The following is a 57671-nucleotide window of genomic DNA, read 5'->3' as shown; positions in this document are numbered from 1 at the left end:
GGCCGGGTCCAGCGAGGTGACGTTCCAGACGATGGTGTCGCCGTTCTTGCAGCTTGTCACCAGTTCATTGCCGCCTTCGTTGCCGTTGCACGAGTAGCCAGTCGTATCGACCATGAAGACATACTTGCTCAGGTTGCTTTGTGCCACTGCCTGACCGACATTGACCGCTACCAGTACATTAATTGTTGCCATGGATTTACCCCTCTTTGGAATGGAATTAAACATTACAACTATCCCTTGTGCGATGAAATAATGAAGACCAAGTCAAATTACCGGCAGCGCTTTCGGCGCAATCGGAACCCATCCTGGCGCATAAAAATACGCGAAATGTATCAATTAAAAATACACAGAATATATCAATAAATCACAAAATCTATCGAGAACATCATGCACCAGATGATCAATAAGAATTTCTTGATATTCATTACCGCAACCACGATGAGAGGATATTTTATTTATTTTTTCAAGTCAAATTATTTTTAATAATATTTAGAATCTATCCATTAATAACATTTAATTTTTAAATGAAATTTCTTATATATTGAATATTGGCATTCTGTGTTTGATTTACCGCAAACAATAGAGGTATATCCGCGAAAGCAGATGATGGGGAGAAAGAAAACAAGCGCAGGCAATGCGTGCTGCAGGCGGACCAAATGCGACATGAAGCTTTGCGCTGCCGCCACGCCGGACGCGCCGTCGCAGGCAGTGCGCACTTCATCACCGAGGACGTCGAGCGCCAGCGCCAGGCTTTCGGCCGCGTCGGCGCTGTCGCCGATCACCAGCACAGTGCCCTCGCGCGTGCCGGCCAACAGGCGGCGGTTGGCGGACGCAGGCGCCTCCAGCGGCACGGCGGGCATGAACACCATGGTGGTTGCCGCGCCCGCCTGTGGCGCAGCGCTGCATTCGCTCACGCGGACATGCGCGATTTGACCCTGGGCAACACCATTGGCGCTGGACAAATGCCATGCTACGGCGGATAATGAGAACGATTCCCATTATCAAAATACCAGGCTTGGCCTGGCTTTCCCTGCGCGCCGCTATGGCGCACGCTGGCGGCAACAAGCCGGTTTTGTGTTGAAGGTTTGTACCGCATGCGCGCTTTCTGGACTGTCATACACCGCTGGGCTGGCCTGACCATCGCCCTCTTTCTCATCGTCGCCGGCCTCACGGGCGCCGTCACGTCGTGGGACCATGAACTGGACGAATGGCTCAACGCCGACATCATGGACACGCCGGGCCGCGGTCCCCTGCAAGCGCCGTTTGCGCTGGCGCACAAGGTAGCTGCCGCCGACCCGCGCGTGGAAGTCAATTACATGACCTTGGGCCTGGAAGAAGGCCATGCGGCCGCCTTCATGGTGCGCCCATTGACCGACCCGGCGACGAACACGCCGTTCGTGCTTGACTACAACACCGTCTACATCGACCCCGTCACGGCGCAGATCACGGGCACGCGCGATTCGACAGCCATTTCCCTGTCGCGCCGCAGCCTGATGCCGTTTTTGCGCCATCTGCACTACAGCCTGCACGTGCCCGCTTTCTGGGGCACGGACCGCTGGGGCTACTGGCTGATGGGCACGGTCGCCCTGATCTGGCTGCTCGACAGCATGGTGGCGTTTTACCTGACCACGCCACGCCGTTTGCGCGAACGGCTTGATGCACCACGCCACCGCGACGCCGCCAGTTGGTGGCAGCGCTGGAAACCGTCGTGGGTGGTGCGCTGGGCGGCCGGCGGCTACAAGCTCAATTTCGATTTGCACCGCGCGGGCGGCCTGTGGGTATGGCCCATCATCCTCGTCGTGGCGTTCACCTCGTTCTCGCTGAACCTGTACCGCGAAGTGTTCTATCCCGTCATGTCGCTCGTTTCCACCACCACGCCGGGGCCGTACGAAACGCAGACGCCGGTGCCCTACGGCACGTATATCACGCCCGTGATCGGCTTCGAACAGGCGGTGGACATTGCCAAAAAGCAGGCCGTGCAGCGCGGCATCACGGCGCCCATCGGCGGCATTTATTATGGCGGCAATTACTCGTTCTACAACGTCTCGTTCTTCGACCCGGCCGACGAATTCGGCGCGGCCGGCATGGGCTTGTCGAACCTGTACGTCGATGGCATGGACGGCAGCATCATCGGCCAGCACAAGCCGTGGGAAGGCACGGCCGCCGACGTCTTCGTGCAACTGCAATTCCCTTTGCACTCGGGCCGCATCCTCGGCTTGCCGGGACGCATTTTGATGTCCTTCATGGGGCTGATGGTGGCCATGCTGTCGGTGACGGGCATCGTCATCTGGGAAAGAAAGCGCCGTTCGCGCCGTCTGCAGGCGCACAAATTGAAGACAGTGGAAGCCCTTTCATAGCGCCAGGACGTCACACGACGGCTTCAATTCACCTCGTTTTTCGCCATTCCGGGGATCGGCGCTCGCCGCGGCCAATCGTTCCAGCGCCATTTGATATGCCCTCTCCAGCGCCTCGCTGGCCGGCACGCCGATATCGGGCGTCACGCCAATGCCTTCCCAGTTGCTCTTGCTAATCGGATTGATGGCGCGCCCGTTCGGGATGAAGGCAGCGAAATGCGGACCCAAATCGCGCATGCGTCCGGGATGTCCTGCCAGTGTCTCGACCCTGGCCACGCCATAGCCGCGCGCGGCCATCTTCCTGCGCATCTCGCTCTGCTGCTGCGGCTGGACGGGACAGTGGCATGACGGCTCCGAAGAATGTGGGTGCGCCGACTCTATCGAAAAGCACTGCACCATATTGCCCTGTATCAAGCCCCGTTCCGCTCGCGCTGCACCAGCGCCAGCAGGCTGTCGACCCGATTGCCATCGCAGCAGACGGCCACGCCATCGGTGAAATCGGGCGCCGTCAGGCGCGTCAGGACGCTGCCGGGCGGCATTTCCAGCGCCAGCCGCGCGCCCCGCTCCCACGCCAGGCGCGAGGTAACGGTCCACTGCACGCGCTGCGCCATGTTGGCGGCCAGGCTGTCGCGGATGCGGGCCGGGTCGAACAGCGCGCGCGCCGCGCTGCTGCTCAGGTAAACCAGCGACGGGCGGCGCACAACCACGCCATCAAAGGCGGCAGCCATGTCGGTCGCGGCACCTGCCAGCAGCGGACAATGCGACGGCACGCTGACGGCCAGGCGCTGCGCCTTGTTGGCGCCATGCGCCAGGGCCAGCGCCATCACCGCTTGCAGGGCGGGCTCGCTGCCGGCAATGGCGATCTGGCGCGGCGCATTCAGGTTGGCGATGTACACAGGCGTGGCGGCGCCGTGCACCTGCGCCAGCAATGGCTCCAGTTGCGCCAAATCAAGCCCGATGATGGCCGCCATGCCGTAACCGGTGGGATACGCCTGCTCCATCAGCTCGCCGCGGCGCGCCACCAAGCGCAGAGCATCCGCATAATCGAGCGCGCCCGCCACCACGGCCGCCGCATACTCGCCGATGGAAAAGCCGGCCACCATGTCGGGTGACGCGCCACGCGCGGCCAGCGAGCGCGCCATGGCCACGCCGGCGATCAGCAGACACAGTTGCACGGCCCGTGTCGACGCCAGCGCGCAAGCCGTATCCAGCGCCAAAGGATCGCGGCCCAGCACGGCCGCCGCTTCGGCCAGAGCCGTCCTCACCGCCGCATCGTCCGGCAGCGCATGCAGCATGCCCGGAGTCTGGGCGCCCTGGCCGGGAAAGGTAAATAACACGCTCATGCAAGCTCCCATGGCGTGGCCGTCAGCACGGGACCGTGATCCGTCTTCAGCAATACCCTGCCCCGTCCCGCCGCCCATTCGGCATACGCAAAGCCGCCACTGCCCGTGTCGATCTGCAAGTCCAGCCGGCACGCCGTGACACTCGCCGCAATGGCGCGCAGCGCGTCGGCCTGCGCGGCGTCCGGCGGCGCGGCGATGCGCAGCACGATATCCAAGTCGCTGTCGGCGCGCAGCACGGGCAAACCGCTGGCCAGCGCAAAGCCCACGCCGCCCGTCGGGCCCCAGGCCCAGCCTGAGGCGTCAAGCAGGGGCGCGACCAGCCGCAGCGCATCGAGCGCGGCGCAGGAACATCCAGACAGCGGCGCGCGCGCCAGCATTTCCGGTGTCACGTAGCGCACGACGGCGGCAGCATCTATGTCAAACCCGTGACGCTCGCTGCGCAGCAGGCCGCGCAAGCCCACGGGGATGCGCCCGGGCGCCGTGCTGGCGCGCCGCACCACCAATGGCGCCGCTTGCAGCCAGGCCCCGTCAAGCCAGGCGGGCAAGGACATACCGTCCGGCAGACCGGACACCCACAGCAAATCATGCGCGCGGGGACCGAACATCAGGCCACCACCACGCCCGGCACCCAAGCCGCGAGGCCGTGGTGGATGACGACTTCCTCAAAGATGTCCGGCATGACGGCGCTCTTTCATCGCTTGTGTTTCAGTTACCACTGCTGCGCCAGCACTTCCCTGACCCTGGCCGACGCCTGGCGATGCGGCGCGCCCAGGCGGCTAGCCAGACCCTGTTCAGGATCGGCGCGGATATCGTTCAACGCCGCCCCCAGGCTGGCCGCCACCTGCATCACGTCCTCGTTTGACGGCGCATCGGCCCGTGCCACCGTCAAGGTCTGCCACAGCAAGCCCAGGGTCGCGTAATTACCGATGTCATAAGCCATCGGTGGAATCATCGCCGCCAGCGCTTCGAGCGCTGCCACCGTCCGCACGGTGATGCGGGCGGCCGACGCCTTGCCCATGGCATGCACCATCACTTGCGGATCATCGAGCGCGATCAGGCGGTTGGCCTGGTAGCCGTGCGCGAGAAAAGCGCCCGACATGGCCTTGCCGACGATCAGGCCGATCACGGCATGGCCGGCCAGGCGCGCCTCGGCATACGCCCCCGCCGCGCCGGCCAGCGCCTGGTGAATGCCGTAGGCTTCTTCGCGCCGGCCATACGCCTGGCTGGCCACGTCGATGACGGCGACGATGGGGCGTTTTACGGGCAACTCGCGGTCCTCAAAAACTACCTGCTGCACGGCGCGCGCCAGTTGCCACGCCTCGATGAGGCCCACTTCACCCGTGCGGGCGCGCGTAAAACGGTTGTCCGGGTCGGGCAGCACGGCGAGGTAGCGGGCAGGCTCGCCCGCCAGCGACGCGTCGACCACGCGCACGGAAACGGGATAGCCGTCCAGCGGCGCAGTGTTATTCGTCAGTGCCGCCAGCCAGGTGGCGCCGCGACTCGTCTCGGTGATGGCGTTCATGCTGCGACTCCTTGGCTGTAGATCAAACGCACGGCTTCCGGCGTGGCTTGCGGGCCGGCGTCCACTTGCGCCAGGCGGGCAAGGAAGACGTCTGCCTGGCTGCTGCGGTGCTGCTGCGGCACGCCGCATGCGAACAATGCGGCCACGGCGGCGCGCATCTGCGCCGTGTCGTCTGCCACATAGGCGTCGGCCAGGCCGCTCTTAAAACGCTGCTCGCCGCCCGTCAGGCTCCAGATGAACGGTTTGTTGCGCGAGTCGAATTCGTCGACGCCCGCTTCCTGCTCGATCACGGCCGGACCGTTGAGACCCAATCGCGCCTCGCGCGTGACGACCAAATAGCTGCACAAGCCTGCCGCAATCGACATGCCGCCGTAGCAGCCAACCGTACCGGCCGTGATGCCGATCACAGGCTGGTAGCGGCGCAGGTCGACGATGGCGGCATGGATGTCGGCAATGGCCGCCAGCCCCAGGTTGGCTTCCTGCAGGCGCACGCCACCCGTTTCGAACAGGATCACGGCGCGCGTCGGTACGCCCTGGCGGTTGTCGCGCGCCGCCAGTTCCAGCGCGCCGGCGATTTTTGCTCCGCCCACTTCGCCCATGCTGCCGCCCTGGTAGGCGCCCTCGATGGCCAGCACCACGGCCGGCTGGCTGTCGAACAAGCCCTTGGCCACCACCACGCCGTCATCCGCCTGCGCCGTGACGCCCTGCTGCGGCAGCCACGGCGAAGCGATGCCGCAGAACGGGTCGAGCAGTTCGCGCATGCTGCCCGCGTCCAGCAAGGCCCTCGCCCGGCTGCGCGCCCCCCGTTCGATGAAGCTGTCGCGCTCCAGCAGTTGTTGTAATGTACTCATGCCGCCCTCCCCGCTTGCAATTCTTCGTAAGCTTGCTCGATGCGCATGCGCACCACGCCCGGCGTGGCGCCGCAATCGTTGATGACGATGCGCGCGGCCGGCAGCGGCGCGCCGCCGAACACGCGCTGCAGCAGCGCATCCCACACGGCGCCCTTGCCGTCGACGGAGGTGTTGACGACGATGCGGGTCACGCCATCGTCGCCGGGCTGCAGCAGCACTTCCAGGTCGCCCGAGCCGACCACGCCGGCCAGGGCGCGCCCTGCCGCCGGCGGCCCGGCCGGGAATGTATAGTCACGCGTTTCCATGCGCTTCTCCTTCTGTCAATCGATCGAGGAACAGGGTGGCCGCCAGCAGGTCGGCTGCGCCGCCCGGCGACACGCCCCGCGCCAGCGCCACCGCTTCCAGCGCCAGCAGCGCCTTGGTGCCATCTGCCGTCGCCGCGCCGCCGGCCGCCAGCACCCGTGCCGCGGCCGTTTGCAGCGCCCGCAAGGCCGCCTCGCCGCCACGCGACAGCACGCAGGTGTCGTCCAGCTGGCTGAGAATAGCCAGCAAGGCGTTCAGGCGCGCCGTCGTCTCGTTGTCGCCGCGCGCCCGCGAGGCGTGCAACGCCGGCAAGCCGGCGCCTGTCACCAGCGGGAAGCCGGCGCGGGCCTGGCCGCGCGCGCCGTCCACTTGGTACTGGCGGCACGCCAGCTCGCCCTTGTTGCCGGTGACGCCAGGCGCAGCATGATCCGTCAGACGCGCCAGCGCACCGGCCCGCGCCGCCACGGCTCGCGGCGCCAGCGATGCGCCGCGCGCGCCTTGCTGCGCCGCCGCCGTCACCAGCAGGCCCAGCGCCCAGAGAGCGCCCCGGTGCGTGTTCACGCCACCCGTGGCGGCCAGCATCCGCGCTTCCCCATCGCGGCCGATGGCGCCGATGCGCTGGCGCAGCAGATCGTCGTCTTCACTCTGCGCGCCAGCGTCGGCCATGGCGGCAAACACGGGTTCCAGCACGCAGGCCGAATGGCACATCAGGGCCCAGTTCAAGTCCGTGTGGGCGCCACGGCTGCGCAAATCGACCAGGCCCGGTTTCGGCGTCAGGGTCACTTCATCGAGCAGCGCCTGCAGCACCTGCCGGCCCAAGGTGGCAGAACGTAGCTGCACCGGCATTGTCATCATTGTGCTCATTGCAATCATTACCAGCTCCTGAATTTGGCGGGGGGTTGATACAGGCCGTCGGACCATTCGACCAGGTCGGCGATGCTTTTCGCTGCCAGCAGCGAGCGGCTGGCCGCGCCGCGCTGCACGCCGATATCCTCGGGCAGCGCGATCAGGCCGTCGGCGCGCAATTTGGCCGTCGTCTTCGGATCGTGGCGCAGGCCGATGGGCGTCACGCCGGCGACTGCCGCCAGCATGGCCTTGCGCTCGTCGAGCGAACGGGCCTTGTACAGGTAGGCGATGCCCTCTTCCGTCAGCACGTGGGTGACGTCGTCGCCATAGATCATCACGGGCGCCAGCGGCATGCCGCTGGCCTGGCCCACGGCCACGGCGTCGAGCGATTCGACGATCGTGGGCTGGCCGCCATCCTGGAACGTTTCGACCATCTGCACCACCAGCTTCCTGCCGCGCGCCAGCGGGTCGTCCGTCTCGATCAGGTCCAGCCAGGCGGGCGTCGGGTGGCGCCGGCCATGCGGGTCGTGGCCCATGTTGGGCGCGCCGCCGAAGCCCGCCAGGCGGCCATTCGTCACGGTCGACGAATTGCCCAGGCCATCCATCTGCAAAGTCGCGCCGATGAACAGGTCGACCGCGTACTGGCCCGCCAGCTGGCACAGGGCGCGGTTCGAGCGCATGGAGCCGTCCCGGCCCGTGAAAAAGACGTCGGGCCGCGCGGCCGCATAGCCTTCCATGCCCAATTCCGCGCCGAAGCAATGCACGCTCTCGACCCAGCCCGTCTCGATGGCGGGGATCAGGGTGGGATGGGGATTGAGCACCCAGTTGCGGCAAATCTTGCCCTTCAAGCCCAGCTGCTCGCCATAGGTCGGCAAAATCAGCTCGATGGCGGCCGTATTGAAGCCGATACCGTGATTGAGTGACTGCACCTGATGTTTTTCGTACACGCCGCGAATCGCCATCATGGCCATCAGCACGTGCACGGGCTTGATCACGCGCGGGTCGCGGGTAAATAGTGGCTCGATGAAGAACGGCTTGTCGGACTGCACCACGAAATCGATCCACGAGCCGGGTACGTCGACCCTGGGCAAGTCGCTGACATCGTCGACGATCTGGTTCACCTGGGCGATGACGATGCCGTCGCGGAAGGCCGCCGATTCGACCAAAGTGGGCGTATCCTCGGTGCTGGGGCCCGTGTACAGATTGCCCTGGCGGTCGGCCATGTAGCCGGCCACCATGACGACGTTGGGCGTGAGGTCGACGAACAGGCGTGCATACAGTTCAATATACGTGTGGATGGCGCCCACTTCCAGCAAGCCATCCTGCAGGAACTGGGCGATACGCAGGCTTTGCGTGCCGGCAAAGGAAAAGTCCAGCTTGCGGGCGATACCCCGCTCGAACAGGTCCAGGTGCTCGGGCAGGCTGACGCTGGGCATGATCAGGTGCAGATGATTGATCTTGTCAGGGTTGACCTGGGTCAGCATGCGAGCCAGAAAATCGGCCTGCTTCTGGTTGTTGCCTTCGAGGACGACGCGGTCGCCCGGCGCGAGCAAGGCTTCGAGCACGGCGACCATGTCGCCCTGTTGCAGCACGGGGCCGCTGGCGTACTGGCGCACGGCGTCAAGGCGGCGGCGTTTCTCGGTGCGCCGCGTGTCCCATTGTTTCCGCTGCGGCTGCGCGTCTGTGACGGTTGACATACTGTCTCCGAAGTGAGCTATCGAACCCTGACGATAGAGCGAAAACGTCGCCGCGACAATCAAGCTGCTACCATGTTCATTACTCTGAAGTTAATGAACTGCCGTTTAAAGGGGTAGCCATGGCCATCAACGAAGAAATTACCTTGAAAAAGCTGGAAGTGTTTCTCAGCTTTATGGAATTGAACAACCTGGCGCGCGTGGCCGATGCGCTGGGCCAGAGCACCGTCAGCGTGCACCGCGCACTGCACTCGCTGGAAGACGGCTTGCGCTGCCCGCTGTTCAAGCGCGAAGGCCGCAGCCTGATCCCCCTGCATGCGGCCTACACCTTTGCCGAATCGGCGCGGCGCGCCCTGGCCGAATGCGAGGAAGGCGTGCGCAAGGTGCGCGAAATGTCGGGCATCAACCCCGTGCGCCTGAAGATCGGTTCGCTGTATTCCTTGACCCTGCACTGCATCCCGCAGCTGGTGATCGCCCTGAAGCTGCGCCGGCCGGGCCTGGACATCGACCTGACGCTGGGATCGAACCGCGACCTGCTGCAAAGCCTGGCCGATGGCAGACTGGATGCCATCATCGCCGGCGTGCAGGAGGAAGAACAGCATGCCGGGCTGGTGGCCGTGCCCCTGTTCCAGGACGACATCTACCTGGCCGCGCCGCTCGGTTCGCCCTATGCCGGGGCCGCATCGGTGGACTTGCAGCAGTTGCGCAACGACAAATTCGTCACGCTCAACGAAGGATTCGTGACCTCGCAAAGCTTCAACCACGCCTTTGACCTGGCCGGTTTCGTGCCCGACACGGCCATGCGCGTGGGCGACATCTTCTCGCTGATCAACTTGGTGAGCGGCGGCATCGGCTACAGCCTGCTGCCCGGCAGGGTGCGCGCCTTCAGCTCGCGCATCGAACTGCTGCCGCTCGACGCGCGCTACGGCTCGCACCAGCAAATCACCCTGCTGATGCTGAGCAGCCGCGAGCGCGACCCGAACTTGCTGGCGCTGGCGGCGGAGTGCAGGTTATACGGACGTGGCGAGAAGCGCACTGGCGCATGATTACCGCGGAACTTGCCGTTGAGGTGAGCTTAAACCGCGCTATCCCACGGCGCCGACAACCGCACGGCGCAGTTAATCAAGCCGACCATGGAGTAAGTCTGCGGGAAATTCCCCCACATTTCACCCGTCACAGGATGCGTGTCTTCCGACAGCAGGCCCAGATGGTTGCGCGCCATCAACATCGTCTCAAAAATTTTGCGCGCTTCGTCTTTCCTGCCGATGCGCGCCAGGGCATCGATGCGCCAGAAGGTGCAGATGTTGAAGGCTGTTTCCGGCTTGCCGAAGTCGTCGGGCGCTTCGTAGCGGCGCATGTAGGGGCCGTCGCACAGCGATGCTTCCAATGCGTCGACGGTGGCGATGAAACGGGGGTCCATGGGGTCGATGAAGTTGACTTCCGCCATCAGCAAGACGGACGCATCGAGGTCGCGCCCGCCCAGGCTTTCCGCGAACGCCTGGCGCTCCTCGCTCCACGCTTCGCGCAGCAGGCGTTCGCGGATCAGCACGGCGCGGCTGTTCCAGTGGTCGGCCCGGTCCGGCAAGCCCAGCTTATGCGCGACCTTGGCCAGGCGGTCGCAGGCGGCCCAGCTCATCAGCATGGACGAGGTGTGGACGCGCGCCCGCGTGCGCAGCTCCCACATGCCCGCGTCCGGTTCCGCGTGCAGCCTGAACGCCTGGTCGCCCACGGCTTCCAGTGCGGCAAACTCGGCTTTTCCCGCCCGGTGGAACAGGCGGTGGTCGAGGAAGGCTTGCGCCGCACCGAGCACGATATTGCCGTAGACATCGTGCTGGAAGTGTTCCTGCGCCTGGTTGCCGACGCGCACGGGGCCGTTGCCGCGGTAGCCGGGCAAGTGGGCTAGCGTCGATTCCGGCAACTGTTCTTCCAGGCCGATGCCGTACAGGGGCTGGATGTGGCCGCCTTTCGAGCGGGCGACGATATTCGTCAGCCAGCGCAGATACTCTTCCATCGTGCCCACTTCCGACAAGCTGTTCAATGCCCGCACGACGAAGAAGGCGTCGCGCAGCCAGCAATAGCGGTAATCCCAGTTGCGGCTGCTGCCCGGTGCTTCGGGAATGCTGGTGGTCATGGCGGCGATGATGGCGCCCGTGTCTTCATATAAAGACAGTTTTAAGGTGATGGCGGCGCGGATGACCACTTCCTGCCATTCCAGCGGCACGGCCAAGCGGCGCGTATAGGTGCGCCAGTAGTTGATGGTGTCCTTTTCGAAGATGCGCGCCGTCTCGTCGATGCCGCCGGCCAGGGTTTCATCGGGCCCCAGCAGGAAGTTGGCCGTGCCCCCCAGCACGAAATACGTTTCGCTCAGCACATAGTTGAGCGACACATCCGTGTTCAGGCGCAAGGTCTGTTCCGGCCCCACGTAGCGGATATGGTGGCTGCCCTGCGTGATCTGCGGCGCCAGCCTGCCCCAGTCGTAGCGGGGGCGCAGGCGCACGCGGATGCGCACGGCGTGGTCGAGCGGGCGCACGCGGCGGATCAGCATCAGCGGGCGGAACATGCGGTCGCGGCTGAGGAAACGGGGCGCGAAATCCGTGATTTCCACGCCGCGCCCTTCGGTGTCGTACAGGCGCGTGCGCAGTACGGCAGTGTTCGGCTCGTAGAATTGCTCGCTGCGCGCATAGTTTTCAATGTCGATGGCCCACACGCTGCCATTTTCCGTGGCGTCCAGCAGGCTGTTGAAGACGGGATCGCCATCGAAGCGGGGCAGGCACGACCAGACGACCTGCCCGGCCTGGTCGATCAGGGCGCTGAAGGCGCAATTGCCCACCACGCCGCAGTTGAGGTTAGCCTGGATGGGGGTGACGGGTGCCGATGCGCTGGCCGCCGCAGTGGCGGAAGCGACCTGCGAGGCGGCGGCGCCGCTGGGCGTGTCATACAGTTGTTCCGGGGATTGCGTCATCATCTACTCCTTCTGGGGATACGGAGGCGGCCAGCAAGGCGGCGCGCAAGGCATCGGGGCTGGCCAGGCGCAGGGTGGCGGCGCTGGGGCCGCTGCCCACTTTCACGCCCTGCCCGCCAACTTGTTGTACATAGGCAAAGCCTGCCTCATCGGTGGTATCGTCGCCCGCGAACACGGGCCGGCGGCCGGCAAACGGGGCTTCCTGCATGAAGGCGGCGATGGCGCCCCCCTTGTCGGTGGCGGCCGGCTTGGCTTCCAGCACCATTTTGCCATGCAACAGCAATACCCCGGGACACGCTTGCACGGCCGCAGTCATTTCCTGCGAGCACAATTGCGCCAGTTCGGGCGCCAGGCGGTAATGCAGGGCCACGGCGCCCCGCTTGTGCTCCACCAGCAAGCCGGGGTGCAAGGAAGCCAGCGCCCGGGCACACGCCAGCACGGGCGAGACGTCGGGCGTGGCCGCCACATGCAGCGCGCCATCGGCGCCGCGCCGCTCCACGCCATGCACACCGGCCACCGGCAAGACCAGGGGCGCCAGCATGGCATCGATCTGCGCCACGGGACGCCCGGAAATGAGGGCCAGCGCGCCGCCATGGCGCTCGGCCAGCAGCGCCAGCGCTTCGACCACGCCCGGTTCCAGGCGCACGCCATCGGGCGTGGGCGCCAGGTCGACCAGGGTGCCGTCGAAGTCGAGGAAAACAGCGCTGCCGGGCATACTCAGCAGCTGCAACAGGGCAGCGCTATCGTCAGGCATCTCCGTCATCAAATCCCCTTGCGCCGCTTGATGCGGCTGTGGGCATCGATCTTGGTCATGACCTTGTCGCGCTGACGCAAACGGGCCGCGTCCAGCAGCATGCGCCCGGCCCAGCGGTAGACATTGAAATGTTTCACGCGTGCCCGCATGCTCTTCATGCGCTCGCGCTGTTCCACGGGCGGCATCACGAGGGCGCGGTACAGGGCGTCGGCGCCCTGCTCGATGTGGTACGGGTTGATGATCAGCGCTTCATGCAGCTCGCGCGCCGCGCCCGTGAATTGCGACAGCACCAGCACGCCCAGCTCGTCGTCGCGCGCGGCGATGAATTCCTTGGCCACCAGATTCATGCCGTCATGCAAGCTTGTCACCATGCACACTTCCGAGGCCCGGAAATAGCGCTGCAAGTCGTCCTGGCCATGGTGTTCGGCTTTCAGCAGGATGGGCACATAGCTGCCGCTGCCGAAGCGGCGGTTGATGCGCTCGACCATCTTGCGCACGCGCGCATCGAAGCTTTGATATTCATCGAGCGAAGCGCGGCTGGGGGCGGCGATTTGCACGAAGGTAAAATTGCCCACCATGCCAGGCTGCTGTTCCAGCATGCGCTCGACGGCCTGGAAGCGCTCGACGATGCCTTTCGTGTAGTCGAGGCGGTCCACGCCGATGCCCAGCAAGTGGTCGGGCGCCACGCCCAGTTCGGCACGGATTTGCGCGCGGCAAGTGGCCACGTCGGGCTGCGCCGGATTGTCCTCGGGCCAGGCAATGGAAATCGGGTAATCCTCGACCTGCGTCATCTCGCCACCATAGGAAATCGTCGACGCTTCCGGCTCGATGCGCGTTTCCAGGTAGCGGTCCACCGTTTCGAGGAAATTCTTGCGGTGAAATGGCGTGTGGAAACCGAGGATCGTGCTGCCCAGCAAGCCGTCGAGGATTTCTTCGCGCCACGGGCAAATGCCGAACGATTCCGAGTTCGGCCAGGGGATATGCCAGAAAGTGATAATCGTCGCTTTCGGCAACGCTTCGCGCACCATGCGCGGCAGCAAGGCGAAGTGGTAATCCTGCACCAGCACGACGGGGTTGTCCGTCTTCGCCTCGGCAATCACGGCGTCGGCGAAGCGGCGGTTGACCTTCACATACTGCTCCCAGTCGGACGAGCGGAACACGGGGCGCACGTGGGCGATATGGCATAGCGGCCACATGCCTTCATTGGCAAAACCATAATAATAGCCCTGCTCTTCCTCTTGCGTCAGCCACACGCGGCGCAAGGTATAGCTGGGATTGTCGGGCGGCACGGGCACGTGGTCGAATTTATCCACCGTCTCGCGGTCGGCGGAACCGGCGCCATGCGCGATCCACGTGCCGGAACAGGCGCGCATCACCGCTTCCACGGCCGTTACCAGGCCGCTGGCCGGGCGCTGCACCGCTATCCCATCTTCCGTTTTGGTGTGGATATACGGTTCGCGGTTCGACACCACCAGCACCTGGTCGCCCTGCAAGTCCGCTTCCAGCAAGGCGCGCAGCTTGTCCGGCGTCCAGTCGGACGACCAGCCGCTATCGCTCTGGCGTTCCAGGTGATATTCCTGCAGCAATTCGCGCAAGTCGCCGATCAGCGGCTGCATTTCCGGTGGCGGCGCGGGCGCGGCGGCGGGCGCCGTGGTGGCGGCCACTGCTCCATTACTTTTCGGCAACAATTCGCCCCGCAAGATATCCTTCACGGCCGACAGCCAGCCGCGCCAGCTCAGGTGGGCGACGAACACGGTCATCAGGGAAATCAGGACGGCCAGCACGGCCAGGAAGGCAAAGATGAAGCGCTTGGTATCGGTATTGCGGCGTTCGACAAAGCTCATGTCCTGCACCAGTACCAGGCGGCCCAACTGGGACGCCTCCTGCATGACGGGCGATTCGCTGATGTGGACTTGCCCTTGCGGCAATTGCGCCAGGGATTTGTACAGGCCACCCGTGGGAGGCGTGCTCCAGCAACCGATGGAGGCCGGGTATTGCGCGGATTGATACAGCAAGTGGCCCGCATTGTCGCAAAAGCCGATGGCGATCAAGCGCTCGTCGCGCGTGGCGCCCTGGAACAGTTCGCCAATGCGGGCGGTGTCTTGCGCGGGCAGGTAGTCGGTGAGCGAGGGCCGGAGGGTTCCAGCGAGCAATTCCGCCCGGCTGTCGAGGTCGCGCACATACCAGCGCAAGGTAATATTATCGAGCAGGGGTACCACAATATAGGCAAACAATCCCAGCATGAGGGCCAGTGGCAGGATGAAGCGCAAGGACATTCGCAGTGATCGTACTATCATCGGTTTCCTTTGCAAAAACAAAAAGCATGGCAAGTATGGCTATGTTTCCAATGCGGCGACGCGCGTTTGCTTTGCGTATTGAAACGTCAAGGTGGCATGGCGCAGCGCAGCAATTTCTGCCAGTATCCACGTTGACGCAAGTCTTATCCGTACGGCAACGCACGCCCCCGCGACGCCATCTACCCGTAAAATAGCCGCTTCCGACATCCATTTCACCAACAACGAAGGAGTTTTCGCCTATGGATCTCAGCACGTTTCACTCGCTGATGGGAGGCCCGCTGCGCTCGGCGCTGACCGTGCTCGTTTCCGCCCTGCTCGTCACCGTGGTCGCCATCGTCGTGCACCGGGCCGGCATCAGCTTGCTGAAAAAACTGGCCAATGGCCACCCGTTCACCAGCAACCTCGCGCGCGTGGCCTTCCGCGCCAGCCAGCTGTGCATGATCGTCTTCGGCCTGCGCATGGTGCTGGCCGGCGCGCCCGACGACACGCCGGGCCTGGTCGCCATGTCGCATCTCACCAGCGTGGCACTGATCATCGCGCTGACCTGGCTGGCCATGCAATGCATCGAGTCGCTTTCCATCACGATTTCCCAGATCAATCCCGTCGACGCGGCCGACAACCTGCGCGCGCGACGCCGGATCACCCAGGCCCGCGTGCTGACGCGCAGCGCGCATGCCATCGTCGTCATCCTGGGCCTGTCCTTCGTGCTGCTGACCTTGCCCGGGGCGCGGCAGATCGGCGCCAGCCTGCTCGCTTCAGCCGGCGTGGCGGGCCTGGTGGCCGGTATCGCCGCCCGCCCCGTGCTCGGCAATTTCATTGCAGGGCTGCAAATTGCATTCTCTCAACCCATCCGCATCGACGACGTGCTGATCGTTAATGGCGAATGGGGCACGGTCGAGGAAATCAAGGGCACGTATGTGGTCGTGCGCGTGTGGGATGAACGGCGTTTGATCGTGCCGCTGCAATGGTTCATCGAAAATCCATTCGAGAACTGGACGCATACCTCCTCGGACATCCTGGGCACGGTCTTTCTGTGGCTGGACTTCAGCATCCCGCTCGAGCCGCTGCGCGCGGAACTGACGCGCATCTGCGCGTGCGCCACACAATGGGATGGCCGCGTCTGCACGGTGCAGGCGACGGATTCGAACGAGCGGGCCGTGCGCGTGCGCTTTCTGATCAGTGCGATAGATTCGGGCACGGCCTTCGAGCTGCGCTGCATCGTGCGCGAGCAAATGCTGGCCTTCATCACCACCCACTACCCGCACAGCCTGCCCCGCTTGCGCTCCACGCACGACCCGATTGAGGTGCACGCGATGCAGGCACAGAACGATACGGTGTTGCTGCACAAGGCTTAAAAAAACCTGCGGCGCGCTGCCCTTGCCCATGCGCCGCTACAATGGTTCGCATGAGCACCACCGCCTGGTTCATCCTGATCGGCTGCCTGATGCTGGCGCGCGGCCTGGGTGCCGACCGCATCGCGCGCGTGCCATGGACTTCGGCCATGGCTTACCTGGGCGTGGGCCTGCTGCTGGGACCCATGTTCCTCGGCCTGTTCTCGTTCGACCTGCTGGAGCAGGCGCCCCTGCTGGAAACCCTGACGGAAATCGCCGTCCTCATCTCCCTGTTTTCAGCTGGCGTCAAGATGCCCGTGCCCTTCAGCCTGGCGCGCTGGCTGCCGTCGCTGCGCCTGGCGTGGCTGTCGATGGCCATCTCCGTGGCCCTGGTGGCCGCGTTCGCCCACTTGGTGCTGGGCCTGCCATTGGGCGCGGGCGTGCTGCTGGGCGCCATTCTTGCGCCCACCGACCCCGTGCTGGCCACCGATGTGCAGCTGCGTCATGCGGGCGACAGCGAGCAATTGCGTTTCATCCTCACCAGCGAAGCGGGCATGAACGATGGCAGCGGCTTTCCTTTCGTCATGCTGGGCCTGGGCTTGCTGGGCCTGCATGAGCTGGGACCGCATGGCGGCACCTGGCTGTGGCGCGATTTATTCTGGGCCAGCGGAGCGGCCATCGCCCTGGGCGCGGCCGGCGGCGCACTGCTGGCCTGGCTGGGCTGGCAGGTGCGCGCCAAGGAACCGAAACACGCGATGCTGGACGACTTGGCGGCCCTGGGCTTGATCGCCCTCGTGTATGGCGTGGCCACCTGGCTGCACGCGTGGGGCTTTTTGGCCGTGTTCTTTGCCGGCGTGGCCTTGCGCCAGACGGAACTGCGGCTGGCCGGCGCGCCCGAAGACCGGCAAGGCTTGCTGCAGGCCAAGGAAACCCATGCCGTGTCCGCCGCCAAGCCGCACGGCAGCGAGGTAGCGCTGACCGTCAGCGGCGAGTCCCTCGTTTTCAAGGAACACCTGGAGCGCCTGTCCGAACTGACCCTGGTGCTGTTGCTGGGCGGCACCGTCACGGCCGCCGCCTGGAGTTGGCAGGCGTGGAGCGTGGCGCTGTTCCTGCTGCTGGTGGCGCGCCCGGCCAGCGTGATGCTCGGTTTGTTGGCCTCGGGCACCAGCGTGCGCCTGCGGGGATTGGCCGCGTGGTTCGGCGTGCGCGGCATCGGCTCCTTGTACTACCTCAGCTATGCCATCGCCCATGGCTTGCCGCGCGGCCTGGCGCGCGAACTGGCCGACATCACCCTTGTGGTCGTCATCCTGTCCATCGTCGCGCACGGCCTGACGGTCAAGCCCCTGCTGGAACGCTACTGGCGCAAATAGCTGGTGCAAATAGGCACCGGTCAGCCCCATTTGTCATTGCTGCAAAGCAATGTTTTGTCAATTGCCCCTATGGCGGGCGAAAATATTGTTAAGATCATTAAAAACAGCAAAGAGAGAATCAATGAAACGAAGAAGCGTGCTGGGACTGGGCGTCTCACTGGCCCTGCTGCAAACGGGCTGCGCCACCGATCCGGCCAGGCTGGCATGGGAAACGGAATTTGACGGCTTCATGCGCGATGGCCTGGCCCGCACGGAAACGCCGGGCATGAGCGTGGCCGTGGTGCGCGGCGAGCAAACCATTTTTGCGCGCGGTTATGGCTGGGCCGACATCCAGGCCGGCAAGAAAGCCGATGCCAACACGGTGTTTCATGTCGCCTCCGTCAGCAAGCTCGTCACGGCCACGGCCGTCATGATGCTGCTGGAACAGGGCGCCTTCCAGCTCGACGACAAGGTGGCGGCCTATCTGGACTTCCCGCTCATGCATCCGAAGTTTCCCGACGTACCCATCACCTTTCGCCATTTGCTCAGCCACACCTCGGGCATTTCCGACGCCGTGTATGACAAGACGACGGCGTTTGCCGTGCAGGGCGACCCACGATTACCGCTGCGCGACTTCGTCAAGGGCTATCTGTCGCGCGGCGGCGCCTGGTATGACGCTGACCTGTCGTTTGCGGCCCGGCCCGGCACAGAATGGCGCTACAGCAATGTCGGCATCGCCCTGCTCGGCTATCTGGTGGGCCGTTTGAACCCCGATGGCCTCGACGCCTACGCGCACGAACACCTGTTCGAACCGCTGGGCATGGACAGCACGGCCTGGAACCTGGCCGGCCTGCCGCGGCGCGCCGTCGTCGCCCAGCCATATGCGCACAAGGAACCGGGCTTGCAAGTGCTGCCGCCAGTCGGCTATCCCGACTGGCCGGCCGGCCTGCTGCGCAGCTCGGCGCATGACTTTGCCCGTTTCCTGGCCATCTTCAGCAATGGCGGCCGGGTCGAGGGCCACCGCTACCTGCAAGACGCCACTTTGCAATTGTTTTTCGCCCCACAAGCGGCTCCCGTTTCGCCCGCCGATGCGTCCGTGCGCCAGGCCCTGGTCTGGCTGCTGCGCGACATCGACGGCAAGCCGCTGGCCACGCACGGCGGCGGCGACCCGGGCGCCGCGTCCGTCGTCTGCGTCGACCGCGCCAGCAAGACAGCCGTGCTGGCCTTCGCCAACGTCAGCGCCGACAAGGAGTTTCGTTCATTCCAGAAAGAAGTCGTGCGGCGCCTGCTGGCCCATGGCGGCAGCGGCGCGCAAGCCAGGTAGGCATGCAGCTTGTGTGAGCGGGCGCACGGTCGCGCCCAGGCAAGAACGTATGCTGTGCTGGTCAAACTTGACACTCAACGAGGAGACCAGCATGACTAACCGCATCGGCAACAAAGACGTCGCGCAGCAGCGCAGCAAGAGTGAAAAAGCCCGCATCAAGGCACAGAACATCGCCAGCGAGGCGGTGAAGAAGGCCGAGGCCAGGGTCCGCTACCGCAATGCGGACAAGGGTCAGCCCGCTCCAGGAGGCTAGGCGCCAAACCAGCCGCGCAGCTTGTCGGCGGCGCGCTCCTTGACCTCGGCCGTGATGTAGGTGGCAACCGTGGCGACGGCTGCCGCCAGCACGGCCAGGTCATCAGCATAGCCGACCACGGGCGTGATGTCGGGAATCGCATCGATGGGCGAAATGAAATAGCCGAGCGCGCCGTAAATGGCCGTCTTGGCCCACAGCGGGGTATTTGGCTGCTGCGCCGCGTAGTACAGCCACAGGGCTTTTTCGATGACTTCGCGTCCCGCCGTCTTGGCGAACTTGACGACCTTGTCCCAGAAGCTGTCTTCCGTGTATTTCTTTTCATACTGCTTGTCGGCCTGGGGGGCGTGGTCTTGTTCCAGATTCTTTTTTCTGCCAAACATCTGCTGCTCCTGTCTGCCGCGCACGGCGTTACGAATGCGCACCTTAGCATAACGGCGCGCCGGGTGCGAGACGTGCAAGGTAAGCTATCGTCATGGAAATATCTGCCACCACCACGGCCCGCGCCGCCGGCCTGCGCTACACGGGCGACCATCAAAGCGGCATCGCCCGATCGGGCAAGCCCGGCAAGTTCCGCTACCGCGACGCGGATGGCCAGCTCCTGCGCGACGCACCCACCTTGACGCGCATCAAGGCGCTGGCCATTCCGCCGGCCTGGACGGACGTGTGGATCTGCCCGCACGCGAATGGCCACCTGCAGGCGACGGGGCGCGATGCGCGCGGCCATAAGCAATACCACTACCATGCGCGCTGGCGCAAGGTGCGCGACGAAGTGAAATATGAGCGCATACTCAGCTTTGGCCGCGCCCTGCCCGCCATCCGCGCCGCCGTCGCGCGCGGCATGCAGCTGCCCGGCTTGCCGCGTGAAAAAGTACTGGCCACCATCGTGCACCTGCTGGAATTGACGATGATGCGCATCGGCAACGAGGAATACGCGCGCACGAACAAATCGTTCGGCCTGACTACCCTGCGCACGCGCCACGTGCACGTCGACGGCAGCGCCGTGGCCTTTCACTTCAAGGGCAAGAGCGGCGTGCGCCACGCTATCGGCCTGAGCGACCGGCGCCTGGCCAGGGTGCTGCAGCGCATGCGCGAACTGCCGGGGCAGGAACTGTTTCAATATGTCGATGCCGATGGCGCGCGCCACGGCCTCGATTCGGGCGATGTCAACGATTACCTGCGCGAAGTGACGGGAGAAGACTACACGGCCAAGGATTTCCGTACCTGGTCCGGCACCTTGCTGGCGGCGCTGGCGCTGCAAGCGTTCGAGCAAGTCGATTCCGAGGCGCAAGCAAAGAAAAACATCGTGCAGGCGATCGAGTCCGTGGCAAAAAAGCTGGGCAACACGCCGACGATCTGCCGCAAGTGCTATGTGCACCCGGCCGTGCTGGAATCGTATCTGGATGGCAGTTTATTAGAAGGCATGCGCGCGCGGGCGCGGCAGCAGTTGCAAGGGGACTTGCCGGCGCTGGCGCCGGAAGAAGCGGCCGTGCTGGCCTTGCTGCAGCAGCGGCTGCAAAGGGCCGCTCAGGTCAAGCCTGGCGCGCGGGCTGCGGCTGGCACCGGGCCGACAGTGTGAGGGCGTCGCTGCTGCAGGCCGGCAAGGCGCCGTGGCCCGCATCGCGCGCCACGGGCGCTGGCGCGGCGTCGTTCGTTTGCGCATCGTCCGTATTCATCCAGGTGGCCGCCAGGGTCGAGAAGGTGAACAGGCAGATCAGCAGGAACGGCTTGTTCACGTGAATGGACTGGTCTGGCTTGGGCATCGCATACTCCGTCGGACTGGTTGGCTGTTGCAGCATGAACACGATCATCGCGGGTTTCCGCAAGGCATACAATCAGACAGTTTCGACAAGATGGGTAGGACAACGCTGACAGCGCTCATCCCTAAAGACACGTGTCGGTAGATTTGACACCGGCGCTGGCCCGTATCAGCCAAGCCCTTGTTTTTGCAGCACAATTTATACGGGAACGCTTCCTGCTTGACCTCTTGCCTGGGCACGCTTGGCGCCAGTTAACGGGGGAACGGTCATGAACTTTATTAAACAGGCGCTGCTGGCGCTGCTGCTGTGCGCGATGTCTGCCGCGCACGCCACCAGCATCGGCTACACGGCGACCTCGCTGGGTGGCACGCAGTGGCGCTACGACTATACCGTCAGCAATACCGCCCTGGCCGTCCCCATCGAGGAATTCACGCTGTTCTTCAGCGTGGGCCAGTACGCCAATCTGCACAACATCTCCACGGCGCCCGGCTGGGACGTGCTGCTGGTGCAGCCCGATCCGGCCATTCCCGCCAGCGGCTATTTCGATGCGCTGGCGCTGGCCGGCGGTATCAATCCCGGCGCCACGGCCATCGGCTTTTCCGTCACCTTCGATTACCTGGGCGCGGGCAGCCCTGGCGCGCAGCCGTTTTCCCTCCTCGACCCCGTTTCCTTCATCGAGCTCGAGGCGGGCAGCACGCAGCCGGCCGCCGTCGCCCTGCCGTCCACGCCATGGCTGCTGCTGGCCGGCATGCTGGCCATCGCCTGCCTGCGGCGGCGCCAGTTGGCCACCACCGCGCTGGCCACGGGCCTGGCGCTGGGCCTGTGCGCCTGCGGCGGGCCGAACGATCCCACCCAGCCTCCCGCGCCGAAAGTCATGCTGGCCGCCGCAGCGACTACCAGCACCACCGTCCAGGCCGCCGGGGACTTCGAAGTAACGCAACTGGAAAAAGTGGCCGAACAGCGCGTCAGCCGCACAGTCTGGGACTACACCTACCGCGTGCACATCCGCAACAACAGCCGCGCGGCGGCCAGCAATGTGCAAGCCGTGCTGACCAGCGCACCGGAAGGCAGCACCATCATCGATGGCGAGGTGCTGGCCGGCAGCATCGACGCGGGCGCCACCGTCAGGCCCGACGACACCATCATCCTGCGCATCGATCGCAACATCGCCTTCCAGAGCGCGGCGCTGGCGTGGACCTTCAGCGCCAACGCCAGCATCGAACTCGATCCCGTGCGGCCCGCGCAAGTGGTGACGCTGTCGCTGGCCGAGCTGGGTTTGACGGACGGCGCCGACAGCGTCAAGGTCAGCGGCGCCGTCACGGACGTGCTGCTGCAGGACGGCAGCCTGCGCTTTTCGACGCCAGGCGACACGGGCGTAGACCAGCACGCGCAGTTTTCCCTCAGCAAGGGCAACAGCGTCACCACCCTGAACCTGCTGATCCAGACGGACCTGCCCACGGCCGTGGAAACCTATGTGGAGCCGGACGACGACGGCAACCTGCCCGCCACGGCACCCGTGCTGGGCATCACGGGCCTGGGACCGAACAACCGCCTGCAGCCGGGCGCCCTGGCGTTCCGCCTGGTGGGCGCGCCGTCACTGGCCCTGCAGGACGACAGCGACGGCTTGCTGTCCAGGCCGAACGGCGTGGCCGTCAGCCTCAAGCAGTATTGGGTCTTCGATGCGGCCAGCGGCACCTTCAGCATCAGCGCCACGGCCATGCAGCAATTGTTGGCATCCTTGCCCAACGGCAGCTACGACCTGAACCTCAATTTCGTCTCGCAGGATGGCGAATTCACGGCCAGCTATGCCTTGATCGTCGTCAAGTCCGCTACCTCCCTGCAAGGCCAGCTGCGCACGCCCACGGGCAGCAATGCCACGGGGCTGGCCGGCAAGAAGATGTTATTAGCGGGCTACAACAGCCACCAGCGCCAGGTAGCCGTGGTCGACGCCACGGGCGCCTTCCACTTCGATGGCGTGCTGCCCGACACCTACCAGCTGACCTTGAACGATCTGGTCCACCCGAACGTGGTCAGCGTCAGCGCCGTCGTCTTCGACAACAGCAGCACCGTCAGCGTCGGCATCGTGTATCCGTACGGACCCGGCCTGGCCCAGCGCACCGCCCCGACGCAGAGCTATGTGGCGGGCAACGTCACGCAGGATGGCGCCGGCCCGCCAGCGCGCGCGGTACCGGCCAGCTCCCGCAGCAAGAGCGACGTCACGCCACAGGAGGACGAGGGCAGCAAGACGTTTACGGCCACGGCGGTCGCGCAAAACCAGACCATCACCTCGCCCGTCGCCTTCACGGTGCCCAAGGGCACGAAAAACGTGGGCGTGAAAATCACCGTCAGTACGGCCGAGTACCCCGTCTACACGACGGCGCAAAGCCAGTACAACGATACCTGGTCGTACGCCGTAACGGGTTTGCCCGGGGTCAACCTGGCCGCCACGGGCGCCGTCAACCAGACGCACTTCACGCAGGGCACCATCGTCAGGACGGAATGCGTCGATGTCAGCAAGCAAACTCAGGCTGGGGCTTTGAGCCTGGGCGGCAATGTCAGTGCCACGAATATCGGCGACAGCGCCCTGACCACCGTCACGACGGTGGAACTGAGCCTCGTGTGCAAGGGCTTGAAGGTGACGCAGGCAAAATTCCTCTCGCCGAACAAGGCCGGCCACCCCGTGCTGCAGCCGATCAAGCTGACGGGCAATTTGGCGGGGCCGTATGTATCCGTGTCGCAAGGCGCGGCCACGGCCACCCACACCTTGCCGCTGGAATTGCACTACACGCCGGCGGCCGCGACGATTACGGAAGTCAATATTGGCGTTTCTTCCGGCGGCGGCAATCCCGCCTTCAGCACGGAGAATTTATTGTCCCAGACCAATACCAAGACTGCCGGCACAGTAAAATTTCCCAACCTGGTGCTGCCCGCCTTTGCCGGCGAAAAACTCGACAAGAAGGCCGTCATCACGCTGCGCCTGACGGGCCGCGTCGAGAATGTCGATGCCAGCTCCGATCCGGCCGAAGGGGGGCAAGTGGAATTCAAGGGCGACACGGCCTACATCCCACTGTATCTGGCCAACAACGAGGCGGCGCTGGCGGCGCGGCGCTACGGCACGCGCGACGCGGGTGGCGATTCATGGGCCACGCGCCTGGTCATCGCCTGGCTGGCGGGCAAGGCTTACCGTTTCGACGATATCAGCGGCCAGCACGTGACGCAAACGGCAACGGGCCGTTCCATCCTCGGCCACAGCGGCCACAGCGACGGCCAGCAGATCGACTTGCGCTACGCGGACGGCGCGGGCGGCTACACGGATGCGCTGGGCGGCCAGAACGATGGCGCGGCCATTCACCAGTTGATCCTCGACGCGAAGGCGGAAGTGGCGGCCAACCCCGCGCAAAAGCCGAAACTGGCAGCCCTGCTGGCATGGATCGCGGCGAACCGGGCCATGCTGGCCCAGGAAGCGGCGCCGGCCAGCACGCGTATCATCTACATCGGCCCCAGCTTCATCAAGCTGGCCCTCGTCGACGGACGTTTTTCCGCCGATCCGGCCGACAAGATCCCGGGTGCGGGCGCCTGGAGCAAGCCGGTCAAAGTGCACATCGAGGCGGGACACCTGAGCCACTGGCACATCAGCATCACGGCCCATCCGTAAGCAGGGTCAGGCGGGCAAATCGGACAGTTCCAGCTCCGAAAACCCCGCCCGGCGCCGCGCTTCGAGGTTGAACGGGCCACGCAAGGTGGGCGCTTCATAGCGCAGCGCCAGCTCGGCATAGGTGGCGCGCAATTCCAGGCCCCGCTGCTGGCACAGATAGCCGTACCAGCGGTTGCCGATTTCCACATGCCCCACTTCATCGCGCAGAATGATGTCGAGGATGGCGGCGGCGGCCATGTCCCCCGCCTGCGCCAGCTTGGCGCGCAGCGGCGGAATCGCGTCCAGGCCCCGCGCTTCCAGGGTGCGCGGCACCAGCGCCATGCGCGCCAGCAAGTCGCCGCGCGTCTTGTCGACCATTTCCCACAGGCTGTCGTGGCCGGGAAAGTCGCCATACGTGTGGCCCAGCACCTGCAGGTGCGCCTGCAACATGGCAAAGTGCGTGGCTTCTTCTTTCGCCACGCGCAGCCAGTCCGTGTAGTAGTCAGAGGGCAAATCCGGGAAGCGCCACAGGGCATCCAGGGCCAGGTTCATCGCATTGAATTCGATATGTGCGAGCGCATGCACCAGCATGGCGCGCCCTTCCGGGGTGATCATCGAGCGCCGCCCCACCAGGCGCGGCGGCACCAGTTCCGGGCGTTCGGGACGGCCCGGCACGGGGCCGGCGGGCGCCAAAGCCGATTGCGCATCGAGCGAAAGTTGCGCCCCGGCCATGGCCGCCACCATCGCCACCTTGGTGGCCGGGTCCGGTTCCAGCAGGCAAGCGAGCGCAGTCGTGCGCAATTCCTGCGGCGCGGTGAAGGTCAGTGGGGATGTTGCGTGCATGGTGTTTCCTTCCTGTGCTGATTCCAGCAAGGGCCGCAGTGTATCAAATGTGGCTGAAGTGGCGTACTGGGGTCAGACCCGCCGGGTCTGACCCCGGCCCTGCTGCAACAGCCAATCCAGCAGCGCCTGAACTCTCGCCGGCAGCGCAGCGCGCCCGCTGTGCACGAGGTAGTACGCCTGCGGGCTGGCCAGGGCAAACCCGCCAAACGGCAAGACCAGCTGGCCGCTGTCGACCCACGGCTGCACCAGCTGGCGCCGGCCCATGGCCACCCCCGCGTGGTGGACGGCCGCCTGCGCGCACAGGTCGGCGCGGTCGAAACGCAGGCTGCGCGCGGGCAAGCTCACCTCTGGCGCCTGCCCGTCCAGCCACAGCCGCCACTCGGCATCGGGCGCGCAGGCGGGCCAGGCCAGCGTATCGTGCAGCACGGTCGCTTCCATCAACTTGTGTGGCGCGTCCTGCAAGCCGTGTCGCCGCGCATAGTCAGGGCTGCAGACGGGCGCCAGCCACTCATCCATCAGCTTGCGCGATGCCAGGCCGGGAAAGCTTCCGTCGCCATAGTGCAAGGCCAGGTCCACCTGGCCGGCGCGAAAGTCCACGCTATCATTGCCCACGCGCAAGTCAATCGACAATGCCGGATACTGCGCAACGAACCCTGCCAAGCGCGGCACCAGCCAACACTGGGCGATGGAGGGGCGCGCATGCACGCTGATGCTGCCCGCCAGCGCATCGCCGCCGGCAATGGCCGCACGCAAGCCATCCCAGCCAGTTTGCAGGGCGACAAAGATGCGCTCACCGTCCTGCGTCAATTTTACTTGCCGCGTCAGGCGCTGGAACAGCAGCAAGCCCAGGCTAGCTTCCAGGCGGGCGATGCGGTGGCTGACGGCGCTGGGCGTGAGCGCCAGTTCCTGCGCGGCCAGCGCGAAGCTGCCATGGCGCGCCGCCACGAGAAACGTGTGCAGATTGGCGAACTGGCTGGCCGTCAGCGTGGCCCCAAGCGTGGCCCTGAGCGGCGCGCCGGCCGGCATCACGCGGCTCCGGCCGCCAGCAGCGCGCGGCCGCGCGCCACGTAGGCCGCCATTTCCTCCTGCGGCACCATGCTGCCACCCGTGCCCCACACCAGATGCGTGGCGGTATCGAGGTGCTGCTGGTATTGCGGCGCCGCCAGCACGGGAGGAATACCCGCGAAACCGGCCACGGCGGACGGTTCCAGGCGCAAGCCTTGCGTTTGCTCAAGCATCGCCAGCAAACGGTACAGTTCTTCATCCGTGACGGTGGCGTAGCCGTCGATCAGCCGCTGCATGGCGCGTCCGACGAAACCGGACGGGCGCCCCACGGCCAGGCCATCGGCTGCCGTGACGTTATCGATGCCGATCTCCTGCACGCTGATGCCTTCATGCAAGCCCGTGTGCACGCCCAGCAGCATGCACGGCGAATGGGTCGGCTCGACGAACACGCAGTGGACATCGTCGCCAAAGGCCAGCTTCAAGCCGAAGGCCACGCCGCCGGGGCCGCCGCCCACGCCGCACGGCAAGTACACGAACAAGGGGTGACCTGCATCCACCACGACGCCGCCTGCCTCGAACTGGGCTTTCAGGCGCTGACCCGCCACCGCGTAGCCGAGAAACAGATCGTGCGAGTTTTCATCGTCGACGAAGTGGCAGCTGGGGTCGCCCTGCGCCTGCCTGCGCCCCGCTTCCACCGCCACGCTGTAATCGGTCGCGTACTCGACCACGGTGACGCCGTGGCTGCGCAATGTATCCTTCTTCCACTGGCGCGCATCGGCCGACATGTGCACGGTGGCGCGAAAGCCCAGGCGCGCGCTCATGATGCCGATCGACAGGCCCAGATTACCCGTGGAGCCGACGGCGATCGCGTACTGGCCGAAAAACGCCCGCACGGCGTCGCTGGCCAGCAGGCTGTAATCGTCGCCCGGCTTCAGCAAACCGGCATCGAGCGCCAGCATTTCCGCGTGTTTCAGCACTTCATAGATGCCGCCACGCGCCTTGATCGAGCCGGAAATGGGCAGATGGCTATCCTGCTTGAGCCACAACTGACCGCTCGTCATGCCCAACGTTGCCTGCATGGCCGGCAGCGGCACGACGGGCGACTCGATGACGCCGCCGCTGGCCTGCGTTTCCGGAAACGCCCTGGCCAGATAGGGCGAGAAGCGGGCCAGGCGCGCGCTGGCCTGCGCCACGTCGTCCGCCGTCAAGCCCACGTCGTGCAAGGCCTCGGCCGCTGGCGCGATGCGGGGATTGAACCAGCTCAAGGGCTGCAAGGCCATCAATTCTGTAATCAGGGGAAATTTTTCGCACAGCGCGGCGATGGCGGGAGTGGGCAGCATGGCAACCTCGAGAAGGAACAAGCCATGATTAGACCGCATCCGGGCGCCGCTGGCAAAGGATGGTTGATCAGGCAATGGGTGACGAGAGGTCATCTGTCATGATGCTACACAAAAAAACCATGCTATTCGCCAGGAGCAAGGGCCCTGGATTTTCTGCTGCTTAACAGCGATGCAGTAAACACCGCTGGAAAACAGGCCAGCCAAAGATAGCATCCGGCACCGAATCCCAGCACTGTATAGTAACCATTATCACTGGGAATTGTCTTGATGCCAAAGGCTGTCAATGCCAGCGCAAAACCAAAAAAGGCGGCCACCTTTGCGGCACTTGGCTTCTCTTTCGAAAAGTACATGGCGAAAATAAGCAGCGGATTGGCAAACCAGGCAAAACTGCCGGACAACGGTCCTAGCCAGCCGAGCAATAACACGCCCACGCCCAGCCAGACTTCGTGGGAGTCCACCATTGCCGTCAAAAACAAGGATGCCACATACGCAACAACAGTAAGGGACAGCACGATGGCGGCGGCATCTTTGCCAAGTAATTTTTGATATTTCACAGGTTTTCGATGGCACGACTGGTGAAGCAGGACGATGATAAATTAACTAGAAGCAATACCAATCTCCTTACGATTTTAGCAGGACACAGCCGGCTTCACACCACAGCCGCAGCCCTGTGCGGCAAATGCCGAAAACAGGACGCCATGGAGAATACCAAATTACCGAAACGAAACATGCGCACATTATCACGAACATCTGGCTGTCGCCGATACGAAAAGTCAGCGTGCGCCTTCCGCTTCCCGCAGCGGCAGCAGGAAGGCGCCAACACCAATTGCCAACCTTAGAACTTCAGCTGCAACCCCAGATCAATCGACCGGCCCTCGGCCGGCAAGGCTTGCAGCGCCCCGCCGTTCGCCTTCAAGCCCGACAAATACACGCCACCGAGCGGGTCCGCATACGCGCGGTTGAACACGTTGCTCACGCCCGCGCTCAGGCTGGCCATCTTGCTCAATGCCACGCTGCTGCGCAGGTTGACGAGGGCATAGCCGCCCGTTTCCGGTTCGAAGCGGCGCGCATCGACCTTGTCCTTGCGGGCAACGATCTTCGTTTCGATGCGGCTGCTCCAGGCGCCCAGCTTGTGCTCGACGGCCAGCAAGGCGTTGAACGGCATCATGCGGTACAGGTCGCCGCCATCGCTGCGCTTGCCCCGCGTGTATGCGGCGTTGCCGCTGGCCGTGAAATTGCCCCAGCGCGCGCTGCGCACCAAAGGCAGCTGCCATGCCAGATTCACGCCATACAGCTTGGCGTCGTGGTTGGCGAAGCGCAGCAAGTTGCCGTTCGCGCCCATTTTCATGTATGGGTGGAAAGACGCCAGCACGTCGACGTCGATGTAATTGTCAACCTTGCTGTAGTAAGGATTCAGACGCACGAACCAGCCCTCCTCGCCGCCGCCATGCCAGTCGGCCGTCAACGCCGCCGTGTAAGCCGTCTCGGGCTTGAGGTCGATATTGCCCACATAGCCGTTGCCGTCGCCAAACCAGTTAGTCATGGTCATGGCCATCGAGCCGCGGCCCCACGAGTAGCGCTCGTACAGATTCGGCGAGCGCACCTTGCGCGCCAGCGCGAATTCATAGCTGCTGGCCGTGTCCGGCGTGAAGGTGGCTTGCGCCGTGGCATCGATATTCGTGTCGCGCTGGCTGCGGCTGCGCGCATTGAAGGCCCTGGCGGCCATCAGGTCCGGCATGTTCATCATGTTGGTGCCGTACGATTGCACGTCGCCCGACTCCATGCGCACGGATTCGCCGCGCAAGCCCAGCACGCTGCTCCAGCGCGCATCGTGCCGCGTTGCCAGCTCGCCAAACAGCACGGTGCGGTCGCGCTTGCCGTCGTTGATGTTCAGATAGGTGCGCGGCCCCATCATCATGGAACCGGGCACGGCCGGCCAATAGTCGTCGAGACGGAAGCCGTGCCATTCCTGGCCCAGGCGCAACTCGCCCGCAGCGGTGGGCAAGCTGGCCATCAGCGCATAGCCCGTGTTGCGCCCATGCGTGAGCATCGGCATCGTGCCCTTGCGCTCGGGCGAGAAAAAGCCCATTTCATGATCCGTCTGTTGCCAGTAGGCACGCGCATCAAACACGCCCCAGCCGAACTCGCCTTTATAAGCGAGATTGGCGAACTGGCCGTGGTTATCCGTCATGTCCATGTACTGGTTCGGAAAACCCTGGTACGGGATGTGCTGCACGCCGGCGCGCAGAGTCAGCTGCTGGCCCTGGCCTTTCGCCGCCAGCACGATGGCCTGGTTGATGCTCTCGAACATGCTTCCCAGCACCTTGTTGCCGTGACCATCGTCATAGCTGTGGCCGCGCGTGTAAGCACCGCTGTAGCCGATGCTGAGCATATCGCTGGCGGCAGAGGCATTCACGCTGGTCGCCACGCTGTTGTTGACGCTGCGTCCCGAGACGGCAAAGCTGCCTTGCGTCAACAGCGCAGCGCCGGCCTGGGCAAACACGGGCGCGTTCGATTGGACCTCGATGGTGCCGCCTATGCTGTCGCCGCCCGCGCTGACGGGCGTCACGCCCGCGATCAGGCGGATGCGCTGCACCTGCTGCGGGTCGATATAGGACAGCGGCGCATTCATGTGATTGGCGCAGGCCGATGTCAGTTCCATGCCATCGATGCGAATCTTGATGCGGTCATCGGCGAAACCATTGACAACTGGCAAGCCGGACACGCCGCCACCGGCCGCCACGCTGTAGCCGGGCGTGCTACTGAGCATCAGCGCCGTGTCGGCGGCGGCACGGTAGCCTTCCTTGAGGCCCGTGACGATGACTTTCATTTCGGGCAAAACATCTTCAGTGCGCGTTTGCGCCACGGCGGGCATGGCGATGGCGAGGGAAATCAATAACGGTAAATGTTTCATGGTGCTGCTTTCAGATTCTGTAGAGGTAAGACGAACGGACGCAAGCGCGCGGCGCAAGGCAGTTCAGGGAAAGGACAGATCAGAAAGTGGCGGGCGGGCCGCGGGGCTGGACGGGCGTCCAGGCGAACAGCGGCGTGGCGGATTGGTAGAACAGCAGGGGCAGCAAGCCCGTGAGGATTTCTCCGGAAGCGAGCACGAGGGTCGTTGGGGGAATATCGAGGGTGGCCGCATGCATGCTGCAGCACGGGCAATCGCCCATGCGCATGCTGCCCTTGGAGGTATCGGGCGCATCCGTAGAGAATGTTGCCGGCAGCATGGTCATGCCGCCGGCCACCGAGCAGATTTCCAGGCTGGGCACTGCCAGGCCGCTGGCGACCGTCAGCGCGCGCGACACCGTAGGGGCGAGCGTGGCCAGGAAGATGGCGATACACGCGATCCACAGGACGATGCTAGCCTTGCCTTTGCTGATGAACATGGCAATATTGTATCAGGGCAAGCACCCTGCGCACAGGGCGCAGGTCAAACCTGACTTACAACGCCTAACAAAACCGTAGCGAGCGGAAGGAAGAGGTGGCTGAGAAGCGCAACCGTGCTTGAGCACGGTGAGCATCGCAGGCCGCCTATACCGACGCGCAGTAGGTTTTGATAGGCGTTCTTACAAATCCACCTTCATCGACAGCTTAATGGCGCGCGGCGCGCCGGACGCCAGGCGCGTGCCGGCGCCGGCCCAATAGCGCTTGTCGGCAAGATTTTCCAGGTTCAGTTGCCACACGACAGACTTGTTCATTACCGTGCTGGCATAGCGGGCGCCCGCGCTGAACAGGCTCACCCCGCCCAGGAATGCCTGGTTCAGGTCGTTGACGGGACGGGCGCTGTAATAATACGCACCGCCGTTGACGGACAAGCCCGGCACGCCATCAAACGCGTAAGCCAAAAAGGCGCTGGCAGTGCGCTTCGAGGCGTTTTCCGGCGCCTTGCCGTTGTAGTCGGCGTTGATGTGGGCAAACTTGGGATCGAGAAACTGGGCCGACGTCTGCCACGACAGCTGGCGCGTCAGCTTGCCCTGCGTCGACAGTTCCAGGCCGCGGTAGCGCTGTTCGCCGTCCGAGGTGAACACATTGCTGGCGTTGGTGTAATAGCCGGGGCGCGTGATGTCGAACAGCGCAGCGGAGAGCAAGGTGCCGTTCGGCGTCAGCCAGCGCGCGCCCAATTCTTTCTGCTTGCTCACACCGGGCGCCATCTTGACGCCCTGGTTGAGGGTGCCCGTCGGGCCAGTCTCGCCCTCTTCCAGCCCACGCGCCGTGGACGCGTAGAACGACAGTTCGGGCGTGGCCTTGTAGATCAATGACGCCATCGGCGTCGTCTTGCTGACGTCATAGTGGCTGGCGCCCTGGTCGCTCTGGTAGCTGCTGCGACGCACACCGATGACGCTTTGCCATTGCGGGCTGAAGACCATGCGGTCGAGCGCGTACAAGCCCGTGTCGCGCGTATCGAGCGCAGCCGTCGTCGGCGAAGTCGGCTTGGGACCGAACACGACATTCGTCACAGGCACAGGGTTGTACAGGTTTTGCGAAGCAATCGTATAGTTGCTCTGATAAATCGGATCTTGCGACTTGTTCGTGCGCGAAGCACCCAGGGTCAGTTCGTGGGCGATGAAACCCGTGTTGAAGTTGCCGGCCAGTTCAAAGCGCAGCAAGTCCGACGCCATCACGCTGTGCTGGATATTGCCCGTGATGCGCCCCGCCCCCGTGGCCAGCGCCGCCGCATTGTTCAAGCGAAAGATCGCCAGGCGGCGGTCGCGCGCCGTTTCCGAGTGGCCCGCTTCCACCGTCAAGGCCCAGCCATCCGCGATGGCATAGTCGGCGCGCAATTGCGCATTTTTCGTTTGCGCTTCGAAGGCCGACCAGTCCGGGCCAATCAGCTGGCGCGGATCGACGGCACGCGGCAAGGCAATCACGCCTTTCACAGCGGCCGGCAAGGCCACGCCCGCCTGCTCCGTCACCTTGCGGCGCTCGTATTCCAGGTCAGCTTTCAGCAGCAGCTTGTTCGTCACGCGCCAGTCCAGCGCCGTGGACAGGAAACGGCGATTGCCGTTGCCAACATTATCCAGGTAAGAACCCAGGGTGCCGCCAGCCGCGTTGATGCGCACGCCGAATTCTTGCTGCGCGCCAAAGCGGCGGCCCAAGTCGACATTCGCCACGGCACTGCCACGGTCATCGAGGCTCAAGCCCATGCTGGTGACGGGCTTGCTGCCGGCCCGCTTGCTGACGAAGTTGACCACACCGGCCGGCGAGGTAAAGCCGTAGTACAGGGCCGAGGCGCCCTTCAGCACTTCCACCCGTTCCTTGTTTTCCATGGGCACTTGCGAGAAGTTCATGATGGGCATGGAACCGTTGAGGCGGTAATTCGTGCGGTTTTCCACGGCAATGCCGCGTATCACCAATTGATCCCACGTTTCGCCGCCATTTTGCTGGCGCGTCACGCCCGCCGTATTGCGCACGGCGTCGTACAGGCCGGAGACGGCTTGCTGCTCCAGCAATTCGCGCGTGATCACGTTGACGGTCGATGGCACGTCCATGATGCTGGCGCCACGAAAACTGCCCGCCTCCGTGGTGACAGGCACCAGGCCTTGCGCGCGCGCCCCCGTCACCTGCACGGCGTGCATGACTTTCGCATCGCCAGCCGTCAAGTCATCCTGGCCGCTGGCCACATTCGCTGCACTGGCCGCGTGGGAAGCGAAGGCTAACGAGAGAGCGGCGGCCACTGGAAGTAGTTGCAAGGAGGGGAAAGCTGCGCGCATAAAAACAAGTCTTTCAACAAAAAACAGTGATAGAAGGAAACTTCAAGTTACGCTCATGATAACTGTAACGAGAATCATTCGCAATAAATAAGTGACAATTCGTGAGAATGTGCGAATTTCACAAGATAAACAGTGCGCCCGGCAGCCTGTTATCACATGAACACGTTTGGATTTTGCAGACGAGGCCGCAAAAAGGCATACTGACAGTCACGGCACGCAGGATGTGCCGCCCAACAAGATCAAAAGGTAAGTTCGTGAACACAATCGACAAAAAAAGCGTGCAGACGAAAACATTTCGCTGGAAACGCTGGCAGCGCTGGGCCGTTGGCACAGGCTGCGCCCTGGCCGCCTACAGCGCGGCCGGCTTCTGGCTGGTGCCCTACGTCATTAAAAACCAGTTACCCAAATTTGCTGAAAAGGAATTGTCGCGCCAGGCCAGCATCGCCGACGTGCGCTTCAACCCCTTCACCTTGCGCCTGGAAGCGGACCAGATCGCTTTCAAGGAAGCGGCCAGCGCAGATGGCAAGAGCGATGCGCCGCTGCTATCCATCGGTGCGCTAGCCGTGCAGCTGGAATGGAAATCCATCGTACGCCGCGCCTGGAGCCTGGCGGAAATCCGCATCACGGCACCACAGGCTCATTTGACCATCACGCCAGAGGGCAAATTCAACCTGGCCGAAGTGCTGGCCACCTGGCAACGCAATCACCCGGAAAAGAGCGACGGCGGCATGCCGCGCCTCGTCATCGCCCATTTTGCGCTGGAACAAGGCAAAGTGGATTGGCAAGACCAGAAGGCGGGCTACGCGGACAATTTTACGCCGATCAACTTTACGCTCGACAATATCTCGACCTTGCCCGACGCCAACGGCAGCTACAGCCTGAGCGCCGACGCAGCGCGCGGCGGCAAGCTGCACTGGCGCGGCACGGCCTCGCTCAGCCCTATCCGCGGTGAAGGCGAACTGATACTGAACGACGCTTCCCTGCCCGGTCTGGCCGCGTATCTGAAAGCGTACACGCGCGCGACCGTCGCCAGTGGCAAGTTGTCGGCACGCCTGCCCTACGCCTTTTCGTATGCCGATGGCACGCTGCAAGCAACCGTCAAAGGCGCCGGCCTGGCCTTGCGCGACCTGGCATTGGCACAAGACGGCAAGGGCGCACCGTTTACCTCGCTGAGCACCCTGGGCATCGCCGGCGTGAACGTGGACCTGGCGCGCCAGAACGTCACCGTGGATAAAGTCAATCTGTACGGCGGCAAGGTGGCCGTGCGGCGCGACAGCAAGGGCGAGATCGACGTGGCGAACCTGATGCTGCCGGGCAATCCCGCACCGGCAGCATCGGCAGCATCCGCACCAGCCAAGCCTGGCAAGTGGAAAGTGGACTTGCATCAGCTGGTGCTGGCCAATGTGGACGTGTCCGCCATTGATGAAACCGTCTCGCCGGCCCTGCAATTGAGCGCAAAACAGTTGCAACTGCAGCTGCAGCTGGGCTTGCAGCAAGGTCCCGCGGGCATGGCTACCGTGATCGACGGCGCGAATATCAGCCTGGCGGATCTGGCCATGCAGCGCGGCGCGCAAACGCCGTTCAAGCTGGCCCAACTGGGCGTTACGGAAGGCAAGATCGACCTGGCGGCGCGTACCGTGCACCTGGGCGCGCTGACAGCCAGCGGCGCGCAGATCGATCTGGCGCGCAATCGCCAGGGAGAGTTTGCGATTGCGCAAAAGCTGCCCGTATTTGCCTCCGGCAAAGCCGACGCAAACAAGGATGCACCATCCGCGCCATGGTCCACCAGCATCGCCAAGGTGGAACTGAGCAAGTTCGGCGCCCGTTTCGATGATGCGGGCACCGGCATCAAGGGCACGCTGCAGGATGCCCGCCTGTCCCTGCGCAACGTCAGCAACGATATGAAACAGGCGCTGCCTTTCGAGCTGGGCGTGGGCTTGCGCGAAGGCGGCTTATTGACGGCCAAGGGGAAGTTCGTGCCGGGCACGGGCGCCGTCGATGCACAATTGAACCTGAAGCAGCTGACCCTGGCACCGGTGCAACCGCTGCTGGCACAGCATATCAAACTGAAGCTGGCGGGCGGCACCCTCTCCGGTAGCGGTCGCCTGACGACGGGCGGCGGCGCGCCGAAAGCGCCGAAAGTGCGCTATGTGGGCGGCGTGGATATCGCCGGCCTGGTGCTCAATGAAACGGATGGCAAGCGCTTTGCCTCGTGGAAAAGCGTGCGTGCCGACAAGCTGACGGCCAGCGTGGGACCCGACTTTGTCGACATCCCTGAACTGCGCGTGGTGGAGCCGAACGCCCAGCTGATCATCGAAAACGACCGCAGCCTGAACGCGCAACGCTTGCTGGTGAAGGCGCCGGAGCCAGCAACGGCACCCGCCCCGGTCACGGCAGCGGCCGCCACGCAAGCGCCGGACGCCGCCTTCCCCGTGCGCGTGCGCCGCGTGCGCCTGCAAAACGCCAAGCTGGACTTTGCCGACCTGAGCCTGCGGCCCCAGTTCGCCGCCAAGATTTATGAACTCAACGGCGTCATCACGGGCCTGTCGACGAAACGCGATGCGCGCAGCCAGATTGAACTCGACGGCCGCATCGACGAGTTCGGCCTGGCCCGCGTGCGTGGCCAGCTGAACCCGTTCGCACCCACCGACAACACGGACTTGAACGTGGTCTTCAAGAACGTCGACATGGTCTCCGCCTCGCCGTACACGATGAAGTTCGCCGGCTACAAAGTGGCGGAAGGCAAGATTTCGCTGGACTTGCAATACAAGGTGCGCAACCGCCAGCTCGACGGCACCAACCAGATCGTGCTCGACAAGCTGACCCTGGGCGAGCGCATCGACAGCCCGGACGCCTTGAAACTGCCTTTGGAACTGGCACTGGCCATCCTCAAGGATAGCGACGGGCGCATCGACCTCGGTCTGCCCGTGTCGGGCGACATGAACGACCCGCAATTCAGCTATGGCGCGCTGATCTGGAAAGCCGTGGGCAATGTGCTGACGAAAATCGTCACGGCGCCGTTCCGCGCGCTGGGCAACTTGCTGGGCATCAGTGCCGACAAGCTCGAAGCCATCGACTTCGATGCGGGCAGCGCCGTGCTACTGCCGCCCGAGCGGGAAAAGCTCAAGCAAGTGGCGCAAATCCTGGCCAAGCGCGAACAGCTGAAGCTGGCCGTGCCGGGCCAGTACAGCGACACGGATGCGGCCGCCCTGCGCGCCCAGGCCGTGCGCCGCGCCGTCGCCGGCAAGGCCGGCATCAAGCTCGAAGCGGGCGAAGAACCGGGACCATTGAACCTGGGCGAACGCAAGATACGGGGCGCTCTGCGCGAGCTGTACGGCGAGCGCTTCGGCAAGGCCGAGCTGGACAAGCAGAAGAAGGCGGCGGAGTCGGCTGCGCCTGCGGCAGAAGCCGCCTCAGCTGCCGTCTCCGCTCCGGCTCCGGCAAAAATCCCCGTCCTGCAACGCTTGGGCAAGCTGATCGAGGGCGAGCAGCAAGTGGCCGACACGGGCGCGTTTTATAGCGGCTTGCGCGAACAGCTGGAAGCCAAACAGTCCTTGCCTGCCGACGCCTTGAGCAAGCTGGGCGCCCAGCGCAGCGCGGCGATCCTGGCCGCCCTGCAGCAGGACGGCACGCCAGCAGCCAGGGTCAGTGCTGGCGCGCCGGAAAAAACCGAGGCTGCGCCAGGCAAGCTGGTGGGGCTGAAGCTGGGATTGGCGGCGCAATAGGAAACTCTGGGGTCAGCCCCGCCGGGGGAATGCGTACCAATGGGCGCATTCCGATCGCGAAGCGCCTGACCCCGGCACTTTCCGGGTTACCCTCATCTTCCTATTTTTTCTTCTCCACAGCGTCATCCGGCAAGGCAAACGCCACCAGACTATCGCCCATCTTCGTGCCCAGCGAACCGTGGCCGCCGGCCATCACCACCACATATTGCCTGCCCGTCTTGTCGGAGACATAGCTCATCGGCGTGGCCTGGCCGCCGGCCGGCAAGCGGGCTTTCCACACGGTCTTGCCATTGCGCACGTCGTAGCCGCGGATGGTGTAGTCGAGCGTGCTGCTGAGGAAGGCCACGCCGCCGCCGGTGGTGCTGATGCCACCCAGGCTGGGCACGCCCAGCGGCAAGGCGATGGGCACGGGCGCGCTGTCGCGCGTGGTGCCATTCTTGTGCATCCACACTTTTTTCATGGTACGCAAGTCGACGGCGGCGATATAGCCCCAGGGCGGCGCCTGGCATGGGAAGCCCAGCGGCGACAGGAAGGGCTTGATTTCCACGGCAAACGGCACGCCCGTCTGCGGCTGCAAGCCCATTTCCGAACCCGTGCCGCCCTTCGCGTTGGCTTGGGCGCGCGGTACCAGGCGTTCCAGGAAGCCCATGTAGTCGGGGTTCACCAGCAGCAATTGACGCACGGGATCGACGGCCGCCCCACCCCACTCGAAGATGCCGAGCGGGCCCGGCGAAATGATGGCGCCCTTGATCTTGCCTTCAGCCACCGTTTGCGGCGTGAACGGGCCTTCGTAGCGGTGCTGGCGGAAGATGATGCGGCACGCCAGCTGGTCGAACGGCGTGGTGCCCCACATATCCGTTTCGCTGATGTGTTTCTCTGGCAGGAACGTCAATGCCGAAAATGGCTGCGTGGGCGACAAACGGTCGCCGGGAGCCGCGTTGGCCGTCGGCACGGGTTTTTCCGGCGCCGGCACGACCAGGCTGCCATCGCGCCGGTCGATCACATAGATATCGCCCCGCTTGGTGGTGGCGACCACGGACGGAACTCTGCCTTTTGGCGTGTCGATGTCGACCAGGGTGGGCTGGCCGCCGATATCCATGTCCCAGATATCGTGGTGCACGGTCTGGTACACCCAGCGTACTTTCCCGGTGACAAGATCGAGCGCGACGATGGCGCTATTGTATTTCTCGCCATGGGGATTGCGGTTGCCGCCCCACGTGTCGGGCGTTTCGTTGCCCATCGGGATGTACACCATGCCCAGCTTTTCATCCACGCTGGACACGCCCCAGGAATTGGGCGAATTGTTCGTGTAGGTTTTTCCCTCGGCAATCGGCGCCGTGTCGTCGGGGTTCGAGGCATCCCAATTCCACATCAGCTTGCCAGTGACGGGATCGTAACCACGGATCACGCCCGACGGCTCTTCTGTGGAAAAGTTGTCGGTCACGCTGGCCGCCATCACCACCACGTTTTGCGCCACGGCCGGCGGCGACGTGGGCATCAAGAAGCCACGCTTCTTCATGCCCATGCCGTGGTACAGGCCAATCACGCCATTTTCGCCAAAACTCTTGCACGCTTCGCCCGTATCCGCATTCACGGCGATCAGGGTGGCATCCATGGTGGGGGCGAAGATGCGGCGCGGGCATTCCATGGTGGCAGCTTCGGGGGCCGGGTCGCCCTTGGCGCGGCCCGCATTGACATCCCAGTACGCCACGCCACGGCAAATCATGTGCTGGTAGCTGGACGCGTCGCGGTTGATCTTCGGATCGTGGCGCCAGATCTCCTTGCCCGTGTCCGTATCCAGTGCAATGACGATGCTATGCGGCGTGCACAGGTACAGCATGCCGTTCACTTTCAGGGGTGTGACTTCGTTGGCGATCTCGTGCGGGTCGTTCGGCCCCTTGAAGTCGCCCGTGTGGTACACCCACGCCTGTTTCAGCTGCGCGGCGTTGGCCGGCGTGATCTGCGCGGCCGGCGCGTAGCGGTCGCCATAGCCGGAGCGGCCATACGCGGCCCAGTCGTTGGGCGCTACGCCGGGCGCGAAATCGCCTTGCGGCGCGGCCGCCATGTTCTCGGCCGGCACTTCGCCGTGCAAAGTGGTGTAATCCTGGAACAGCGAGAACACGCCCACGGCAGCGGTGGCCACCACGGCGGCGGCCAGGGCGCTCTTGCCCGCGTCGCGCGGTTTCGCACCGGCCGTCAACGGCGGATCGAGGCGGCGGTCGATGAAGGGCAGCAGCAGCCAGACGGCGGCGGCAAACCAGATATCGAGACGGGGCAGCAATTGCCACCAATCGAACTTCACTTCGATCACGGACCAGATCAGGGTGGCGAACAGCAGCAGCGCGAGAAACAGCTGGGCGCTGCGCCGCCCTTTCCACACCAGCGCACCGGAGACCAGCATGCCGATACCGGCCACGACGTAATACCAGGAACCGCCAAGGCTGACGAGCCAGGCGCCGCCCCCAAGGAGCGCCAGGCCCAGCAAGATGAAGATGACTGCGGTGATGATGAGCAAGGGTCCAGGCCGGGCAGAGGCAGTCATGATGCTCCTTTACAAGAGTCTATCGGTGGCACGCGCCTGCGCACCGTATTTGATGGCGATCAAGACGTTCCATTTTTTCACTATTTGGCCAAGCGTGGCACACGCCAGAACGCGCTATCCGCGCGGTGTTGCTTTTCAACACACCCCATCTTCCGCTCAGTCCGTTCTACATCGGCGACGTCAAAAAAACAAAATAAATCAAATAAATAACAAATATCTCGAATAAATCAAATTTTTATCGTAAAATGAAAACACAAATTCTGGCAAACAATTTTCCCAATTTTCAACCTTCACGTGGAGCGGCACCCATCATGACTATCGCCCAACGCCTGTATGCATTGATACTTGCCGTCGTCCTGGGACTGGCCGCCCTGGCCGGCATCAGCATCCATCAAATGGACCGCGTATACACGGCGGCCAGCTATGCCACCGTCAACACTGTTCCCAGCCTGCTGATCTTGAATCACGCTTTCGTTCCCTTCACGCAGATGCGCACGGCCGTCTGGCAGCATCTGGCCGCGAAAGACCCCGCCGTGCGCGACAAGCTCGAAGCGGGCATCAAGGAAGCGCGCGCAGCAGTCGGCCAGGCGCTCGACCAGTATGAAAAAGAAGCTATCACTGATGAACAGGACCGCGCGCTACTGGCCGCCGACCGTGCCGTCCTGCTGCGCTACGATGGCGTGCGCGACAAGGTACTGGCCTTGTCGAAGGCGGGCGAACTCGACGCGGCGCGCGACGTGCTGATGCAGAACCAGCCCATCATTAAGGAACTGGTCGACGCTTTTGCCGCCCACCACGGCTACAACGAAAAGCTGGGCAACATGGGCGCGGCCGAAGGCGCCGCCACCGCTGCCAGCGCGCGCTGGATTTCCATCAGTCTGGCCCTGGCCGTGACGGCACTGGTGACCGGCATGGGCTTGCTGCTGGCGCGGCGCATCGCCTCTTCGCTCAAGAATGCCATCGAGGTGGCTCACACCATCGCAGGCGGCGACCTCAGCGTGCAAATCAGCGCCACCTCCAAGGATGAAGTGGGACAACTGATGACAGCCATGGCCGAGATGAGCGAGAGCCTGGTGCGCATCGTCTCCGAAGTGCGCTCCGGCACGGAGACCATCAGCACGGCTTCGAGCGAGATCGCGGCAGGCAACCTGGACCTGTCGGCACGCACGGAACAGCAGGCCGGCTCGCTGGAAGAAACCGCCTCGGCCATGGAAGAACTGACGGCCACCGTGCGGCAAAACTCGGACAATGCCCGCCAGGCCAAGCAAATGGCCGTCAGCGCCTCGGACAAGGCGATGCGGGGCGGCGAGGTGATGGGCGACGTCATCCGCACCATGCAAGCGATCGACAGCTCGTCCAACAAGATCGCCGACATCATCAGCGTTATCGACGGCATCGCCTTCCAGACCAACATCCTGGCCCTGAATGCGGCCGTGGAAGCGGCGCGCGCAGGGGAACAAGGACGCGGTTTTGCCGTCGTGGCGACCGAAGTGCGCAACCTGGCACACCGTTCGGCGGCGGCCGCCAAGGAAATCAAGACACTCATCAGCGACTCCGTGGAACAGGTGGGACAAGGTGGCAAGCTGGTCCAGCAAGCCGGTGCGGCCATGACGGAAGTGGTCGACACGGTACGCAGCGTCACCGACATCGTCAGCGAAATCTCGGCCGCCAGCGCCGAGCAAAGCACGGGTATCGATGAAATCAACCGCGCCATCACGCAGATGGATGAAGTCACGCAGCAGAATGCGGCCCTGGTCGAAGAAGCGGCGGCGGCATCGCAATCGCTGCAGGAACAGGCGGGCAAGCTGGCCAGCGTGGTCGGCGCCTTCAAGCTGGCGCAGGGTCAGGCCAACGCGGCCCAGCAGAGCACGCAGGTGCGCCATGCCCCAGCCGCCCAGCCACCTGCAGCGCGCAAGGCGGCGCCGCTCAAGCTGGTCACCCAGCGCGACCCCGCTCCTGCCCGCGGCAAGGCAAGCGCCGGTGCCGGCGGTGACTGGGAAGAATTCTGAACCCCTCGTCATGCAGGCTCACCTGCATCGATGATCCCGGAGCATCGCCATGACATCCGTTGTCAACCACTCTCACTGCATGCAGGCATTGCCATGAACGCCTTCCTCTCGGTCCATCCTTACCTTCGTTGCGACGATGTCTCGCTGATGCGGCCGGCGCTGGCGCTGGCGGGCATGTTGCTGCTGCTGGCCGCCCTGCTCTGGCGCCGCCTCCGCTGGCGCCAGGCCGGCTGCGCACCGGCTGCCGATCTGCATCAGCAGCTGCAAACGCGCAGGGCCACCCAACCGGCCAAGGTGGCAGACACGGCGCCGCCGCCCGCGCCCGAGGCGCAGGACACGCCACCGTTCGAGCTGGACCGCCTGGATGCCATGTTTGGCTACGACCGATGCCTGCAGGGGGAGATTCTGGCCCTGTTCGTGGCCGAGACGCGCGACCGCCTGGCCGGCATCGCCCACGCACTGCGCTGCGAACGCCCCGCCCCGGCACGCGTGCTGGCACAGGAAATTGTCGACAGCAGCTACGCCATGGGACTGCTCCCACTGCAGACCCTGGCGCGCCAGGCCGTGCATGCGGGCTTTTCCAACGATATCGGCGCGCTGCGCCGCCTGCATGTGGAGCTGCTGATGGCGCTCGACGTACTGTCGCAAGCGGTCACGGCCCTGCAAACAGGCGCCGCGCAGGCGGATGACTGCAGCGGCATTGGGAGCCGGCCATGAATGCGCACATCGATCTGGCGAGCCTGCTCGGCGGCGCCATCCTGCCCTCGCCCGCCTGGCGGCGCCACTGGCTGGCGACGCTATGCCAGCAGCAGGTAGCGTTCGATGAGCTGGCCGAACAACTGGGCTGCGATCCGGCCCTGACCGGCAAGGTCATCGGCCTGGCGAATGCCGCCGTGCCAGCAGGCGAGCGCGTACATGTGGCAGTCGACGCCGCGATGCTGGCCGCCATCGGCCTGCCCGCCCTGCGCCAGGCGTTCGCCATCCCGGCCCTGCCAGCGGCCACGTGTGCGCACTTCGACGAGCAGCGATTCTGGTCGCACTCGCTGGCCATGGCCTGCGCCGCCCGCGTGACGGGCGATGCGCTGCAACTGGCACCGGCCAAAGAGCTGTATACTTGCGGCTTGCTGGCCAACATCGGCCAACTGGCCCTGGCCATGCTGCATCCGCAAGCGTATGGACAACTGCTGGGCCAGCATGGCGGCGCTGCCAGGGCGCTGCTGCTGTGCGAGGAAGCGCGGCGCTTCGGCCACCATCAACTGGCGCTGTCAGCCAGCCTCATGCGGGGCTGGGGCATGCCGGACATCCTGTGCGACGCCGTGCGATGCCATGCCGCGCCGCCCGGCTTCGGGCAGGCCGGACGCATGACAGAGCTGGCCTGGCTGCTGAAACTGGCCAGCAGTTTCGCCGACCTGATACTGCGCAATGGCGTGGGGCCGCGCGGGCCGGCCATGGCCGCCGCACGGGTACTGGGTCTGGATGCGGAACACCTGGAAACCCTGCTGCGCCACAGCAACGCAGAATGGAGTGAATGGCGCGAGATCCTGGAGCCGCAGGCCCATCTTGCCCTTTGCCGCACGGGCACCAGGGTCCGGCCCGCCGCACGGCAGGTTTTTAGTGAATTCATCTAATTTGTTGAAATTGATTTTTTGAGCGCGATTGCGTATCATTCCATTCAACTTCATCCTCGAGCAAAAAGCCCATCATGCACACTGCAGACGTATGCACTACCCAAAAGGCTGCCGAAATCCTCGGCATCTCGGTCACATCGGTGCAGCAATTGGTCGAGGCCGGCGTTATCGAAGCCTGGAAGACCAAGGGCGGCCACCGGCGCATTCCCCTCGCGGCCGTCGAGGCCTACAAGGGCAATCCCGGCCACTCAGGCCAGGACCAGCGCGCGGCACGGGCCAACCGCCCCGCACCATCGGGCCGCCCGCCGTCCATCCTGGTGATCGAAGACAATCCGATCGAACGCGCGCTGTATGAAAAGCAGATCGGTTCATGGGGCTTGCAGTCAAGCTTGCGCTTTTGCGAGAACGGCTACCAGGCGCTGATGGAAATCGCCCGCGATCAGCCCGACATTTTGCTGGCCGACATCATCATGGAAGGCATCGACGGCTACGAAGTGATCCGCACCATCCTGGCCGACCCACTGCTGGCGGACATGCATATCGCCATGCTGTCGAGCCTGACGCCGGAGGAACTGGAAGAACGCGGTGGCGTGCCGCCCGGCGTGGTGTTCTTTGCCAAGCCCGTCAATTACGACGAGCTGCGTGGCTATCTGCGCGCCTGCTGTGCCGGCCATGCGCGGCGCAACAGCCTGGCCGCCTGACCCGCCCCACCGCTTCCCCCTCGCCACGGAACCACCATGCCAGCCTATCGCCACATCGATCCAGCCGTGCTATTCCAAGCTACCGGCCACGACCTGGAGATGTTCCGCGCCCTGTCCCAGACCTACCTGGACACGTCGCCAGCCATGTTTGCGCGCGTGGAACAGGCCGTACGGGGCGGTGCGGCGCAAGCCATCGTGCATAGCTGCCATACCTTGCGCGGCACCGTGGCGCTGCTGGGCGCCAGCGCCCTGGTGGCGCGCCTGGCGGAACTTGAGCAGCTGGTGCGCCACCAGGGCGTGGCGGCAACCGGCTGGCTGGCGGAAACGGCAGCGCTGCTCGGCGCAGTGGAGCAGGAGGTACGCCGCAGCATGCGCGAGTACACGGGCGCGCAGGCATGAACGTGCGCCAGGCCTTCTTGCGCCTGGCGCACCGCTATCGCCCGCGCGCCACGGCAGCCGTGGTGGGCCTGGTGCTGGTGTGCCTGCTGGCGCTGCGTATCGTCGTTTCCGGCGTGCTGCTGTACCGCGAAGCCGTCGATGACTGGAAGCAGGACCTGTCCAACCTGTCGCTGCTGCTGGCGGAAAACACGGCGCAAAGCATGACGGCGGCCAGCCTGGTGCTCGACAGCGTCAGCAACGACATCCAGGCCGCCGCCCCCGCAGACGCGGACGCGCTGGCCGCCGCCGTCGGCACCCCGGCCATGCACCAGATGCTGCGACACAAGATCGGCGGCGTGCCGCAAGTGGACGTGGTGTCCATCGTCGGCAGCGATGCCAGCGTGCTGGCCTTCAGCCGCGCCTATCCCGCACCGCCCATCCGCCTCGACGAGCGCGATTACTTCGAGTATCACCGGCGCCACCCGGACGGCGGCATGCATGTCAGCGCGCCCGTGCAAAACAAGGGCAATGGCGCCTGGACCTTCTATATCAGCCGGCGCATCAGCGGGAAGGACGGCCGCTTCCTGGGCGTGGTGCTGGTCGGCCTGTCGTGCGACTTCTTCAGTAAATTCTTCCAGAGCACCAGCATCGGCGAACACACGGCCTTTTCCCTGTACCGCAGCGACTACACGCTGCTGGCCCGCTGGCCGGCCGTGCCAGCCATGATGGGCAAGCGCAACCTGACGGGCAGCACCTACCGCCTGCTGGAACAAGGCAAGACCGATGGCGTGCTGCAGGTGGACTCGCCGCGCGCGGCCGAGCAGGGGCGCGCGGTCGACCGCCTGGCCGGCGTACGGCTGGTGCGCGACTATCCGCTGGCCATCAACGTGACCGTGACGGACGAGGTCTACCTGGCAGGCTGGCGGCGCATGCTGCGCACCATGGGCGGCGCGGCCGTGGTCGGCCTGCTCGTGCTGGCCCTGGCCATCGCGCTGATCATGGCCCTGCTGCGGCGCCAGGAACGCGACGCGGCCATGGCGCTGGCATTGCAAGCGCGCGCGGAAGCGGCGAATGCCGCCAAGTCGCGCTTCCTGGCCGTCATGAGCCACGAGATCCGCACGCCCATGGCCGGCATCGCCGGCATGGCCGAACTGCTGCAGGAAACCAGGCTCGATACCTCTCAGCAACAATATGCGCAGCGCATCGGCGATGGCGTGCAGCACCTGATGCGCATCCTGAACGACATCCTCGACCTGTCCAAGGTGGAGGCAGGCCAGATGGGCATCGAGCTGCGCGACTTCGACCCGCGCCTGCTGCTCGACGACGTGCTGGCGCTGCACCGCCCGCAAGCCGATGGCAAGAAGTTGCACCTTGTCAGCGACATCGGCAACAGCGTGCCGCAGCTGATTTGCTCGGACCGCACGCGCCTCGCGCAAATCCTCGGCAACCTGCTCAGCAATGCCATCAAGTTTACGCCCTCCGGCAGCATTACCGTGCGCCTGCACCTGGAAGCGGCCACGCCGGATGGCGCCAGCGCCTGCCTCGTCGCCAGCGTCAACGACGAGGGCATCGGCATGAGCCAGCAGCAGCTGAGCCGCATCTTCGAGCCGTTTTGCCAGGCCGACGACAGCATCAGCGGCGCCTATGGCGGCACGGGCCTGGGTCTGAGCATCTGCAAGCACCTGGTGGCGCTGCTGGGCGGCGAGATTTTCTGCAGCAGCGCGCCCGGCGCCGGCTCCCGCTTCACCGTGCGCCTTCCCTGCCAGGCGGCCCAGGCGCCAAGCGCTTCCACGCCGGAGCCAGAGACGGCGCCAGCGCCGCCCGCCGAAGCCACACCCGCATCGGCATCCGTGCCGGGCGCGCGCATCCTGCTGGTCGAGGATACGGCGCTGAACCGCCAGTTGGTGTGCCTGCAACTGGCTCCCTGCGGTTACAGCATTGACACGGCGGAGAACGGCGCACTAGGCCTGCAAGCACTGGCCGGGCAGCAGTACGACCTGGTCCTGATGGACTGCATGATGCCCGTTATGGATGGCTACCAGGCTTGCCAGGCCCTGCGTGCCCGCGAAACAGCCAGCGGCGCGCCGCGCCTGCCCGTCATCGCGCTGACGGCCGGCGTTACCGACGACGACCGGCAGCGCTGCGTGGCGGCCGGCATGGACGATTATCTGTCCAAACCCTTTACGGCCGCCCAGCTGCGCGCGATGGTGGAGCGCTGGCTGACGCGCTAGCCGGCACTGGAGACAACACTTCCGCATAAAAATCAATTTATTCGATAAAATCAATTATATTCGCTATAATTGACAAATCAACGCGCCAGCGACGCCGGGCATCCGCGCATCGTGGCGGACTTGGCAGACCCGGCAGACCTGGCGGAGGCAGCATGCGGGAGTACAGATACTGGAAAGCCATGGCCTGGAAGCGCTGGGAGGGTTGGGATACGCGCACCCTGCTGTCGCTCTTCATGGCGGTCCTGCTGGCGGGGCTGTGGAGCATCACCGTGCTGCAATTGCAGCGCGCGCGCGACGCCGCCGTCGCCGATGCCGCGCGCGATGCACGCAGCATGGCGCGCGTCTTCGACGAACACGCGATCCGCACGATCGAGGCGGCGGATCAGGCGGTCACCTACCTGCGCAGCCGCTACCAGGCGCTGGGCAAGCGCCTCGACATCGTGGCGGACCTGCAGCAAGGCCTCAATCCCGGCCCCCTGTACAACCTGTTTACCATCGTCGACGAACGGGGCGACACTGTACTGTCGAGCCACCCCTTCAAACCGACCCACCTGGCCGACCGCGAGCACATCCGGGTACACATGCAGCGCGACAGCGGCGAACTGTATATCAGCAAGCCGGTGCTGGGCCGCGTGTCGAAAAAATGGTCGATCCAGATGACGCGCCGCATCAACCATGCCGATGGCCGCTTCAAGGGCGTGGTGGTGGTCTCGATGGACCCGTATTACTTTACGCGCCTGTACGACGAAGTCGACCTGGGCGACAACAGCTCAATCACGCTCGTCGGCAGCGACGGCGTAGTGCGCGCGCGCCGGGTCGGCGCCGTCAACACCATCGGCCAGGATGTCGGCGCCAGCAAGGTATTTGCCTTGATGCAAGGTCACACGCGGGGCAGCTTCACCGAGCGCAGTCCTGTCGACGGCACCCTGCGCATTTACGCCTTCGAAAAACTGGCCAACTACCCGCTCTACATGCTGGTCGGACTGGACCGCGACACGGTCTTGGCCGACTACGTCTCGCGCCGCAACCAGGCCTTGCTGATGGCTGCCGTCACGAGCGCGCTGATCGTGCTGTCCTGGGCTGCGCTGGTGCTGCTGATCGGCCGCCTGGTCGACAGCCGCGCCAGGGCCATCGCCGCCAGCGAGGCCAAGTCGCGCTTCCTGTCGAACATGTCGCATGAATTGCGCACTCCCCTGAATGGCATCCTGGGGTTCTCAGAACTGCTGCTCGAGCAGCTGCGCGAGCCGGAACAGGCCGCCTACGCGCAAATGATACAGGACAGCGGCCGCCAATTGCTGGCCATGGTTGAGGCGGCGATGGAACTGAGCGCGCTCGAAAACGACCAGGTGCGGCTGGAGTCTGCCGCCGTGCCGCTGGACCAGCTGCTGGCGCTGGCGCTGGCGCCGCACCGGCAGCGCGCGGCGCACAAGGGCCTGCTGCTGGCCTTGGATGTGGCGCCCGCAACGCCGCTCAGCATCGATTGCGACCGCGTCCGTCTGGTGCGTGTGCTCGATATCCTGCTCGACAATGCCATCCGTTACACCTCCGCAGGTCGGGTCGATGTCCACGTCATGGCGAGTGGCGCGGACCTGCAGATCGAGGTGCGCGATACGGGCATCGGCATCGTGCAGGCGCAGCAGGGGATCATCTTCGACAAATTCTCGCAGGCCGACGACTCGCCGAGCCGCGCCCATGACGGCGCAGGCATGGGCCTGGCCATCGCGCGCCAGCTCGTCTTGCTGATGGGCGGCAGCATCGGCGTGGCGTCCGCGCCGGGCCAAGGCGCCGTCTTCCGCCTGCGCCTGCCGCTGGGCGGCACGGCCAGCGTGATGATGGCAGGCGACAAATTGACCACACTATCGCATGCATAGTTGTGCGCAAAAGTTGTTCTCCGTGCATATCGGGTATAGCATCGCCACATGACCTATCACACAGATGCGGCGGCAGTGCGCAGACAATGGATCGAATGGCTGTTTTTACTTCTCGGGCTGCTCCTCGTGGCTACGGCTCTTGGCTACGCGCATCTGGCCGAAGCCTCGCGGCACGACGCGGCCGAGCGTGAACGGCTCAGCGTGCTGACGGCACTGCTGGCAAAAAATATTGAAGTCGACCTGGCAGCGACCAACCTGGTACTCGGCGGCGTGATCCGCGACTATCTTGCCGCTGGCACCGCGCCCGACGCCGGCCAAGCCCTGCCCCGGCGCCTGGCCGCGCTGGTCGACGCCATGCCGGGCGTGCGCACCGTGCTGGTCATCGATGCACAGGGCAAGCCTATCGCCACCAATATCGCGGAACTGGCCAACCAGGATTTTTCGCGCCGCGGCTACTTCCAGACGGCGCGCGACGCCCCGGATGCGCGCATGCTGTACATCTCGGCGCCCTTCCATTCCTTCAAGGGGGATCTGGTCATCACGGCGTCGCGCATGGTGCAGGACAAGCAGGGCCGCTTTGCCGGCGTGGTGGTGGCGACCTTTGACCGCGAATACTTCACGGCCAAGTTCCGCACCGCCATGTATGCCGCCGATGTCTGGGCCGTGGTGCTGCATGGCGACGGCCGGCAATTCCTGAACTACCCCCCCAAGAGCGCCAATGGCGGCAATGTGGACCTGCCCGGCAGCTTCCTGCGGCGCTTCCGCGACAGCGGCTATCAGGCGGGCGTGCTGAGCGGCGTCAAGCTCACCGGCGCCGCCGCACCCCGCATCATGGCCATGGCGACCATCGCGCCTCCCGCGCTGCACATGGACCGCGCCCTGATCATCGGCCTGAGCCGCGAAGAAGCGGCCATCGCCGCCCCGCTGCGGCGGCAGGCGCTGGGCTACATCCTTTGCTTTGCCATGCTGGCGCTGGCCGGGGCCAGCCTGCTGTTCTGGAGCCAGCGGCGGCGCCGTCAACAGGCCGCCTGGCAGGTGGAACAGGAAAGGGAGCGCCAGGCCATGCAAGCCGTGTCCGACAGCGAGGCGCGCTTTCGCACCTTGATCGAAGATGCGCCCGTGGCCATCGCCATCCTGCGCCATGGCCGCTTCGTGTACTCCAATCCGCGCTACCGCCACCTGTATGGCTATGCCCTCGGGGATGACCTGAGCGGCATGCCCTGGCGCGCCATGCTCACGGCGGCCTCGCAAGTCGCGCTGGCAAGCCACGAAGCGCTGATCGAGGCCGATTCGGCCAGCGAGCAGATGTTTGAAGCCGTCGGCCTGGACAAGCAGGGCCGGCCCGTGCCCATCCTCAAGACCAGCACGCGCGTGATGCTCAAGGATGGACCGGCCACCTTGATCTTTGCGCAGGACATTTCCGCGCAAAAGCAGGCCGAAGAGGCCATGCTGCTGGCGCGCGATGCGGCCGAAGCGGCCAACCGCAGCAAGGCGGAATTTCTCGCCAACATGAGCCATGAAATCCGCTCGCCGCTCAACGCCATCCTCGGCATGGCCTGGCTGCTGGAAAGGGGCAGCCTGGATGAAGAAGGGCTGCAGATGACGCGCAAGATCCGCGCCGCCGGCCAGTCCTTGCTGGGCATCATCAACGATGTGCTCGACGTGTCGAAAATCGAGGCGGGCCACATGACCATCGAGCAGGCGCCGTTTCGCCTGGCCGACGTGGTCGAGAAGATTGCCGCCAGCATGGGCGTTGCCGCGCATGACAAGCCCATCGCCGTGCGGATCGGGCCACTGCCCGATGGTGTGGAGCAGGTGCTGGGCGACGCGCTGCGTCTGGAGCAGGTGCTGGTCAACCTGACCAGCAATGCCATCAAGTTCACGGCGCAAGGTACGGTCGAGCTGTTGACCACACTGGAGAGCCGCGACGGCGACGCCGCGGTGCTACGCTTCAGCGTGCGCGACACGGGCATCGGCATCGCCCCCGACGTGCAGGAGGCGATTTTTTCGGCCTTCGCCCAGGCCGACAGCTCCACCACGCGCCGCTTCGGCGGCACGGGCCTGGGCCTGACCATCTGCCGCCAGCTGGTCAGCCTGATGGGCGGCTCGCTGCGCCTGAAAAGCGGCCCGGGCCAGGGCAGCGACTTCAGTTTCACGGTGCCGCTGCAACTGATGCGCGCCGGCGCCCTGTCCTCGCCCGACATGAAAGCTTTGCATGCCCTGCTGGCCGATGCCAACGCCGACACGCGCGATGCCGTTGCCGCCGTGGCGCGCGGCCTGGGCTGGAGCGTGCATGCCGTGTCCGGTGGACGGGCGGCCCTCGAGCATGCACTCGCCTGCGCCGAGGGCGCGCGGCCTGGCGTCGTCCTGCTGGCCGCGCGCATGCCGGAGCTCGATGGCGAAGCCACGGCGCGCGCGCTGCGCGAACACCTGCCACCGCAGGACTGCCCCATCATCATCCTGGCGGCAAGCGACGCGCCAGCCACGCAGCCAGCGCGGCGCCATACGGACCCGACCGATCCAGCCGACGCCGTCCTCAACGAACCGGTGACGGCTTCCAGCCTGTACAACGCGACGATGGAAGCGCGCCAGCAGCGCGCCAGAGCTGCCGGCGTGGATCCCAGCCTGGCTACGCTGGAAGAACGCGCGCTTGCCGGCGTGCGCGTGCTGGTGGTCGACGACAGCGAAATCAATCGCGATGTGGTCAACCATATCCTGTGCGATCAGGGGGCAGTGCCGTCGTTCGCCTGCGATGGCAGGCAGGCGCTGGACTGGCTGCTGGCCCACCCCGCCGCCGTTGACATCGTGCTGATGGATGTGCAGATGCCCGTCATGGATGGCTTGCAGGCGACGCGGGCGCTGCGCCAGTTGCCGCAGTTTCACGACCTGCCGGTGGTGGCGCTGACGGCCGGGGCGTTCCAGGCACAGCGCACGGCGGCACTGGAAGCGGGCGTGAATCATTTCATCAGCAAACCGTTCGACGTGCCGCAGACCATCGCCCTGATTGCGCGCGCGCATCGCCGCCATGCGCGAGGGCTGCCTGCCCTGACGCCATTCGTGGCCGAAGCGACGATGCCCGTGCCGCCGTGCGGCGCGGCATCCGTGATCGACCTGGCGCAAGGCATGGCGCAGTGGCTCGATGAGGCGCATTACCGCCAGCATCTGTCGCGTTTTGGCAGCACCTACCGCAACACGATGGGCGCCATGCGCGCCCTGCTGGCGGCCAACGCACGCGACGATGCCGCCGCACTGGCGCACAAGCTGGCGGGCGAGGCTGGCAGCCTGGCCCTGCCCGCCACCCTGCAAGCCGCTCAGCAGGCAGAACAGTTGCTGCACACCGGCGGCGATGCGTCAGCCGCGCTCGATACACTGGAACAGGCCCTGGCGCACGCCATCAATGCCATCGCTGCCTTCACGGCGCAGACGCCACCACCCGGCCAGCCGGCCATGCCAGAAACGCAACACGGCAGTGCATGCCAACAATAAACTTATCAATATAAAAACTTTGGAGGCACCATGATCTGCTGCAGGGATTTGCTGCTGAAGGCCCTCATGCTGGGTCTGCTGCTATTCATCGTGGGTGAATCGCTGTCCTACTGGACGCCGGAAATCAGGAAACTGATCATCTGGCGCCCTTTCTGACACCCACCTAGCCTTCGCGCCCATCCACCCTGGCGCGCCACAGGTACGGCGCATACACGCACGCATACAAGCCAAAGGCCAGCGACCAGCACGCGCCGGCAGCGAGCAGCAGCGGCATGCCCAGCGAGACGGGACCGACGGCGGCCAGCAGGCGCGCCAGCGCGCCCAACTGGATCAGCCAGTACATCGCCGCTTCCGCCCTGCCGCCCTTCAGTGGACGCCCCGTGTGGCCCAGGGTGGTGCGCGTCATCATGCCGATGATCAGGCCGGCCATCGAGCCCACCGTCAGCGCGTGAAATGCGGCGCTGGCCGGCAGCAGACCAAGGCTGGCGGCCGCCAGCAGCGCAAAACCGACGCCTATCCACGCATACGACAGGTGCAAGATCCACAGCAAGGGCACGCGCAAGGTGCGCTGCGGCTGCCAGGCCAGCAGATTGGCCAGCGAGACGCCGGCAGCGCAGAAAGCCAGCGGTGCCGTCAGCCAGGCTGGCGCGCCTGCCAGCCACGCGATGGCGGCGGCGGCCATGCAGGCCACGGCGACCAGCGCCCGCTTCGGACTGGCCACGGGCGTGCTGCCTGGCGCCCCATTGCGGGTAAACATGGGAATCACGCGCGCGCCGATCACCGATTCGATCAGCACGATGATGAAAATGGCCGCCTGTACGGGCAGGAACAGCGACAGCGGCAACCAGCCCAGCACGGCCGCGTGGAACAGGCCATTAGCCAGCGCCAGCAAGGCCAGCAGGCCCACCAGGAACAGGTTGCGCGTATTGCCCGAGCGGCGCAGCACCTGGTACAGGGGCCAGGCGGCCAGCGGCAGGAACAGCCACTCGACCAGCGCCGCCACCAGTCCGGGGCTGCACAGCATGGCGATGCGCCCTGCCAGCCACAGCGCCGCCAGCGCCATCAGTTGGGCGCCGTGCGGCGTGGGCAAGCCCGTCCAGTTGCGCCCCGCCGTGTACAGGAAGCCCACGACGACGGCCAGCGCGAAGCCGAACACCATTTCATGCATATGCCAGCCCAGGCCCACCTGCAAGCCCCCCGCAAGCAAGCCGGTATAGCTGGCCAGCCACAGGGGGATGCTGATGGCCGCAAACACGGCCGCCAGCAGGTAAAACGGGCGGAAACCCAGCTGCCAGACGGCGTGGCCGGCATGCCAGGGCGCCGCGCCGGCTGTCGTGGAAGGGGGAGAAGGTTCGCTGATCGGGGTGATGGACATGATGGCCTCGCGCTAAAGATATATTCAATATACTACTTTAAAAGCGCAAGGACTGCCATCGGCAAAAGGGACTAGAGGGATAGCGACAAGTGAGCATGGGGTCTGACCCGGCGGGTCAGACCCCATCACACCGGTGGCTACTTGCCCTGGCGGTGCTCGACCGCGTAGACGGCCGCCTGCACGCGGCTGGTGAGGTTAAGTTTTTTCAGCACGTTCTGCACGTGGATCTTGACCGTGCTTTCGGCCAGGTCGAGGGTGCGCGCGATGCCCTTGTTGCTCTCGCCGCGCGACAGGCAGTCGATGATTTCCTTTTCGCGTGGTGTGAGCTTGTCGAGCTCCGACACGGGTTCCTCGCGCCGCGTGCCCGCCTGCAGCTGCGCCACCAGCTTGCCCGTCATCGCTTCGGCGATGACGACTTCGCCGGCGGCCGCGCGGCGGATGGCGCGCACCAGGTAATCGGCGTCGATATTCTTGATCAGGTAGCCGCAGGCGCCCGCGCGCAGGGCCGTCGCCAGGTCTTCCGCGTCTTCGGAGACGGTGAGCATGACGATGGCCGTGTCGGGACAGTCGTGCTGCATCAGCTGCAGCGCTTCCACGCCGGACATGCCGGCCATGTTCAGGTCCAGCAGCACCACGTCAGGCTGCAGCTGGATGGCGCGCTTGATGCCTTCCACGCCATCGGCCGCCTCGCCCACCACGGCAAAGTCGGTATGCCGCTGCAGCAGCGAGCGTATGCCGCTGCGGAACAGCGCATGGTCGTCCACCAGCATGACGGTGATCGGTTTATCGGGAGTCTCCATTTTTTTGTACTTTCAGATAGTTGCTTATGCGGCGCGGCGCTGCTCGCGCGACAGGTGCAGTTCGACGGTCGTACCGCCACCAGGACAGGCGTGCACGTCGAACGTGGCGTCGATGCGCTGCGCGCGCTCGCGCATGATATGGATGCCGACATGGTTGTCGCCCTTTTCCAGCACGGCGCAAGCATCGAAGCCGACGCCATTGTCGCTGATCGTCAAGGTAAAGTCCTGATGATCGGCGAGGCGCACCTCGACATGGCTGGCCTGGGCGTGCTTGCGGATGTTCGACAGCGCTTCCTGCACGATGAATAGTAACTGCAATTGCTGTTCGCGGGGGAATGGCGCACCATCGACATCGGCCAGCAGCTCGGCCTCGATGCCCGTCTGGCGGCGGAATTTGTCCACCGCCGCGCGCAGGGAGCCGATCAAGTCGTCTTCCATCAGGCGGCTGCGGAAGTTCGCCAGCAGTTCGCGCACATCCTCATAGCTTTCCTTCACGCCCGCATGCAGGGCCGGCACGATGCCCGCCACTTCATCGAAGCGCGCATTGCGCACGGAGTCGTCGAGCATCTGCACCTGCAGGTTGAGGAAATTGAGGCTTTGCGCGATGCTGTCGTGCAAGCCCTGCGCCACCAGGTTGCGCTCTTCAGAAATGGCCATTTCGCGCTCGCGCGCGGCCAGGCGCAGGTTTTCCAGCGCGATGCCCAGCAGCTGGCCCAGGGTTTCCAGCAGCGCCAGCTCGCGCGCGGAAAACACGCGCGCATGGCGAAAATGCAGGTTGAAAAAGCCCAGGTGCTGTTCATGCGCGTGGATATGGAAGACGGAGACGGTGGCAAAGCCCTCGCGGTGGCAGCGCAACTCATGCGCCTTGTCGATGCGGCGCATGTCGTGCACCTTCGCCACTTTCATTTCGACAGCCGTGCCGCACAGGCAGTCGCCCACCTTCAGGCAATGCTCGGATGCTACCAGTTCTTCCGACAGGCCGTGGTGCACCACCATGTGCAGGTTGCCCCGCTCGGCGTCGAGCACGCGTACGGTGGAGCCGTCGGCCTCGAAATAATCAACGATGCGCTGCATGAAGCCGCCACAGATGTCTTCCAGGGGCTGCGGGCGCTGCAGGAAGGCGGCGCTTTCGTACAGCAGGGCCAGTTCGCGGTTGCGATATTCCAGGGTAGCCGTCTTGCTGCGCACGCCCTCTTCCAGATTGCCGTACAGCGCCTGCAGGCGGTCAGCCATCTGGTTGAAGCCACTGGCCAGCTGGCCGAATTCGTCATTGCTTTCGACGGCCAGGCGCACGCTGAAATCACGTTCCTTCATGCGCTGCATGCCCAGGCGCAGGCGCGTGACCGGTTCGATGATGAGCATGAACATCAGGTAAATCATGCTGACCGTGCCGATGACAGCCATGCCGACCAGGATCAGCTGCGAGGCGCGCAGCCAGAAGGTACGCTGCTCGCTATCGTGCTCGATCAGGCGCACCAACTGGTCCACCTGGCCGACGAAGGTATCGGCGTCATGCTCGAACTGGCGCGCGCGCGCGGTGCTATCGGCGGCCAGGGCGGCCGGGCGCAAGGCGCCACGCCAGGCAGCGCCGATGCGGTCGAATTCCGACTTGATGGCCGTGCTGGGGGGCAGGAACAAGGGACGCTGCGGGTCGCCGTGGCCGATCTTGGCCAGGGTCTCGTCGATCAGCAGCACTTGCTGGCGCGCCTGCTCGCGGGCGTCGCTGGCGAGCAGCAGGGTCAGACGGTAGGTCTGCATGCGCAGGCGGCCCGTTTCATTGATGGCGGCAGAGCTGCCTTCGAGTTGCCACGACAGGAACAGGGTGCAGCCGATGGCACTCAGGGCCAGTACCAGCATGAGCAGCAGCGCGCCGACGATCTTGGTCGACAGCTTCTGCCAGGAGGAAAACATCGCCTTGAATTTCATACTACCCCTAATAAATGCCTGTTTGTGGCCCCTATGCAGTCAAGTCAGCGACATCACTCCACCCACAGGCCAAGATCCGGGGTCAGACCCGGCGGGTCTGACCCCAGCAGTGACACCTCCACTCAGCCGCCCGTCTGCGCCATAAAACGGATAATCTTGTCCGGCTGCGTATTGAAATCATGCTGCTGCGGCTTGAGTTCGATGGCGGCGCGGATCGCCGCTTCGATCTGCGCATCGGTGGCCCCGCCGCGCAGCATGGGGCCAAGGGCGAATTTCTCTTCCTGGCCCAGGCACAGGTACAGGGTACCATCGACGGACAGGCGCACGCGGTTGCAGGTGGCGCAAAAATGCTGCGACATGGGCGTGATAAAGCCGATGCTCGAGCGGCCATCGGGTGTCGCCATATAGCGCGCCGGCCCACCGCCCAGTTCCTGCGCCTGCGGCACCAGGCCAAAGCGGGTCGCCAGGTGCTCACGCACGGGCCCCAGCGGCATGTAGCTGGCATTGCGGCCCGTACTGCCCATCGGCATGGCTTCGATCAGGCGCAAGATGAACTGCTGCTCGATGCAAAACGCGGCCATGGCCTCGATCTGGCCGTCATTGACGCCGCGCATGGCCACCATATTGATCTTGATGGGGTCGAAACCGGCCGCCTTGCCCGCCATCAGGCCGTCCAAAATAGGCTGCAGGCTGTCGCGTCCCGTGATCTGCTGCATGCAGGCACGGTCCAGCGAGTCCAGGCTGACATTGATGCGGTCCACGCCCGCCGCGCGCAAGGCCACGGCATGCTTGCCCAACTGGGTGGCATTCGTCGACAGCGACAGGTCCTGCAAACCGGGCAGCGCGGACAGCCGCTGCGCCAGCTCGGGCAGGTTGCGCCGCAACAGGGGCTCGCCGCCTGTCAGGCGCACGCGGCGCGTGCCGAGACGAACAAAAATACCCAGCAAGCGTTCGATCTCATCGAACGTCAGCCAGCCCTTCGGCTCCTCGAAGCCGCGAAAGCCCTTGGGCATGCAATAACTGCAGCGCAAATCGCAGCGGTCGGTGACGGACAGCCGCACATAATCGATCGAACGGCCAAAACGGTCCTGCAACTTGACGCTACCCATGACGCTACTCCTGATTCTTCCGTGATTGTAAAGGCTGGGGCACGATCTGGCTGTGCCCCAGAAGGCCTAGCGGCCTACGCCTTTTTGCCTACGCATTTCAGCCTACTGAACCAGCGGGCTGCCTGTGCCTTCGACGCTGGCACCTTCCAGTTCGATGCCGGCGATCTCGGCGCGCCCCACCAGCAAGTGCAGATACTGGTGCACGGCGCGCTGCCACGCGGCGCGCGACAGGCGGTCGGCGATCTGCGCCTGCACCGCCTCGTAGGCGATGGCCTGGCCTTCGACCCGGCGCAGCACTTGCACGATGTGGTAGCCGAAGCGCGTTTCCAGCAAATGGCCGGCCAACGCGCCCTCTTCCAGGCGGAACAGCAGCGCGTCGAATTCCGGCACGCTCTGGCCCGGCGATAGCTGGCC

Annotated in this window: 46 protein-coding genes (2 of these 46 cut by a window edge); 18 read left to right on the top strand and 28 right to left on the bottom strand. The window is 64.7% G+C overall.

Annotated features, from left to right (window positions below; translation table 11 throughout):
• Together ACQ4WL_RS10105 and ACQ4WL_RS10100 are read right to left on the bottom strand one after the other, a co-directional pair.
• Nucleotides 1-192, bottom strand: partial view of a DUF8788 domain-containing protein gene (locus ACQ4WL_RS10105; protein WP_436509584.1) — the 5' end (the start) only. 207 nt of this gene lie to the left of the window's left edge; the window shows 192 of its 399 coding nt (coding positions 1-192); it begins with the start codon at nt 190-192; its stop codon lies beyond the left edge, outside the window.
• Between the two features lie 311 nt (nt 193-503).
• A complete protein-coding gene (locus tag ACQ4WL_RS10100; protein WP_436509583.1) occupies nt 504-962 on the bottom strand; it encodes a response regulator in 459 nt (152 codons plus the stop codon).
• A gap of 132 nt (nt 963-1094) precedes the next feature.
• Between ACQ4WL_RS10100 and ACQ4WL_RS10095 the strand changes: the two genes are divergently transcribed.
• Complete coding sequence (locus ACQ4WL_RS10095; RefSeq protein WP_436509582.1) at nt 1095-2357, top strand: PepSY-associated TM helix domain-containing protein; 1263 nt, start codon at nt 1095-1097, stop codon at nt 2355-2357.
• Here ACQ4WL_RS10095 and ACQ4WL_RS10090 read toward each other — a convergent pair.
• The 8 genes from ACQ4WL_RS10090 to mdcA all read right to left on the bottom strand — a co-directional run bounded on the left by ACQ4WL_RS10090 (nt 2352) and on the right by mdcA (nt 8916).
• Nucleotides 2352-2663, bottom strand: coding sequence for a S41 family peptidase (locus ACQ4WL_RS10090; RefSeq protein ID WP_436509581.1), 312 nt, complete (start codon nt 2661-2663; stop codon nt 2352-2354). The two genes, ACQ4WL_RS10095 and ACQ4WL_RS10090, sit on opposite strands and share 6 nt — an antisense overlap.
• Nucleotides 2664-2764: 101 nt before the next feature.
• Complete coding sequence (gene mdcH, locus ACQ4WL_RS10085; protein WP_436509580.1) at nt 2765-3697, bottom strand: malonate decarboxylase subunit epsilon; 933 nt, start codon at nt 3695-3697, stop codon at nt 2765-2767.
• Entirely contained in the window at nt 3694-4302 is a 609-nt protein-coding gene (locus ACQ4WL_RS10080; RefSeq protein WP_436509579.1) for a malonate decarboxylase holo-ACP synthase, read from the bottom strand. The genes mdcH and ACQ4WL_RS10080 overlap by 4 nt, the downstream gene beginning before the upstream one ends.
• 104 nt (nt 4303-4406) lie before the next feature.
• Nucleotides 4407-5219 carry a biotin-independent malonate decarboxylase subunit gamma gene (gene mdcE / locus ACQ4WL_RS10075; protein ID WP_436509578.1) on the bottom strand — a complete coding sequence of 271 codons (813 nt, stop codon included), beginning with the start codon at nt 5217-5219 and terminating at the stop codon, nt 4407-4409.
• On the bottom strand, nt 5216-6070 hold the full coding sequence (locus ACQ4WL_RS10070) for a biotin-independent malonate decarboxylase subunit beta (RefSeq protein WP_436509577.1): 855 nt from the start codon (nt 6068-6070) through the stop codon (nt 5216-5218). The genes mdcE and ACQ4WL_RS10070 overlap by 4 nt, the downstream gene beginning before the upstream one ends.
• On the bottom strand, nt 6067-6375 hold the full coding sequence (locus ACQ4WL_RS10065; protein WP_436509576.1) for a malonate decarboxylase subunit delta: 309 nt from the start codon (nt 6373-6375) through the stop codon (nt 6067-6069). Before ACQ4WL_RS10065 ends, ACQ4WL_RS10070 begins: the two co-directional genes overlap by 4 nt.
• Nucleotides 6362-7228: a triphosphoribosyl-dephospho-CoA synthase gene (locus ACQ4WL_RS10060; RefSeq protein WP_436509575.1), complete on the bottom strand. Its 867-nt coding sequence runs from the start codon at nt 7226-7228 to the stop codon at nt 6362-6364. Before ACQ4WL_RS10060 ends, ACQ4WL_RS10065 begins: the two co-directional genes overlap by 14 nt.
• A gap of 17 nt (nt 7229-7245) precedes the next feature.
• Nucleotides 7246-8916, bottom strand: a complete 1671-nt coding sequence (gene mdcA, locus ACQ4WL_RS10055) for a malonate decarboxylase subunit alpha (protein WP_436509574.1) — start codon at nt 8914-8916, stop codon at nt 7246-7248.
• 119 nt (nt 8917-9035) lie between these two features.
• Here mdcA and ACQ4WL_RS10050 point away from each other — a divergent pair, with 119 nt between their 5' ends.
• A complete protein-coding gene (locus ACQ4WL_RS10050; protein ID WP_436509573.1) occupies nt 9036-9959 on the top strand; it encodes a LysR family transcriptional regulator in 924 nt (307 codons plus the stop codon).
• A gap of 29 nt (nt 9960-9988) precedes the next feature.
• Here the strand turns inward: ACQ4WL_RS10050 and ACQ4WL_RS10045 are convergent, their stop codons facing one another.
• From ACQ4WL_RS10045 to ACQ4WL_RS10035, 3 genes are read right to left on the bottom strand one after another with little or no spacing between them, the layout of a single operon-like run.
• Complete coding sequence (locus ACQ4WL_RS10045; RefSeq protein WP_436509655.1) at nt 9989-11875, bottom strand: glycoside hydrolase family 15 protein; 1887 nt, start codon at nt 11873-11875, stop codon at nt 9989-9991.
• Complete coding sequence (otsB, locus tag ACQ4WL_RS10040; protein ID WP_436509572.1) at nt 11847-12638, bottom strand: trehalose-phosphatase; 792 nt, start codon at nt 12636-12638, stop codon at nt 11847-11849. The genes ACQ4WL_RS10045 and otsB overlap by 29 nt, the downstream gene beginning before the upstream one ends.
• Entirely contained in the window at nt 12638-14926 is a 2289-nt protein-coding gene (locus ACQ4WL_RS10035) for an alpha,alpha-trehalose-phosphate synthase (UDP-forming) (protein WP_436509571.1), read from the bottom strand. Before ACQ4WL_RS10035 ends, otsB begins: the two co-directional genes overlap by 1 nt.
• Nucleotides 14927-15165: 239 nt before the next feature.
• Between ACQ4WL_RS10035 and ACQ4WL_RS10030 the strand changes: the two genes are divergently transcribed.
• The 4 genes from ACQ4WL_RS10030 to ACQ4WL_RS10015 all read left to right on the top strand — a co-directional run bounded on the left by ACQ4WL_RS10030 (nt 15166) and on the right by ACQ4WL_RS10015 (nt 19183).
• Nucleotides 15166-16281: a mechanosensitive ion channel family protein gene (locus tag ACQ4WL_RS10030; RefSeq protein WP_436509570.1), complete on the top strand. Its 1116-nt coding sequence runs from the start codon at nt 15166-15168 to the stop codon at nt 16279-16281.
• A gap of 50 nt (nt 16282-16331) precedes the next feature.
• Complete coding sequence (locus tag ACQ4WL_RS10025; protein ID WP_436509569.1) at nt 16332-17627, top strand: cation:proton antiporter; 1296 nt, start codon at nt 16332-16334, stop codon at nt 17625-17627.
• A gap of 121 nt (nt 17628-17748) precedes the next feature.
• Complete coding sequence (locus tag ACQ4WL_RS10020) at nt 17749-18930, top strand: serine hydrolase domain-containing protein (protein WP_436509568.1); 1182 nt, start codon at nt 17749-17751, stop codon at nt 18928-18930.
• A gap of 91 nt (nt 18931-19021) precedes the next feature.
• Complete coding sequence (locus tag ACQ4WL_RS10015; protein ID WP_436509567.1) at nt 19022-19183, top strand: hypothetical protein; 162 nt, start codon at nt 19022-19024, stop codon at nt 19181-19183.
• Here ACQ4WL_RS10015 and ACQ4WL_RS10010 read toward each other — a convergent pair.
• Nucleotides 19180-19563, bottom strand: a complete 384-nt coding sequence (locus ACQ4WL_RS10010) for a YkvA family protein (RefSeq protein WP_099763967.1) — start codon at nt 19561-19563, stop codon at nt 19180-19182. The two genes, ACQ4WL_RS10015 and ACQ4WL_RS10010, sit on opposite strands and share 4 nt — an antisense overlap.
• 92 nt (nt 19564-19655) lie before the next feature.
• Between ACQ4WL_RS10010 and ACQ4WL_RS10005 the strand changes: the two genes are divergently transcribed.
• Nucleotides 19656-20759 carry a DNA topoisomerase IB gene (locus tag ACQ4WL_RS10005; protein WP_436509566.1) on the top strand — a complete coding sequence of 368 codons (1104 nt, stop codon included), beginning with the start codon at nt 19656-19658 and terminating at the stop codon, nt 20757-20759.
• Here the strand turns inward: ACQ4WL_RS10005 and ACQ4WL_RS10000 are convergent.
• Nucleotides 20713-20979 (bottom strand): hypothetical protein, encoded by a 267-nt coding sequence (locus ACQ4WL_RS10000; protein WP_436509565.1) that lies wholly within the window; start codon nt 20977-20979, stop codon nt 20713-20715. The two genes, ACQ4WL_RS10005 and ACQ4WL_RS10000, sit on opposite strands and share 47 nt — an antisense overlap.
• Nucleotides 20980-21208: 229 nt before the next feature.
• Between ACQ4WL_RS10000 and ACQ4WL_RS09995 the strand changes: the two genes are divergently transcribed.
• Nucleotides 21209-24595, top strand: coding sequence for a hypothetical protein (locus ACQ4WL_RS09995; protein ID WP_436509564.1), 3387 nt, complete (start codon nt 21209-21211; stop codon nt 24593-24595).
• A gap of 6 nt (nt 24596-24601) precedes the next feature.
• Here ACQ4WL_RS09995 and ACQ4WL_RS09990 read toward each other — a convergent pair whose 3' ends face one another.
• From ACQ4WL_RS09990 to ACQ4WL_RS09960, 7 genes are all read right to left on the bottom strand, one after another.
• A complete protein-coding gene (locus ACQ4WL_RS09990) occupies nt 24602-25417 on the bottom strand; it encodes a ferritin-like domain-containing protein (protein WP_436509563.1) in 816 nt (271 codons plus the stop codon).
• A 72-nt stretch (nt 25418-25489) separates the two neighbouring features.
• The gene (gene dsdC / locus ACQ4WL_RS09985; protein WP_436509654.1) at nt 25490-26443 is read right to left on the bottom strand and encodes a DNA-binding transcriptional regulator DsdC; all 954 of its coding nucleotides are present in this window, start codon (nt 26441-26443) and stop codon (nt 25490-25492) included.
• Nucleotides 26443-27762, bottom strand: coding sequence for a D-serine ammonia-lyase (gene dsdA / locus ACQ4WL_RS09980; RefSeq protein WP_436509562.1), 1320 nt, complete (start codon nt 27760-27762; stop codon nt 26443-26445). Before dsdA ends, dsdC begins: the two co-directional genes overlap by 1 nt.
• A gap of 122 nt (nt 27763-27884) precedes the next feature.
• Nucleotides 27885-28316 carry a hypothetical protein gene (locus tag ACQ4WL_RS09975; RefSeq protein WP_436509561.1) on the bottom strand — a complete coding sequence of 144 codons (432 nt, stop codon included), beginning with the start codon at nt 28314-28316 and terminating at the stop codon, nt 27885-27887.
• A 281-nt stretch (nt 28317-28597) separates the two neighbouring features.
• On the bottom strand, nt 28598-30676 hold the full coding sequence (locus ACQ4WL_RS09970; RefSeq protein ID WP_436509560.1) for a TonB-dependent receptor: 2079 nt from the start codon (nt 30674-30676) through the stop codon (nt 28598-28600).
• A gap of 79 nt (nt 30677-30755) precedes the next feature.
• A complete protein-coding gene (locus ACQ4WL_RS09965) occupies nt 30756-31151 on the bottom strand; it encodes a DUF2946 domain-containing protein (RefSeq protein ID WP_436509559.1) in 396 nt (131 codons plus the stop codon).
• A gap of 180 nt (nt 31152-31331) precedes the next feature.
• Nucleotides 31332-33476 (bottom strand): TonB-dependent siderophore receptor, encoded by a 2145-nt coding sequence (locus tag ACQ4WL_RS09960; protein WP_436509558.1) that lies wholly within the window; start codon nt 33474-33476, stop codon nt 31332-31334.
• Between the two features lie 254 nt (nt 33477-33730).
• Here ACQ4WL_RS09960 and ACQ4WL_RS09955 point away from each other — a divergent pair, with 254 nt between their 5' ends.
• Nucleotides 33731-37201, top strand: coding sequence for a DUF748 domain-containing protein (locus ACQ4WL_RS09955; RefSeq protein WP_436509557.1), 3471 nt, complete (start codon nt 33731-33733; stop codon nt 37199-37201).
• Nucleotides 37202-37301: 100 nt separating this feature from the next.
• Here ACQ4WL_RS09955 and ACQ4WL_RS09950 read toward each other — a convergent pair whose 3' ends face one another.
• Nucleotides 37302-39743 carry a membrane-bound PQQ-dependent dehydrogenase, glucose/quinate/shikimate family gene (locus tag ACQ4WL_RS09950; protein WP_436509556.1) on the bottom strand — a complete coding sequence of 814 codons (2442 nt, stop codon included), beginning with the start codon at nt 39741-39743 and terminating at the stop codon, nt 37302-37304.
• 311 nt (nt 39744-40054) lie between these two features.
• Between ACQ4WL_RS09950 and ACQ4WL_RS09945 the strand changes: the two genes are divergently transcribed.
• From ACQ4WL_RS09945 to ACQ4WL_RS09905, 9 genes are all read left to right on the top strand, one after another.
• Nucleotides 40055-41752 (top strand): methyl-accepting chemotaxis protein, encoded by a 1698-nt coding sequence (locus tag ACQ4WL_RS09945; protein WP_436509555.1) that lies wholly within the window; start codon nt 40055-40057, stop codon nt 41750-41752.
• 93 nt (nt 41753-41845) lie between these two features.
• Nucleotides 41846-42469 (top strand): hypothetical protein, encoded by a 624-nt coding sequence (locus ACQ4WL_RS09940; RefSeq protein WP_436509554.1) that lies wholly within the window; start codon nt 41846-41848, stop codon nt 42467-42469.
• Complete coding sequence (locus ACQ4WL_RS09935) at nt 42466-43380, top strand: HDOD domain-containing protein (RefSeq protein ID WP_436509553.1); 915 nt, start codon at nt 42466-42468, stop codon at nt 43378-43380. The genes ACQ4WL_RS09940 and ACQ4WL_RS09935 overlap by 4 nt, the downstream gene beginning before the upstream one ends.
• A gap of 74 nt (nt 43381-43454) precedes the next feature.
• Nucleotides 43455-44081: a response regulator gene (locus ACQ4WL_RS09930; protein ID WP_436509552.1), complete on the top strand. Its 627-nt coding sequence runs from the start codon at nt 43455-43457 to the stop codon at nt 44079-44081.
• A 36-nt stretch (nt 44082-44117) separates the two neighbouring features.
• Nucleotides 44118-44480: an Hpt domain-containing protein gene (locus ACQ4WL_RS09925; protein ID WP_436509551.1), complete on the top strand. Its 363-nt coding sequence runs from the start codon at nt 44118-44120 to the stop codon at nt 44478-44480.
• Nucleotides 44477-46690, top strand: coding sequence for a hybrid sensor histidine kinase/response regulator (locus ACQ4WL_RS09920; RefSeq protein WP_436509550.1), 2214 nt, complete (start codon nt 44477-44479; stop codon nt 46688-46690). Before ACQ4WL_RS09925 ends, ACQ4WL_RS09920 begins: the two co-directional genes overlap by 4 nt.
• 152 nt (nt 46691-46842) lie before the next feature.
• Nucleotides 46843-48561, top strand: a complete 1719-nt coding sequence (locus ACQ4WL_RS09915; protein ID WP_436509549.1) for a sensor histidine kinase — start codon at nt 46843-46845, stop codon at nt 48559-48561.
• Nucleotides 48562-48609: 48 nt separating this feature from the next.
• A complete protein-coding gene (locus ACQ4WL_RS09910) occupies nt 48610-52047 on the top strand; it encodes a response regulator (protein WP_436509548.1) in 3438 nt (1145 codons plus the stop codon).
• Between the two features lie 30 nt (nt 52048-52077).
• Entirely contained in the window at nt 52078-52203 is a 126-nt protein-coding gene (locus tag ACQ4WL_RS09905) for a hypothetical protein (protein WP_436509547.1), read from the top strand.
• 7 nt (nt 52204-52210) lie between these two features.
• Here the strand turns inward: ACQ4WL_RS09905 and ACQ4WL_RS09900 are convergent, their stop codons facing one another.
• The 5 genes from ACQ4WL_RS09900 to ACQ4WL_RS09880 form a co-directional block, all read right to left on the bottom strand.
• Nucleotides 52211-53422 (bottom strand): NnrS family protein, encoded by a 1212-nt coding sequence (locus ACQ4WL_RS09900; protein ID WP_436509546.1) that lies wholly within the window; start codon nt 53420-53422, stop codon nt 52211-52213.
• A gap of 137 nt (nt 53423-53559) precedes the next feature.
• Nucleotides 53560-54222, bottom strand: a complete 663-nt coding sequence (locus ACQ4WL_RS09895) for a response regulator (protein WP_034751227.1) — start codon at nt 54220-54222, stop codon at nt 53560-53562.
• 24 nt (nt 54223-54246) lie between these two features.
• Entirely contained in the window at nt 54247-56148 is a 1902-nt protein-coding gene (locus ACQ4WL_RS09890) for a type IV pili methyl-accepting chemotaxis transducer N-terminal domain-containing protein (RefSeq protein ID WP_436509545.1), read from the bottom strand.
• Nucleotides 56149-56270: 122 nt separating this feature from the next.
• A complete protein-coding gene (gene moaA / locus ACQ4WL_RS09885; protein ID WP_436509544.1) occupies nt 56271-57257 on the bottom strand; it encodes a GTP 3',8-cyclase MoaA in 987 nt (328 codons plus the stop codon).
• 102 nt (nt 57258-57359) lie between these two features.
• On the bottom strand, nt 57360-57671 hold the 3' portion of the coding sequence (locus ACQ4WL_RS09880) for a peptidylprolyl isomerase (RefSeq protein WP_436509543.1). It continues 450 nt past the right edge of the window; the window shows 312 of its 762 coding nt (coding positions 451-762); the start codon falls outside the window, past its right edge; it ends in the stop codon at nt 57360-57362.

The organism is Janthinobacterium kochi (assembly GCF_051380715.1).
Taxonomy (GTDB): domain Bacteria; phylum Pseudomonadota; class Gammaproteobacteria; order Burkholderiales; family Burkholderiaceae_D; genus Janthinobacterium.
Note: the sequence above shows the minus strand (reverse complement) of the source record. Positions and strands in the feature narration are given on the sequence as shown.

Excerpts from the sequence above, each read along its gene's own strand:
- ACQ4WL_RS10010 (WP_099763967.1), bottom strand. The coding sequence starts at position 19,563 with ATGTTTGGCAGAAAAAAGAATCTGGAACAAGACCACGCCCCCCAGGCC.
- ACQ4WL_RS09895 (WP_034751227.1), bottom strand. The coding sequence starts at position 54,222 with ATGGAGACTCCCGATAAACCGATCACCGTCATGCTGGTGGACGACCAT.
- ACQ4WL_RS10050 (WP_436509573.1), top strand. The coding sequence starts at position 9,036 with ATGGCCATCAACGAAGAAATTACCTTGAAAAAGCTGGAAGTGTTTCTC.
- mdcA (WP_436509574.1), bottom strand. The coding sequence starts at position 8,916 with ATGTCAACCGTCACAGACGCGCAGCCGCAGCGGAAACAATGGGACACG.
- ACQ4WL_RS09935 (WP_436509553.1), top strand. The coding sequence starts at position 42,466 with ATGAATGCGCACATCGATCTGGCGAGCCTGCTCGGCGGCGCCATCCTG.
- moaA (WP_436509544.1), bottom strand. The coding sequence starts at position 57,257 with ATGGGTAGCGTCAAGTTGCAGGACCGTTTTGGCCGTTCGATCGATTAT.
- ACQ4WL_RS09990 (WP_436509563.1), bottom strand. The coding sequence starts at position 25,417 with ATGCACGCAACATCCCCACTGACCTTCACCGCGCCGCAGGAATTGCGC.
- mdcH (WP_436509580.1), bottom strand. The coding sequence starts at position 3,697 with ATGAGCGTGTTATTTACCTTTCCCGGCCAGGGCGCCCAGACTCCGGGC.
- ACQ4WL_RS10045 (WP_436509655.1), bottom strand. The coding sequence starts at position 11,875 with ATGACGCAATCCCCGGAACAACTGTATGACACGCCCAGCGGCGCCGCC.
- ACQ4WL_RS10025 (WP_436509569.1), top strand. The coding sequence starts at position 16,332 with ATGAGCACCACCGCCTGGTTCATCCTGATCGGCTGCCTGATGCTGGCG.
- ACQ4WL_RS09890 (WP_436509545.1), bottom strand. The coding sequence starts at position 56,148 with ATGAAATTCAAGGCGATGTTTTCCTCCTGGCAGAAGCTGTCGACCAAG.
- ACQ4WL_RS10080 (WP_436509579.1), bottom strand. The coding sequence starts at position 4,302 with ATGTTCGGTCCCCGCGCGCATGATTTGCTGTGGGTGTCCGGTCTGCCG.
- ACQ4WL_RS09915 (WP_436509549.1), top strand. The coding sequence starts at position 46,843 with ATGCGGGAGTACAGATACTGGAAAGCCATGGCCTGGAAGCGCTGGGAG.
- ACQ4WL_RS10005 (WP_436509566.1), top strand. The coding sequence starts at position 19,656 with ATGGAAATATCTGCCACCACCACGGCCCGCGCCGCCGGCCTGCGCTAC.
- dsdC (WP_436509654.1), bottom strand. The coding sequence starts at position 26,443 with ATGCCGGCCGGCGCGCCGCTCAGGGCCACGCTTGGGGCCACGCTGACG.
- ACQ4WL_RS09970 (WP_436509560.1), bottom strand. The coding sequence starts at position 30,676 with ATGAAACATTTACCGTTATTGATTTCCCTCGCCATCGCCATGCCCGCC.
- ACQ4WL_RS09945 (WP_436509555.1), top strand. The coding sequence starts at position 40,055 with ATGACTATCGCCCAACGCCTGTATGCATTGATACTTGCCGTCGTCCTG.
- dsdA (WP_436509562.1), bottom strand. The coding sequence starts at position 27,762 with ATGCTGCCCACTCCCGCCATCGCCGCGCTGTGCGAAAAATTTCCCCTG.
- ACQ4WL_RS10090 (WP_436509581.1), bottom strand. The coding sequence starts at position 2,663 with ATGCGCAGGAAGATGGCCGCGCGCGGCTATGGCGTGGCCAGGGTCGAG.
- ACQ4WL_RS09995 (WP_436509564.1), top strand. The coding sequence starts at position 21,209 with ATGAACTTTATTAAACAGGCGCTGCTGGCGCTGCTGCTGTGCGCGATG.
- ACQ4WL_RS10095 (WP_436509582.1), top strand. The coding sequence starts at position 1,095 with ATGCGCGCTTTCTGGACTGTCATACACCGCTGGGCTGGCCTGACCATC.
- ACQ4WL_RS10035 (WP_436509571.1), bottom strand. The coding sequence starts at position 14,926 with ATGATAGTACGATCACTGCGAATGTCCTTGCGCTTCATCCTGCCACTG.
- ACQ4WL_RS10020 (WP_436509568.1), top strand. The coding sequence starts at position 17,749 with ATGAAACGAAGAAGCGTGCTGGGACTGGGCGTCTCACTGGCCCTGCTG.
- ACQ4WL_RS09920 (WP_436509550.1), top strand. The coding sequence starts at position 44,477 with ATGAACGTGCGCCAGGCCTTCTTGCGCCTGGCGCACCGCTATCGCCCG.
- ACQ4WL_RS09965 (WP_436509559.1), bottom strand. The coding sequence starts at position 31,151 with ATGTTCATCAGCAAAGGCAAGGCTAGCATCGTCCTGTGGATCGCGTGT.
- ACQ4WL_RS10065 (WP_436509576.1), bottom strand. The coding sequence starts at position 6,375 with ATGGAAACGCGTGACTATACATTCCCGGCCGGGCCGCCGGCGGCAGGG.
- ACQ4WL_RS09930 (WP_436509552.1), top strand. The coding sequence starts at position 43,455 with ATGCACACTGCAGACGTATGCACTACCCAAAAGGCTGCCGAAATCCTC.
- ACQ4WL_RS10070 (WP_436509577.1), bottom strand. The coding sequence starts at position 6,070 with ATGAGTACATTACAACAACTGCTGGAGCGCGACAGCTTCATCGAACGG.
- ACQ4WL_RS09910 (WP_436509548.1), top strand. The coding sequence starts at position 48,610 with ATGACCTATCACACAGATGCGGCGGCAGTGCGCAGACAATGGATCGAA.
- ACQ4WL_RS10015 (WP_436509567.1), top strand. The coding sequence starts at position 19,022 with ATGACTAACCGCATCGGCAACAAAGACGTCGCGCAGCAGCGCAGCAAG.
- ACQ4WL_RS10000 (WP_436509565.1), bottom strand. The coding sequence starts at position 20,979 with ATGCTGCAACAGCCAACCAGTCCGACGGAGTATGCGATGCCCAAGCCA.
- mdcE (WP_436509578.1), bottom strand. The coding sequence starts at position 5,219 with ATGAACGCCATCACCGAGACGAGTCGCGGCGCCACCTGGCTGGCGGCA.
- ACQ4WL_RS09940 (WP_436509554.1), top strand. The coding sequence starts at position 41,846 with ATGAACGCCTTCCTCTCGGTCCATCCTTACCTTCGTTGCGACGATGTC.
- ACQ4WL_RS09905 (WP_436509547.1), top strand. The coding sequence starts at position 52,078 with ATGATCTGCTGCAGGGATTTGCTGCTGAAGGCCCTCATGCTGGGTCTG.
- ACQ4WL_RS10060 (WP_436509575.1), bottom strand. The coding sequence starts at position 7,228 with ATGATGACAATGCCGGTGCAGCTACGTTCTGCCACCTTGGGCCGGCAG.
- ACQ4WL_RS09900 (WP_436509546.1), bottom strand. The coding sequence starts at position 53,422 with ATGTCCATCACCCCGATCAGCGAACCTTCTCCCCCTTCCACGACAGCC.
- ACQ4WL_RS09925 (WP_436509551.1), top strand. The coding sequence starts at position 44,118 with ATGCCAGCCTATCGCCACATCGATCCAGCCGTGCTATTCCAAGCTACC.
- otsB (WP_436509572.1), bottom strand. The coding sequence starts at position 12,638 with ATGACGGAGATGCCTGACGATAGCGCTGCCCTGTTGCAGCTGCTGAGT.
- ACQ4WL_RS09960 (WP_436509558.1), bottom strand. The coding sequence starts at position 33,476 with ATGCGCGCAGCTTTCCCCTCCTTGCAACTACTTCCAGTGGCCGCCGCT.
- ACQ4WL_RS10030 (WP_436509570.1), top strand. The coding sequence starts at position 15,166 with ATGGATCTCAGCACGTTTCACTCGCTGATGGGAGGCCCGCTGCGCTCG.
- ACQ4WL_RS09950 (WP_436509556.1), bottom strand. The coding sequence starts at position 39,743 with ATGACTGCCTCTGCCCGGCCTGGACCCTTGCTCATCATCACCGCAGTC.